General features: G+C 62.9%; 51 protein-coding genes, 1 tRNA gene and 1 pseudogene (2 of these 53 only partly in view). 28 read left to right on the top strand and 25 right to left on the bottom strand.

What is annotated here, in order from left to right:
* The 9 genes from ccmI to FJ949_RS07585 form a co-directional block, all read left to right on the top strand.
* Window positions 1-1,033, top strand: partial view of a c-type cytochrome biogenesis protein CcmI gene (gene ccmI / locus FJ949_RS07625; RefSeq protein ID WP_140494694.1) — the 3' portion only. 122 nt of this gene lie to the left of the window's left edge; 1,033 of the gene's 1,155 nt are visible here — the last part of the coding sequence; its start codon lies beyond the left edge, outside the window; its stop codon occupies window positions 1,031-1,033.
* A 14-nt stretch (window positions 1,034-1,047) separates the two neighbouring features.
* Window positions 1,048-1,491: a cytochrome c maturation protein CcmE gene (ccmE, locus tag FJ949_RS07620; RefSeq protein WP_140494692.1), complete on the top strand. Its 444-nt coding sequence runs from the start codon at window positions 1,048-1,050 to the stop codon at window positions 1,489-1,491.
* 29 nt (window positions 1,492-1,520) lie between these two features.
* A complete protein-coding gene (locus tag FJ949_RS07615; protein WP_140494690.1) occupies window positions 1,521-3,512 on the top strand; it encodes a heme lyase CcmF/NrfE family subunit in 1,992 nt (663 codons plus the stop codon).
* Entirely contained in the window at window positions 3,509-3,976 is a 468-nt protein-coding gene (locus tag FJ949_RS07610) for a cytochrome c-type biogenesis protein (protein WP_140494688.1), read from the top strand. The genes FJ949_RS07615 and FJ949_RS07610 overlap by 4 nt, the downstream gene beginning before the upstream one ends.
* A 135-nt stretch (window positions 3,977-4,111) precedes the next feature.
* Window positions 4,112-5,656 carry a Do family serine endopeptidase gene (locus FJ949_RS07605; protein ID WP_140494686.1) on the top strand — a complete coding sequence of 515 codons (1,545 nt, stop codon included), beginning with the start codon at window positions 4,112-4,114 and terminating at the stop codon, window positions 5,654-5,656.
* Window positions 5,657-5,998: 342 nt separating this feature from the next.
* Window positions 5,999-6,673: a response regulator transcription factor gene (locus FJ949_RS07600; RefSeq protein ID WP_181165141.1), complete on the top strand. Its 675-nt coding sequence runs from the start codon at window positions 5,999-6,001 to the stop codon at window positions 6,671-6,673.
* An 8-nt stretch (window positions 6,674-6,681) separates the two neighbouring features.
* Window positions 6,682-8,157 carry a HAMP domain-containing sensor histidine kinase gene (locus tag FJ949_RS07595; protein WP_140494681.1) on the top strand — a complete coding sequence of 492 codons (1,476 nt, stop codon included), beginning with the start codon at window positions 6,682-6,684 and terminating at the stop codon, window positions 8,155-8,157.
* On the top strand, window positions 8,157-11,117 hold the full coding sequence (locus FJ949_RS07590) for a bifunctional [glutamine synthetase] adenylyltransferase/[glutamine synthetase]-adenylyl-L-tyrosine phosphorylase (RefSeq protein ID WP_140494679.1): 2,961 nt from the start codon (window positions 8,157-8,159) through the stop codon (window positions 11,115-11,117). Before FJ949_RS07595 ends, FJ949_RS07590 begins: the two co-directional genes overlap by 1 nt.
* A 51-nt stretch (window positions 11,118-11,168) precedes the next feature.
* Window positions 11,169-11,648, top strand: a complete 480-nt coding sequence (locus FJ949_RS07585; RefSeq protein WP_140494677.1) for a hypothetical protein — start codon at window positions 11,169-11,171, stop codon at window positions 11,646-11,648.
* Window positions 11,649-11,692: 44 nt separating this feature from the next.
* Here FJ949_RS07585 and FJ949_RS07580 read toward each other — a convergent pair whose 3' ends face one another.
* On the bottom strand, window positions 11,693-14,017 hold the full coding sequence (locus FJ949_RS07580) for a PAS domain-containing sensor histidine kinase (protein ID WP_140494675.1): 2,325 nt from the start codon (window positions 14,015-14,017) through the stop codon (window positions 11,693-11,695).
* A gap of 243 nt (window positions 14,018-14,260) precedes the next feature.
* On the opposite strand from FJ949_RS07580, the gene FJ949_RS07575 reads away from it, so the two are divergent.
* Window positions 14,261-14,674: a hypothetical protein gene (locus tag FJ949_RS07575; RefSeq protein WP_140494673.1), complete on the top strand. Its 414-nt coding sequence runs from the start codon at window positions 14,261-14,263 to the stop codon at window positions 14,672-14,674.
* Window positions 14,675-14,775: 101 nt separating this feature from the next.
* Here FJ949_RS07575 and pepN read toward each other — a convergent pair whose 3' ends face one another.
* The gene (pepN, locus tag FJ949_RS07570) at window positions 14,776-17,421 is read right to left on the bottom strand and encodes an aminopeptidase N (protein WP_140494671.1); all 2,646 of its coding nucleotides are present in this window, start codon (window positions 17,419-17,421) and stop codon (window positions 14,776-14,778) included.
* A gap of 222 nt (window positions 17,422-17,643) precedes the next feature.
* Between pepN and FJ949_RS07565 the strand changes: the two genes are divergently transcribed.
* Complete coding sequence (locus FJ949_RS07565) at window positions 17,644-18,606, top strand: DMT family transporter (RefSeq protein ID WP_140494669.1); 963 nt, start codon at window positions 17,644-17,646, stop codon at window positions 18,604-18,606.
* A gap of 9 nt (window positions 18,607-18,615) precedes the next feature.
* On the opposite strand, the gene FJ949_RS07560 is transcribed toward FJ949_RS07565, so the two are convergent.
* From FJ949_RS07560 to FJ949_RS07550, 3 genes are all read right to left on the bottom strand, one after another.
* The gene (locus FJ949_RS07560; RefSeq protein WP_140494665.1) at window positions 18,616-19,419 is read right to left on the bottom strand and encodes a helix-turn-helix transcriptional regulator; all 804 of its coding nucleotides are present in this window, start codon (window positions 19,417-19,419) and stop codon (window positions 18,616-18,618) included.
* Window positions 19,420-19,467: 48 nt separating this feature from the next.
* Window positions 19,468-20,340, bottom strand: coding sequence for a uracil-DNA glycosylase (locus FJ949_RS07555; protein WP_140494662.1), 873 nt, complete (start codon window positions 20,338-20,340; stop codon window positions 19,468-19,470).
* A gap of 109 nt (window positions 20,341-20,449) precedes the next feature.
* The gene (locus tag FJ949_RS07550; protein WP_140494659.1) at window positions 20,450-21,094 is read right to left on the bottom strand and encodes a hypothetical protein; all 645 of its coding nucleotides are present in this window, start codon (window positions 21,092-21,094) and stop codon (window positions 20,450-20,452) included.
* A 198-nt stretch (window positions 21,095-21,292) separates the two neighbouring features.
* On the opposite strand from FJ949_RS07550, the gene FJ949_RS07545 reads away from it, so the two are divergent.
* Together FJ949_RS07545 and FJ949_RS07540 are read left to right on the top strand one after the other, a co-directional pair.
* Complete coding sequence (locus tag FJ949_RS07545) at window positions 21,293-22,972, top strand: electron transfer flavoprotein-ubiquinone oxidoreductase (protein ID WP_140494657.1); 1,680 nt, start codon at window positions 21,293-21,295, stop codon at window positions 22,970-22,972.
* A gap of 137 nt (window positions 22,973-23,109) precedes the next feature.
* Window positions 23,110-23,703, top strand: coding sequence for a DUF922 domain-containing protein (locus tag FJ949_RS07540; protein WP_140494655.1), 594 nt, complete (start codon window positions 23,110-23,112; stop codon window positions 23,701-23,703).
* A 13-nt stretch (window positions 23,704-23,716) separates the two neighbouring features.
* Here FJ949_RS07540 and FJ949_RS07535 read toward each other — a convergent pair whose 3' ends face one another.
* The 5 genes from FJ949_RS07535 to FJ949_RS07520 all read right to left on the bottom strand — a co-directional run bounded on the left by FJ949_RS07535 (window position 23,717) and on the right by FJ949_RS07520 (window position 27,404).
* Window positions 23,717-24,745 carry an endonuclease/exonuclease/phosphatase family protein gene (locus FJ949_RS07535; protein ID WP_140494653.1) on the bottom strand — a complete coding sequence of 343 codons (1,029 nt, stop codon included), beginning with the start codon at window positions 24,743-24,745 and terminating at the stop codon, window positions 23,717-23,719.
* A gap of 141 nt (window positions 24,746-24,886) precedes the next feature.
* Window positions 24,887-26,347, bottom strand: a complete 1,461-nt coding sequence (locus tag FJ949_RS07530) for an AMP nucleosidase (RefSeq protein WP_224519193.1) — start codon at window positions 26,345-26,347, stop codon at window positions 24,887-24,889.
* A 101-nt stretch (window positions 26,348-26,448) separates the two neighbouring features.
* A complete protein-coding gene (locus FJ949_RS07525) occupies window positions 26,449-26,643 on the bottom strand; it encodes a hypothetical protein (RefSeq protein ID WP_140494649.1) in 195 nt (64 codons plus the stop codon).
* A gap of 53 nt (window positions 26,644-26,696) precedes the next feature.
* On the bottom strand, window positions 26,697-26,855 hold the full coding sequence (locus FJ949_RS30260) for a hypothetical protein (protein WP_181169517.1): 159 nt from the start codon (window positions 26,853-26,855) through the stop codon (window positions 26,697-26,699).
* Between the two features lie 207 nt (window positions 26,856-27,062).
* A complete protein-coding gene (locus FJ949_RS07520) occupies window positions 27,063-27,404 on the bottom strand; it encodes a DUF2147 domain-containing protein (protein ID WP_140494647.1) in 342 nt (113 codons plus the stop codon).
* A 445-nt stretch (window positions 27,405-27,849) separates the two neighbouring features.
* Between FJ949_RS07520 and FJ949_RS07515 the strand changes: the two genes are divergently transcribed.
* Window positions 27,850-28,116, top strand: a complete 267-nt coding sequence (locus FJ949_RS07515; protein ID WP_010915070.1) for a sel1 repeat family protein — start codon at window positions 27,850-27,852, stop codon at window positions 28,114-28,116.
* Between the two features lie 398 nt (window positions 28,117-28,514).
* On the top strand, window positions 28,515-29,636 hold the full coding sequence (locus FJ949_RS07510; RefSeq protein WP_140494645.1) for a branched-chain amino acid ABC transporter substrate-binding protein: 1,122 nt from the start codon (window positions 28,515-28,517) through the stop codon (window positions 29,634-29,636).
* 153 nt (window positions 29,637-29,789) lie between these two features.
* On the opposite strand, the gene FJ949_RS07505 is transcribed toward FJ949_RS07510, so the two are convergent.
* From FJ949_RS07505 to FJ949_RS07480, 6 genes are all read right to left on the bottom strand, one after another.
* On the bottom strand, window positions 29,790-31,751 hold the full coding sequence (locus FJ949_RS07505; RefSeq protein ID WP_140494642.1) for an acetyl/propionyl/methylcrotonyl-CoA carboxylase subunit alpha: 1,962 nt from the start codon (window positions 31,749-31,751) through the stop codon (window positions 29,790-29,792).
* Window positions 31,733-32,296: an O-acetyl-ADP-ribose deacetylase gene (locus FJ949_RS07500; protein ID WP_140494640.1), complete on the bottom strand. Its 564-nt coding sequence runs from the start codon at window positions 32,294-32,296 to the stop codon at window positions 31,733-31,735. Before FJ949_RS07500 ends, FJ949_RS07505 begins: the two co-directional genes overlap by 19 nt.
* 1 nt (window position 32,297) lies before the next feature.
* Window positions 32,298-33,905: a carboxyl transferase domain-containing protein gene (locus tag FJ949_RS07495; RefSeq protein ID WP_140494638.1), complete on the bottom strand. Its 1,608-nt coding sequence runs from the start codon at window positions 33,903-33,905 to the stop codon at window positions 32,298-32,300.
* Between the two features lies 1 nt (window position 33,906).
* On the bottom strand, window positions 33,907-35,070 hold the full coding sequence (locus tag FJ949_RS07490; protein ID WP_140494636.1) for an isovaleryl-CoA dehydrogenase: 1,164 nt from the start codon (window positions 35,068-35,070) through the stop codon (window positions 33,907-33,909).
* Between the two features lie 66 nt (window positions 35,071-35,136).
* Window positions 35,137-35,787 (bottom strand): TetR/AcrR family transcriptional regulator, encoded by a 651-nt coding sequence (locus FJ949_RS07485; RefSeq protein ID WP_140494634.1) that lies wholly within the window; start codon window positions 35,785-35,787, stop codon window positions 35,137-35,139.
* Between the two features lie 69 nt (window positions 35,788-35,856).
* A complete protein-coding gene (locus FJ949_RS07480) occupies window positions 35,857-36,141 on the bottom strand; it encodes an acylphosphatase (RefSeq protein ID WP_140494632.1) in 285 nt (94 codons plus the stop codon).
* 166 nt (window positions 36,142-36,307) lie between these two features.
* On the opposite strand from FJ949_RS07480, the gene FJ949_RS07475 reads away from it, so the two are divergent.
* Window positions 36,308-37,312 carry a bifunctional helix-turn-helix transcriptional regulator/GNAT family N-acetyltransferase gene (locus FJ949_RS07475; protein WP_140494629.1) on the top strand — a complete coding sequence of 335 codons (1,005 nt, stop codon included), beginning with the start codon at window positions 36,308-36,310 and terminating at the stop codon, window positions 37,310-37,312.
* Window positions 37,313-37,348: 36 nt separating this feature from the next.
* Here FJ949_RS07475 and FJ949_RS07470 read toward each other — a convergent pair whose 3' ends face one another.
* The 4 genes and pseudogenes from FJ949_RS07470 to FJ949_RS07455 all read right to left on the bottom strand — a co-directional run bounded on the left by FJ949_RS07470 (window position 37,349) and on the right by FJ949_RS07455 (window position 40,453).
* Window positions 37,349-38,461 (bottom strand): pyridoxal phosphate-dependent aminotransferase, encoded by a 1,113-nt coding sequence (locus tag FJ949_RS07470; RefSeq protein ID WP_140494627.1) that lies wholly within the window; start codon window positions 38,459-38,461, stop codon window positions 37,349-37,351.
* A gap of 213 nt (window positions 38,462-38,674) precedes the next feature.
* Window positions 38,675-39,823: a porin gene (locus FJ949_RS07465; RefSeq protein WP_140494626.1), complete on the bottom strand. Its 1,149-nt coding sequence runs from the start codon at window positions 39,821-39,823 to the stop codon at window positions 38,675-38,677.
* Window positions 39,824-39,946: 123 nt separating this feature from the next.
* A pseudogene (locus FJ949_RS07460) lies at window positions 39,947-40,188 on the bottom strand (GIY-YIG nuclease family protein).
* Window positions 40,189-40,362: 174 nt separating this feature from the next.
* Window positions 40,363-40,453 (bottom strand) — tRNA-Ser (locus tag FJ949_RS07455).
* A 470-nt stretch (window positions 40,454-40,923) separates the two neighbouring features.
* Between FJ949_RS07455 and FJ949_RS07450 the strand changes: the two genes are divergently transcribed.
* Entirely contained in the window at window positions 40,924-42,066 is a 1,143-nt protein-coding gene (locus FJ949_RS07450; RefSeq protein WP_140494624.1) for a porin, read from the top strand.
* Between the two features lie 241 nt (window positions 42,067-42,307).
* A complete protein-coding gene (locus FJ949_RS07445) occupies window positions 42,308-43,375 on the top strand; it encodes a site-specific integrase (RefSeq protein WP_140494623.1) in 1,068 nt (355 codons plus the stop codon).
* A 134-nt stretch (window positions 43,376-43,509) separates the two neighbouring features.
* Here the strand turns inward: FJ949_RS07445 and FJ949_RS07440 are convergent, their stop codons facing one another.
* Complete coding sequence (locus tag FJ949_RS07440; RefSeq protein ID WP_140494621.1) at window positions 43,510-44,406, bottom strand: alpha/beta hydrolase; 897 nt, start codon at window positions 44,404-44,406, stop codon at window positions 43,510-43,512.
* Window positions 44,407-44,581: 175 nt separating this feature from the next.
* Window positions 44,582-46,627, bottom strand: a complete 2,046-nt coding sequence (locus FJ949_RS07435; RefSeq protein ID WP_140494619.1) for a lytic transglycosylase domain-containing protein — start codon at window positions 46,625-46,627, stop codon at window positions 44,582-44,584.
* A gap of 301 nt (window positions 46,628-46,928) precedes the next feature.
* Between FJ949_RS07435 and dapA the strand changes: the two genes are divergently transcribed.
* From dapA to FJ949_RS07420, 3 genes are all read left to right on the top strand, one after another.
* On the top strand, window positions 46,929-47,810 hold the full coding sequence (gene dapA / locus FJ949_RS07430) for a 4-hydroxy-tetrahydrodipicolinate synthase (RefSeq protein ID WP_140494617.1): 882 nt from the start codon (window positions 46,929-46,931) through the stop codon (window positions 47,808-47,810).
* A 25-nt stretch (window positions 47,811-47,835) separates the two neighbouring features.
* The gene (smpB, locus tag FJ949_RS07425) at window positions 47,836-48,315 is read left to right on the top strand and encodes an SsrA-binding protein SmpB (RefSeq protein ID WP_140494616.1); all 480 of its coding nucleotides are present in this window, start codon (window positions 47,836-47,838) and stop codon (window positions 48,313-48,315) included.
* Between the two features lie 83 nt (window positions 48,316-48,398).
* Window positions 48,399-49,109, top strand: coding sequence for a GH25 family lysozyme (locus FJ949_RS07420; RefSeq protein WP_140494614.1), 711 nt, complete (start codon window positions 48,399-48,401; stop codon window positions 49,107-49,109).
* Between the two features lie 14 nt (window positions 49,110-49,123).
* Here the strand turns inward: FJ949_RS07420 and FJ949_RS07415 are convergent, their stop codons facing one another.
* Together FJ949_RS07415 and FJ949_RS07410 are read right to left on the bottom strand one after the other, a co-directional pair.
* Window positions 49,124-49,786, bottom strand: a complete 663-nt coding sequence (locus FJ949_RS07415) for a uracil-DNA glycosylase (protein WP_224646739.1) — start codon at window positions 49,784-49,786, stop codon at window positions 49,124-49,126.
* Between the two features lie 11 nt (window positions 49,787-49,797).
* Window positions 49,798-50,379, bottom strand: a complete 582-nt coding sequence (locus FJ949_RS07410; RefSeq protein WP_140494612.1) for an NYN domain-containing protein — start codon at window positions 50,377-50,379, stop codon at window positions 49,798-49,800.
* Between the two features lie 331 nt (window positions 50,380-50,710).
* Here FJ949_RS07410 and rpoZ point away from each other — a divergent pair, with 331 nt between their 5' ends.
* The 4 genes from rpoZ to FJ949_RS07390 all read left to right on the top strand — a co-directional run bounded on the left by rpoZ (window position 50,711) and on the right by FJ949_RS07390 (window position 54,467).
* Window positions 50,711-51,112 (top strand): DNA-directed RNA polymerase subunit omega, encoded by a 402-nt coding sequence (gene rpoZ, locus FJ949_RS07405; RefSeq protein WP_140494610.1) that lies wholly within the window; start codon window positions 50,711-50,713, stop codon window positions 51,110-51,112.
* 128 nt (window positions 51,113-51,240) lie between these two features.
* Window positions 51,241-53,469 (top strand): bifunctional (p)ppGpp synthetase/guanosine-3',5'-bis(diphosphate) 3'-pyrophosphohydrolase, encoded by a 2,229-nt coding sequence (locus FJ949_RS07400; RefSeq protein ID WP_140494607.1) that lies wholly within the window; start codon window positions 51,241-51,243, stop codon window positions 53,467-53,469.
* A 28-nt stretch (window positions 53,470-53,497) separates the two neighbouring features.
* Window positions 53,498-54,076, top strand: a complete 579-nt coding sequence (gene pyrE, locus FJ949_RS07395; RefSeq protein WP_140494605.1) for an orotate phosphoribosyltransferase — start codon at window positions 53,498-53,500, stop codon at window positions 54,074-54,076.
* A gap of 10 nt (window positions 54,077-54,086) precedes the next feature.
* Window positions 54,087-54,467: a VOC family protein gene (locus FJ949_RS07390; RefSeq protein WP_140494603.1), complete on the top strand. Its 381-nt coding sequence runs from the start codon at window positions 54,087-54,089 to the stop codon at window positions 54,465-54,467.
* A 6-nt stretch (window positions 54,468-54,473) separates the two neighbouring features.
* Here the strand turns inward: FJ949_RS07390 and FJ949_RS07385 are convergent, their stop codons facing one another.
* The gene (locus FJ949_RS07385; RefSeq protein WP_140494601.1) at window positions 54,474-54,995 is read right to left on the bottom strand and encodes a GNAT family N-acetyltransferase; all 522 of its coding nucleotides are present in this window, start codon (window positions 54,993-54,995) and stop codon (window positions 54,474-54,476) included.
* 218 nt (window positions 54,996-55,213) lie between these two features.
* Between FJ949_RS07385 and FJ949_RS07380 the strand changes: the two genes are divergently transcribed.
* The 3 genes from FJ949_RS07380 to lepB all read left to right on the top strand — a co-directional run.
* Window positions 55,214-55,813, top strand: a complete 600-nt coding sequence (locus FJ949_RS07380; protein WP_140494599.1) for a DUF2062 domain-containing protein — start codon at window positions 55,214-55,216, stop codon at window positions 55,811-55,813.
* Window positions 55,810-56,223: a holo-ACP synthase gene (gene acpS / locus FJ949_RS07375; RefSeq protein WP_140494597.1), complete on the top strand. Its 414-nt coding sequence runs from the start codon at window positions 55,810-55,812 to the stop codon at window positions 56,221-56,223. Before FJ949_RS07380 ends, acpS begins: the two co-directional genes overlap by 4 nt.
* Before the next feature lie 77 nt (window positions 56,224-56,300).
* Window positions 56,301-56,893, top strand: partial view of a signal peptidase I gene (gene lepB / locus FJ949_RS07370; RefSeq protein ID WP_140494595.1) — the 5' portion only. Its footprint extends 157 nt past the window's final position; only the first 593 of its 750 coding nucleotides appear in the window; it begins with the start codon at window positions 56,301-56,303; its stop codon lies off the right edge, out of view.

The following is a 56,893-nucleotide window of genomic DNA, read 5'->3' as shown; positions in this document are numbered from 1 at the left end:
CGACCAACTGTCCGAACTCGACCGCGATGCCGCCCGTGGCCTGATCAAGCCTGCCGAAGCCGATGAGGCGCGCGCCGAGATCGCCCGGCGCATCCTTCGCCTCGACAATGCGGACCAGGCCGGCAGCGCATCCGTCGGACGTACATCCGTCGCGACGCGGCTTGTCGCCACCGCGGCCGTGCTGGCGGTGCCGCTGGTCAGTTGGGGCCTCTACATCAACATAGGCTCGCCCGATCTGCCCTCGCAGCCGCTCAGCGAGCGCCTGGCCAAGAATCCGGCCGACAGCTCGGTCGACGAACTTGTGGCTCGCGCCGAAGCCCATCTTGCCGCCAATCCGTCCGACGGCAGGGGATGGGACGTGCTGGCGCCGGTCTATCTGCGCATGCAGCGCTTTTCCGACGCGGTCGCCGCCTATCGCAACGCCATTCGCCTCGACGGCGACAGCGCCGTTCGCCGGGCCGGTCTCGGCGAGGCGATTGCCAGCGCCGCCGGCGGCATCGTTTCGGCGGATGCCCAGGAGGCTTTCGAAGCGGCCCTGAAGCTTGACCCGGCCAATGCCAAGGCCAGCTTCTACCTTGCCATGGCCTTGGCCCAGGAGGGTCGCAGCAAGGAGGCGGCCGCGGCCTGGCAGGCGATGCTGGGCACACTGCCGAAGGATTCGCCATGGCGCGGCGCGATCGAGCAGGCGCTGGCCAAGTCCGGTAGTTCCGGCGCCGACAATGCAGGCGTCGCTTCGAGCGAGCCGGCAAACGGACCGACCGCGGGCGATATCGATGCCGCTTCATCGATGTCGCCGCAGGACAGGGAAGCCATGATCAACACCATGGTCGCCGGGCTCGACGAGAAGCTGCGGCAGAATCCGCGCGACCCGGAAGGATGGATGCGGCTCGTTCGTTCATACATCGTGCTGGGCAAGGCCGACCAGGCGCGCGAGGCGTTGAGCCGAGCTATTGCCGTCTTTGGAGCCGACAGTGACGAAGCCAGGAAATTCACCGCTTTTGCCGCTTCGCTCGGCCTGACGGCGACGCAATAGGGCTGGACCGGACAATGACGCGCAAACAGAAACGATTGTCGGTGATCGCGGGCGGCCTGGCCTTCCTCGGCGCCGCCACCGGCCTGACATTCTATGCGCTCGGCCAGAAGGCGTCCTATTTCTACATGCCCGCCGATCTGGCCACGGCGACGGTGCAGCCGGGCCAGCGCATCAGGCTGGGCGGCCTGGTGGAAAAAGGCACGATCCAGCGCGGGCAGGGGGCGACAGTGGCGTTTTCTGTGACCGACACCCATAAATCGGTCAAGGTCACCTATACAGGCATCCTGCCTGACCTATTTCGCGAGGAGCAGGGGGTCATCACCGAAGGCACGTTCGGCCCGGATGGCGTCTTTGTGGCCGACAGCGTTCTGGCCAAGCACGACGAGCGCTACATGCCCAAGGAAGTGGCCGATGGGCTGAAGGCCAAGGGCGTTTGGCAGGAGAGCAAGAGTGAATAGGCAGGCTCGATATAGCCGGGTTGGCGATCATGGTTGAGACCGGACATTTCGCGCTGGTCCTGGCCTTCGCGCTGGCGCTGGTGCAGACGGTGGTGCCGCTGTTTGGCGCCCGCACCAACAATCAGCGCCTGATGGCGGTCGGCGCTCCCGTCGCGATCACCGGCTTTGCCCTGACGGCGCTGTCCTTCGCCGCACTGGTCAGCGCCTATGCGAGCTCCGATTTCTCGGTCGCCAGCGTCTGGGAAAATTCCCATTCGCTGCAGCCGATGATCTATAAGATCACTGGAACCTGGGGCAATCACGAAGGCTCGATGCTGCTCTGGGTGTTGATCCTGACCTTCTTCGGTGCGCTGGTCGCCGCCTTCGGCTCCAACCTGCCGGCGACGCTACGCGCCAACGTGCTTGCCGTGCAGGGTGCGATCGGCGCGACATTCTTCCTGTTTATCCTGGCAACGTCCAATCCCTTCGCCAGGCTTTCGCCGGCGCCCATCGAAGGGCGCGATCTCAATCCCATTTTGCAGGATCTCGGCCTCGCAGTGCACCCGCCACTGCTCTATCTCGGCTATGTCGGCTTTTCGATCTGTTTCTCGTTCTCGGTAGCCGCGCTCATCGACGGACGCATCGATGCGTCCTGGGCGCGATGGGTACGGCCGTGGACCCTGGTGGCCTGGATGTTCCTGACCGGCGGCATCGCCATGGGCTCGTACTGGGCTTATTACGAGCTCGGCTGGGGCGGCTTCTGGTTCTGGGATCCGGTCGAGAACGCCTCCTTCATGCCGTGGCTGGCGGGCACCGCGCTGCTCCATTCGGCCATCGTCATGGAAAAGCGTTCGGCACTGAAGATCTGGACGCTGCTGCTCGCCATCCTGACCTTTTCACTGTCGTTGCTCGGCACCTTCCTGGTGCGTTCGGGCGTCCTGACCTCGGTGCATGCCTTCGCCACCGATCCGACGCGCGGCATCTTCATCCTGTGCATACTGACGTTGTTCATCGGTGGATCATTGACGCTGTTTGCACTGCGTGCCTCGAGGCTGACGGCCGGCGGCCTCTTTCATCCGGTTTCGCGCGAAGGCGCGCTGGTGCTGAATAATTTGTTCCTGACCACGGCCACCGCCACCGTACTCGTCGGTACGCTCTATCCGTTGGCCGTCGAGGCCCTTTCGGCCGACAAGATTTCGGTCGGCGCGCCGTTCTTCGACCTCACCTTCGGACCGCTCATGGTGCCGTTGCTGGCCATGGTTCCGTTCGGGCCGCTGCTGGCCTGGAAGCGCGGCGACGTCTTCGCCGTCGCGCAGCGCCTGATGGCAGCTTTCGCGGCGGCGCTTCTGGCAACGCTGGTCACCGCCCTGTTCATCAACGGCGCTTCGGTATTCGCAGCCCTTGGCGTGGGTCTTGCCGTCTGGCTGATCCTCGGCGCTCTCACCGACCTCGCTGTCAAGGCGGGGTTCGGCAATGTGGCTGCGAGGGTCATGGTCAGGCGCCTGCTCGGCCTGCCGCGCTCGGTCTTCGGCACAGCGCTTGCCCACCTCGGTCTTGGCCTGACCACGCTTGGCATCGTCGGCACGCTTTGCTTCGGCACCGAGAAGATCCTGTCGATGCATGCCGGGCAAACCGTCGAATTGTCCGGCCACACTCTGCGTTTCGTCGGGCTCCATCCGGCGCAGGGACCGAATTACAGCGAGGATCGCGGTCGCTTCCAACTGATCGGCGTCGGCGGCAGTCCGGTTGGCGAAATCAGCTCGGCCAAGCGCTTCTATCCGGTACGCCAGACGACGACGACGGAATCAGGCATCAGGACGATGGGCCTTTCGCAGCTTTACATTTCGCTCGGCGACGAGGGCAATGACGGATCGGTCGTGGTGCGCCTGTGGTGGAAACCGCTGGTGACGCTGATCTGGGGCGGCGGCCTGGTCATGATGGTTGGTGCGGCCATGTCGCTGATGGACAGGCGCCTGCGCGTCGGCGCACCCTCGCGCCGCCGCAAGCAGGCCGGCGCCATGAGCCCCGCGGGCCTGCCATGAAGGCGAAGTTGTCCATCGCGTCGCTCGTGATGGTGCTGGCGCTGTCCTTTGCCGGCACGGCGCTGGCGGTGAAGCCCGACGAGATGCTTGCCGATCCGACGCTGGAAGCGAGGGCGCGAGCGCTGTCGGAAGGGCTGCGCTGCATGGTCTGCCAGAACCAGTCGATCGACGAATCCGATGCCGACCTTGCCCGTGACCTGCGCGTTCTGGTGCGCCAGCGCCTGGTCGCTGGCGATACCGACAAGCAGGTGATGGACTATGTGGTTTCGCGCTACGGCGAGTTCGTGCTGCTGAAGCCGCGCTTCGACCTGCGCAACGCTCTGCTTTGGGGCACGCCGGTGATCCTGCTTTTGGCCGGTGGCCTGTTCGTCGTGCTCAGCGCGAGATCGCGCCGGACACTGGCGACAAAATCCCTCTCCGCCGATGAGCGGGCGGCACTGGAGGCGATCCTGCGCCGCGATTGAGTGCAGGCGGCGATCGTTCGCCAACATTACCAAAGTTTCATGCGTCGGAAATGGCGTCGTAATGTACGCCGCTCTAATTCTCTTCCTCAGGATGCCGACAAGGCGCGTCCCTTCGAAAAGAGGATACGAGACCCCATGAATATTGCTCCCAATTCATATTCCCGCACCCGCAAGCGTCTCCTGGCTGCCGTCGCTTCCGTCGCCGTTGCCGGCGCGATCGGCGTTGGTGCATTGACCAGCGGAACCAGCCCCGTTCTGGCCGATGCCGTGCGCGTCGAGGCGCCGCAGGTCCCCAGCTTCGCCGATGTCGTCGAGCGCGTTTCGCCCGCCGTGGTCAGCGTCAAGGTCAAGGCCAAGGTCCAGCCCACCGCCGATGACGGCTCCGACGACCAGGACGGTTTCGACAATTTGCCCAACAATCCGCAGCTGCGCCGCTTCTTCAAGGAATTCCGCGGCTTTGGCGATCAGGGCGGCCAGAACGACGATGGCCACCGCCGGTTCGGGCATCGTGACCGCGGCAATGGCGAGCCGCGCCCGGTGGCTCAAGGGTCGGGCTTCTTCATTTCCGAGGATGGCTATCTCGTCACCAACAACCATGTCGTCGAAGAGGGCACCGCTTTCACCGTGGTGACCAATGACGGCAAGGAACTCGACGCCAAGCTGGTCGGTACCGACCCGCGCACCGACCTCGCGGTGCTCAAGGTCGAGGGTGGCGGCAAATTTACCTATGTCGACTTCGCCGATGACTCCAAGGTTCGGGTCGGCGATTGGGTCGTGGCCGTCGGTAACCCGTTCGGTCTCGGCGGCACCGTCACCGCCGGCATCGTCTCGGCGCGCGGCCGTGACATCGGCGCCGGTCCCTATGACGATTTCATCCAGATCGACGCGTCCGTCAACCGCGGCAATTCTGGCGGCCCGACCTTCAACCTCAGCGGTCAGGTGGTCGGCATCAACACCGCTATCTTCTCGCCTTCCGGCGGCAGCGTCGGCATCGCCTTCGACATTCCTGCCTCGACCGCCAAGCAGGTCGTCGAGGATCTGATGAAGAGCGGTGCCGTGCAGCGCGGCTGGCTCGGCGTCGAGATCCAGCCGGTCACATCAGACATCGCCGAATCGCTCGGCCTGAAGTCCAACAACGGCGCACTGGTATCCAGCGCACAGGACGACGGCCCCGGCAAGAAGAGCGGCATCACCGCCGGTGACGTGATCACCCAGGTCGACGGCAAGGATGTTGCTTCGCCGAAGGAGCTCGCCCGCCTGATTGGCGCCTATTCGCCGGGCAAGTCGGTTGACGTCACGGTCTGGCGCGACGGCAAGAGCCAGAGCGTCAAGGTGGAACTCGGCAAGCTGCCTTCAAGCGACAAGCAGGCCTCGGCCGACGACAAGCCTGCGGCTCCGGCTAAGGCCGATACGCTCGCCGATCTCGGTCTGACCGTCACCAAATCCGAGAACGGCAAGGGTTTGGTGGTGACCGATGTCGATCCCGACAGCGATGCCGCCGACCGTGGCATCCAGCCGGGCGACATCATCACCGCGGTCAATTCGATGGAAGTCAACGGCACCGACGACGTCACCAAGGCCATGGACGAAGCGGTGAAATCCGGGCGCAAGGCCGTCCTGATGCAGATTACCCGCGACGACAACAACCGCTTCGTGGCGCTGCCCGTCGCCAAGGGCTGACAACGACTTTTCCAGTGCGGCGGTTTCAAACACCCCCGAGCCGCCGCACGGGAAGTATGGAGCCGAGCACGTTAGTCAGTCATCGTGCTCCCCTCCGGCGGCAGCGGGCTTCCCATCGCCCGCTGCCGCACTCACCCCGCGGGCCATGCGCTCAGGCTGAGCGAACAAGCGGAGCGCTTTGGTGGCAACGGCATGCCGGCAGCATGCTGGGACAGTAACACCAGAGAACCAAGACTTTATCGCGCGCGGCCTGGATCATCTTGATCGCGATGCGCTTTGGCGAAGGCTAAAATGCAGATGCCGGCTACTCAATCTTCCAGCGAAATCGCGTATAACGGTCCTATGAAGATTCTCGTCATAGAAGACGATCGCGAGGCTGCGGATTATCTGCAGAAAGCCTTTACCGAGGCCGGGCACACCGCGCATGTCGCGGGTGACGGCGAGACCGGCTTCGCGCTCGCCGATGCCGGCGACTACGACGTGATGGTCATCGACCGGATGATGCCGCGCCGCGACGGCCTTTCGGTCATCGCCGGCCTGCGCTCCAGGGGGAACGCCACGCCGGTACTGATCCTGTCGGCGCTGGGCGAGGTCGACGATCGGGTCACCGGCCTACGCGCCGGCGGCGACGATTATCTGACCAAGCCCTATGCCTTTTCCGAGCTGCTCGCCCGCGTCGAGGTGCTGAACCGCCGGGCCAGCGCCAAGGAAGCCGAAACCGTCTACCGCGTCGGCGATCTCGAACTTGACCGGCTTTCGCATTCGGTCAGGCGCGCCGGACGCGAGATCACGCTGCAGCCACGCGAGTTCCGCCTGCTTGAATATCTGATGCGCCATGCCGGTCAGGTGGTGACGCGCACCATGCTGCTCGAAAATGTCTGGGATTATCATTTCGATCCGCAGACCAACGTCATCGACGTCCATGTCTCGCGACTGCGCGGCAAGATCGAAAAAGGCTTCGACAAGCCCATCCTGCATACGATTCGCGGCGCCGGTTACATGCTTAGGGCCGGTTAGGCGGCGGCATGGCCCTTTCCGTGCCTGCCATCATGAAGACGACGGCTGCGCGGCTCTCGGCGCTCTATCTCTTGCTCTTCGCGCTCTGCGCCGTACTGCTTGTCCTCTACATGACCTCGCTTTCGGCGCGCATGCTGACCGCGCAGACGCAGGAGACCATCAACGACGAAGTGCTCGGCCTTGCCCGCGCCTACCAGCGCGGCGGCCTGCCTGTCCTGGTGCGCGTGGTGGAGCAGCGCTCGCGCCAGCCCGGCGCCAATCTCTATTTGATCGCCGACGCCAACGGCCAGATCCTGACCGGCAATGTCCAGAGCCTGGAGCCGGGGGTCATCGAAACCGAAGGCTGGACGACCGAGCCGTTCTCCTACCGTCGTTTCGGCGAAGGCGAACTCGACCGGCAGCGCAGCACACCTTCCGATCAGGCCACGCCCCAGGCCGGCGATACGGCGGTCCGATCCGAAGGCGAGAAGGGCCACAATGCGATCGCGCTGGTACTGCGCCTGCCGAACCAGATGATCATGCTGGTCGGCCGCGATCTCGGCGAACCTGAGCGGTTCCGCGCCGTCATCCGCCGCTCCCTGATGCTGGCGCTCGGCATGATGGGGCTGGGCGGGCTGTTGATCTGGTTCTTCGTCGGCCGCGCCGCGCTGAAGCGCATCGATGGCGTTTCGGAAGCCAGCCGCCGCATCATGGGCGGCGATCTTTCGGGCCGGCTGCCGGTGACCGGCGCCGGTGACGAATTCGACCGGCTTTCCGAGAACCTCAACGCCATGCTGGCCAGGATCGCCATGCTCAACGAGGGGCTGAAGCAGGTTTCCGACAACATCGCGCATGATCTGAAGACGCCGCTGACCCGGCTGCGCAACCGCGCCGAGGCGACGCTTTCGGGCAAGCACAAGACATCGGACTACCGCCAGGCGCTGGAAGGCACCATCGCCGAGTCCGACCAGCTCATAAAGACCTTCAACGCCATCCTGATGATCTCCCGGCTGGAGGCGGGTTATTCCTCCGAAAGCACCAGTCGCGTCGATCTGGCCGCAGCCGTGCGCGATGTGGTCGAACTCTACGAGCCGGTGGCGGAAGAGGCTGGCGTTTCGCTCGAAGCCGCGGTCGATGGCGCATTCCTTGTCGACGGCAACCGCGAGCTGATCGGCCAGGCGCTGTCCAACATCGTCGACAATGCGATCAAGTACTCGACCGATTCCACCTCCAAGCCGACTGTCCGCGTGACGCTCGAACGCACGCATGGCGAAATCAGGCTTCTCGTCGCCGACAACGGCCAGGGCATTCCGGACGATGCCGATCGCGCCCGGGCGACGGAACGGTTCGTGCGGCTCGAGAAGAGCCGTTCCCAGCCAGGTTCCGGGCTTGGCCTCAGCCTCGCAAAGGCGGTCATGACATTCCACTATGGCCGGCTTGATCTGTTGCCTGGTAATCCCGGATTATCCGTGGTCATGAGTTTTCCCGCGCGGGAGGATCATTGATGGCGGCGGCTGCAAAGCGGACGGCGAAGGACTGGCTGTTGAAGCCCGCGGCAAGGCTTGCTCCTCTGGACGACAGCCGGGCCCGGCAGGAGCTGGCCGAGATCGCCACCTTGGCACGCGAAGAAGGATTGACACGGCTGGCGAAATTCCTGGCTGGAACGGGTGAGGCGCAGGACTTCCTGGCCGCTGTCTTCGACCTGTCGCCGTTCCTGCGTGACATGGCGCGTCGCCGGCCGCAGATATTGGATGGGCTTTTCGACCAGCCGGTCGAGGCCCGGCTGAAGGCGATCATCGTGGCGATCGACCGGGCATCGTTCTCCGAGACGATCTCCGAATCCAGATTGATGATGGAACTGCGGCAATGGAAGGCCGATGCGCATTTCCTGATCGCGCTGGCCGATCTGGCCGCCGAGGCCGAGACCTCGCTTACGGTGCGGCGGTTGAGCGACCTTGCCGATGCGTGCACGCGCGCCGCCGTCGATTTCCTGCTGCGCGACGCGCATGGCCAGGGCAAGCTGAAGTTGCCGGATCCCGCCAATCCCTCGAACCGGTCGGGCTGGATCCTGCTCGGCATGGGCAAGCTTGGCGCGCATGAGCTCAATTTTTCCTCCGATATCGACCTCGTGGTCTTCTTCGACCCGGAAGCGTCGGCCGTCGTCGATCCGCTCGATGCGACGGAGCTGTTTTCGCGGCTGACGCGCCGTCTGGTGCGCATCCTGCAGGACCGCACCGAACATGGTTATGTCTTCCGCACCGACCTCAGGCTGCGTCCCGATCCCGGTTCGACCCCTCTGGCGATCCCGGTCGAGGCGGCGCTGCGCTACTACGAGGCGCGCGGCCAGAATTGGGAGCGCGCTGCCATGATCAAGGCGCGTCCTGTGGCCGGCGATCTGGACGCCGGCACCGCTTTCCTCAAGGAGCTCCAACCTTACATCTGGCGCAAATACATGGACTATGCCGCGATCGCCGACGTCCACTCGATCAAACGCCAGATCCACGCCCACAAGGGGCATGGCGAAATCGCGGTCAAGGGCCACAACGTCAAGCTCGGGCGCGGCGGCATCCGCGAGATCGAGTTCTTCGTCCAGACGCAGCAGCTCATCGCCGGCGGCCGCTTCCCGGAACTGCGAGGCCGCGAGACCGTGCCGATGCTCGGCCAACTGGCCGCGCGCGGCTGGATCACCGCCGAGGCACGCGACGCACTGGCCCGGCAATATTGGTTCCTGCGCCGGGTCGAGCATGCCATCCAGATGGTGGCCGACGAGCAGACGCACACCCTGCCGGAGGATGATGAAGGGCTGGAGCGAATCGCGCGCATGCTGGGCTTTGCCGATGCGGCTGCTTTTTCCCTGGGCTTCCGCGCCTCGCTGCAGCAGGTCGAACGTCACTACGCGGCGCTGTTCGAAACCGCGCCGGAGCTTTCGGCAGGCATCGGCAATCTGGTCTTCACCGGCGACGTCGACGACCCCGATACGCTGCAGACGTTGCACGGTCTCGGCTTCCAGCGAACGAGCGACATCTGCCGCGTGATCCGTGGCTGGCATTTCGGTCGCTACCGCGTCACCCAGTCGGCTGAGGCGCGCGAGCGACTGACGGAACTGACGCCGGCGCTGCTCAAGGCTTTCGGCCAGACGCGTCGGGCCGATGAGGCGTTGATCCGTTTCGACGAGTTCCTCGCCGGCCTGCCTGCAGGCATCCAGCTCTTCTCGCTGCTCCAGTCCAATCCGGCGTTGCTGAAGCTTATGGCGACGATCATGGGCGCCGCGCCACGACTGGCCGCGATCATCACGCGCCGGCCACATGTGTTCGATGGCCTGCTCGATCCCGCTCTTCTCACCGAATTGCCGGATCGTGGCTATCTATCGGCACGGCTTACCGCTTTCCTCGAAGGCGACCGCGCCTATGAGGACGTTCTCGATCGTTTGCGCATCTTTGCCTCCGAGCAGAAATTCCTGATCGGCGTGCGGCTGCTCGCCGGCTCGATCGATCCGGCCCGCGCAGGCCGCGCCTTTTCTGACCTGGCCGACCTCACCATCGAGGCCGCGTTGCGCGCTGTTATGGCCGAATTCGAGGCGCGCCATGGCACAATCGCCGGTGGCGTGGTTTCGCTGCTCGGCATGGGCAAGCTCGGCAGCCGTGAATTGACGGCGGGGTCGGATGTCGACCTCATCCTGCTCTACGATCACGATGCGGACGCCGAGGAATCCGACGGTGAAAAACCGCTGGCGCCCTCGCATTACTACACCAGGATGACGCAGCGCCTCATCTCGGCCGTTTCCGCGCCGACCGCGGAAGGCGTGCTCTATGAACTCGACCTGCGGCTGCGGCCGTCCGGCAACAAGGGGCCAGTGGCCACCCACGTCGACGCCTTCAAGAAATACCAGCGCCAGGAGGCCTGGACCTGGGAGCACATGGCGCTGTCGCGGGCGCGCGCCATTGCCGGAGATGCCAGGCTCTGTGCCGAGGTCGAAGCCGACGTTGCGGCGGTGCTCGGGCAATTGCGCGACGCAGCAAAGGTGAAAGCGGAAGCGTCCGACATGCGCGCCATGATCGAAAAGGAAAAGCCGCCGCGCGACCTCTGGGACATCAAACTCATTGCCGGCGGCCTGATCGATCTCGAATTCATCGCCCAGGTGGCCGTCGTCACGGGCAATGTCGAGTCCGGCCGCAGGGTCACGGCAACCGCGGAGGTATTGTCGCGCCTTGCGCCACAATTCGCAGCCGCCGATGTCAGGGAGGAGCTTAGCGAGGCCTACCGCCTCTATCTGGCGCTGACCCAGATGATCAGGCTTTGCCTCACCGGCCAGTTCGAGCGGGACGATGTGCCGCCGGGGCTTTCGGATCTGCTTCTGGCGGTCACCGACTTGCCGGATTTCGGTGTGCTGGAAGCACATCTCAAGGAGACGTCGCGGAAGGTCAGGAAGGATTTCAACCTTCTGCTTCGTGCCGGGCGGCCGTGATCAACGGCCGTGCGGATCGCATCGGGGGTGACGATGCAACAGGAGAAGACCATGAGAAAGACAACCAAGCTCGCGTTCGCCTTCATCGCGTTGGCAGGAGCCGTCGGCACTGCGGCCTATGCCGAGAACATCGACAGCGCAAACATGCGTGAGCGCACGATGATGCGCCTCAACAAGGCGATGAAGGACAATAACGGCACCATCAGCTTCGACCAGTTCTCAAGCGTCATGGATTCGCGGTTGAAGAAGCTGGTCGCCGACAATGGTGGCAAGCTCACGGTGGAGCAGCTCACCGCAGCGCTGGAAAAGGCCCGCTTCGAGCACATGGCCAGGCGCATCATCGCGCGTTACGACAACAAGGGCGACGGTACGCTGACGACGGACGACATCGCCAGTCGCGACAAGAAGCTCTTTGCCCTGCTCGACAAGAACAACGACGGAAAGATCAAGAAGGGCGAACTGCCAAAGGGCGGCCGCTTTGGCTTACACCGTCAGTGGGATGACGAAGGCGACGACGGCAGCATGCAATAACGCCTTCCGGCACGGGCTTCGGCGACATCGCCGGAGCCCGTTGCTTAAGCCGCGACCTTGACCACGGGCGTCGCCTTCTTCACCGGAATGCGCACCGACACGATCGTGCCGACACCTTCGGTTGAGCGGATTTTCAGGGCACCGCCTTGCAGTTCGGCCAGAGAGCGCGAGATGGCGAGGCCGAGGCCGGACCCGGCATGGCTCTTGGAGAACTGGTTCTGCACCTGTTCGAAGGGCCGTCCGAGCTTGCCGAGCGCCTCCTTCGGGATGCCGCAGCCATTATCCTCGATCGTCAGCACCAGCGCCCCTGAGGTATTGCGGGCCCTGACCGATATGTGGCCGCCCTGGCCGGTGAATTTCACTGCGTTGGACAAAAGGTTGATGACGATCTGCTTGATCGCTCGGCGGTCGGCAAACAGCGTCAGCGCGTCGGCGATGCGGGTCTCCACGGTGATCGCCTTCTGTGCGGCCTGCAGCGAGACGACCCTGACCGTCTCGCTGATCAGCGGGCCGAGATCGATCTCTTCGCGGTCGAGCGAGAATTGGCCGGCCTCGATTTTCGACATGTCGAGAATGTCGTTGATGACGCCCAGGAGATATTTGCCACTGCTGTTGATGTCGGTGGCGTATTCCTCGTAGCGCTCCGATCCCAGCGGGCCGAACAGCCCCTGTTCCATCAGCTCGGAGAAGCCGATGATGGCGTTCAAGGGCGTGCGCAGTTCATGCGACATGTTGGCCAGGAATTCGGACTTGGCCCGGTTCGCCGCTTCGGCGCGCTCGGTTTCCTTCATGTATTTGCGGTTGAGCTCGACCAGTTCGCGCGCGCGCTCCTCTTCGGCCCGGCGGGCGAGGCTGAGATCGTGTATGGTCGCCATCAGCCGGCGCTCGCTGTCGACCAGCTTTTCTTGATGCAGCTTGATCTGGGTGATGTCGGATCCGACCGAGACAATGCCGCCGTCGCGGGTTCTGAGTTCGTTGACCTGCAACCAGCGGCCGTCGGCCAGCTGCCGTTCGAACGTCGCGCCGCCCTGCGGTCCATTGCTGTTGGCAAGCCGCCGATCGGAAGCGAAAGCGAGCATGCGCTCTTCCAGCGTGGCGCGCACGGCGCCTGGCATCACGTCACGGTCCGAAAGGCCATTGTCCTTCTGGTATTTGGAATTGCACATGATCAGCCGCTCGGCGGCATCCCACAGCACGAAGGACTCGTTGATGTTCTCGATCGCCGTCCTCAGGCGCAAATCGGCTGCCTCGGAACGAAGCGCCAGGTGACGCTGCTCGGTGACGTCGACGGCGATGCCGATCAACTGGATTTCGGGTGCTTCCGGATCCATGACCTGCGCCCTTGCGCGCATCCATACCCACTGCCCGTCGGCATGCCGCATCCGGAACACCTGATCGATATGATCGATCTCGCGCGCGACGATCTTGTTGGCGAGCTGGAACAAGTCGCCATCATCGGGATGGATGATCTCGTCGACCTCGCCGAAGGACAGCATCGTGTCGCATGGCTCGTAGCCCAGCATGTCGTACATCGAGCGCGACCAATACATCTTGCCGCGCACCATGTCCCAGTCCCACAAGCCGCAGCGGCCGCGTACCAGCGCCATGTCGATGCGTTGATGCGCTTCGAGATAGATGCGGTCGGCCGCCTGCGCGCGCGCCGCCTGGCCGAAATAGGCATAGAGGATGATGATCAGCACGCCGGCCGTCAGTACGAACAGCGTCACATTCAGCGAGACTGTCTTGCGCCAGGCGTCGAAAACCGCGTCCTGCGGCACCAGCGCCGCTGCCGCGCCTTTGCGACCGTTCGTCAGGCTGACCGCTGCATACCAGTCCTGCCCGCCAATATCGACCTCCATCACTCCGGCGCGGTCGCCGAACATGAACAGAGGCTGGCCGCCCTGGGCGAGGCTATCCAGCGAACGGCCTTGCCAGGACATCGAGCGCGGCGTCACCGCGGTGATCTTGAAGGCGCTGTCGGTGATGACAAGAACGTGGCCGCGGCTCATCGCGCCCTGGCGGCTGGTCGTTTCCAACAGGTCCTGGATGGCGCCCGGCGCGGTGTCGGACGTGGTGGCCAGCGAACTCGCCAGTTGACCGGACGCCAGCATCAGGATCGCCTTGGCGTTGCGCTCGATATCGTCGCGTTCGTTCATCAGCGACAGGACGCGCAGCGCCGCGATCGCGATCAGGAAGATGACGATGAGAGCCGGTATCGATCGGCGCAGCAATGGCTCCGCCGCCAGAAGCCGCTTGTAGGCCGGTTCGGCGATGAGCCGCGTATTCCCGGCAAGGCCGTCGCCTCGCGGCGTCTCGCGACGCGCAAAAGCTATCCCTCCGGGCGCGCCCCACGCGTCCGCCTTCGCCATAAATGGCACTCCCCGATTTGCCTATGCTTGATGATCCGGCAAACGCCGCACTTCCGAATCGTCATTAAAGAATCAAAGGTGATTCGCCTTGTCCAGTGGTCCGGCGAAAAAAGATTAAAAATCGACTAAAATAGCGGCTTTTCCGCCAACCGAGCAGAGGCATGCGATGGCGATTACCGTGGAAAGGGAATAATATTAGAAATCACGCATATTCCGTGCGGGATTGCACATTGGGAGGAAAGCATGAATCGCAGATCTGCAATTGCTCTCGGCGTGTCAGCGGCAGCGGTAACGCCTTTGTTCGCCCTGGCGGCGTCGGCAAAAACGAGGACATACGGCCCGAAGGAGGGCAAGGAGATTGCGCCCGGCATCAGAGTGGTGGAGGTAGGCACGGGAAACTCAGACATTCCTGCCTACAAAAGCATCTCAATCGTCGATGTCGTGTTTCAGCCCGGCACACATGCGCCTGCGATGGTGATGGACAACGACATGGTATGCACCATCACTGCGGGCGAATTCACGATCAAGAAGGCCGACAAGGAGTTCAAGCTCAAGGAAGGCGACATATACACTTGCGCCAAGGGCAAGACCGACGAGGCGACGAATACGAGCGCCGAGGTCGGCATACATCGCATCGCCATGTTGATACCCGCGTAGGGAGGCGGGAATCCGTTCGAGCAGCAGAAGCACAGCCTGACGGGCCGGTGGCGTTGCCTTGGCATTGCCGCCGACCACCATGGTGGCCGCTTGGGTCTGGCTCACGCCAGCGTACGCTCGACGATATCGCTTAAATCCGCCGACAGGTTTTCGGCATTGGCAATCGAAAGCAGCGCTTCCCTGGCCTTGGCCTGCCGGCCAGGTTCGAGCGAACGCCACGACCGGAGCGCCGTTGCCAACCTTGCCGCCACCTGCGGATTGCGTTTTTCGACCTCGAGCACGGTCTGCGTGAAGAATCGGTAGCCTTCGCCGTCGGCGCGGTGGAATCCGGTCTGGTTGGCACTGGAGAATGTGCCGATCAACGAGCGCACCCGGTTCGGATTGGCCATCGAGAAGGCCGGATGCGTGGTCAGGGCGCGAACCGTCTCCACCGCCTGCGGACCGGGTACGCTGGCCTGAATCTGGAACCATTTGTCCATCACAAGCGGGTCGGACGCATATGTCGCTTCGAAAGCCGCCAGTGCCTTGTTTGCCTCCGGCGAACCATGGTGGCGGTGCGCCAGCACGGTCAGTGCCGCCGCGCGGTCAGTCATATTGGTGGCCGACCGGAAGTGCTCCGCCGCAAGCCCGGCGCCATCTGACAGCAGCGAGAGATAATCGAGCATGACGTTGCGCAGCGCCCGCCGTCCGGCGGAAGCTGCGTCCGGGCTGAACGGGCCGGCGTCGGCAAGCCGCTCGTAGAGGCCGGCGAACGCGTCGCGGTTAGCCCTGGCGATTGCCAGCGCCAGCGCCTCGCGCGCAGCGAAGATGGCGTTGGGTTCGATGTTTTTGCCGATGTCGCGCGCTATGTCGGTCTCGCCCGGAAGCGAAAGCGCCAGCGCCCGGTAGGCCGGCTCCAGCGTCTCGTCGCTCGCGATCCTGCCGGCAAGCTCGGTCAGCCGCGCGGTGAAGCCAGGCTCGGCGCCGTCGAGAATCTGGCGGAAGGCCAAGATCAATGCATCCGTAAGCAGCGTGTTGAAGGTCTGCCAGCGCGAGAAGCTGTCGCTGTCGTGGCCGGCAAGGAAGAATTGGTCATCGGTCTTCTGCTCGACGGCAAGCGTTATCGGCGCCGAGAAGCCGCGGTTCAGCGAAACCGCCGGACGCTCGGCGACGCCTGAGAAGCGCACCACATGCCGGCGCTTGCGGATGTGGATGATGCCGTCCTCGACGCTGGCGCCGTCGACCGCGTCATAGGCGACCGGCTCGCCGCCGGCGCCAATCAGACCGAAGGCGAGCGGTATGTGCATCAGTCGTTTGCGGCTTTCCGACGGGGTTGGCGGCACCGATTGCTCGATTTCCAGCGTGAATTCCCGCTCCGCCCGGTTATAGGTCGAGCTCACCGCCAGGTTAGGGGTGCCGGCCTGATGGTACCAGAGCGCGAATTGCGACAAGTCGCGGCCGGACACCTCCTCGAACACTGTCAGGAAATCCTCGATCGTCGCCGCCGTGCCGTCGTGCCGCTCGAAATAGAGGTCCATGCCGGCGCGAAAGCTATCAGGCCCGAGGATGGTACGGATCATGCGCACCACCTCCGAGCCTTTTTCGTAGACGGTCGCCGTGTAGAAATTATTGATCTCGCGATAGCGGCGCGGCCTGACCGGATGCGCCAGCGGCCCCTGGTCCTCGGGGAATTGATGCGCGCGCAGCGTGCGCACCTCGGCGATGCGCTTGACCGCACGCGAACGTTGGTCGGCGGAGAATTCGTGGTCGCGATAAACGGTCAGCCCTTCCTTCAGGCAAAGCTGGAACCAGTCGCGGCAAGTGATTCTATTGCCTGTCCAATTGTGGAAATACTCATGCGCGATGATCGCCTCGATATTGGCGAAATCGGCGTCCGTCGCGGTCTCCCGGTCGGCCAGCACATATTTGTCGTTGAAGACGTTGAGGCCCTTGTTCTCCATCGCCCCCATGTTGAAGTCGGACACGGCGACGATGTTGAAGACATCGAGGTCGTATTCGCGGCCGAATGCCTCCTCGTCCCATTGCATCGATCGCTTCAAGGCATCCATGGCGTAGCCGGCGAGCTTCTCCTTGCCGGGCTCGACATAGATGCCGAGCTCGACCGTGCGGCCGGACATGGTGACGAAACTGTCGGCGACCCGGCCGAGATTGCCGGCGACCAGCGCGAACAGATACGATGGCTTGGGGAAGGGATCGTGCCAAATGGCATAGTGCCAGCCATCGCCGAGATCGCCCTTGTCGACCCGGTTTCCGTTGGACAGAAGCAGCGGCGCCTCGTCGCGGCGGGCTTCGATCCGCACGGTGTAGACGGAAAGGATGTCGGGGCGGTCGAGGAAATAGGTGATGCGGCGGAAGCCCTCTGCTTCGCATTGCGTGCAATAGACGTTGCTTGAGCGGTAGAGGCCCATCAGCGCATCATTGCCCGACGGCGCCAGCTCGGTCTCGATCGACAGCCGAAAGCGACGCGCCGCCGGGGGCCTGAGGATGGTCAGTCGGTCGGGCGTCACGGCAAAATCCGTCGGCTTGGCTTTCCTGCCGTCGATCTCGACGCGCCTGAGCGTCAGCCCGTCGCCATCCAGCACAAGCGGCGTAGAGGCCGCGACGCCATCCCGGCGCTCGACGGTCAAAATTGCCGTGACGATCGTCGCCCCTGGCGAAAGACGGAATTCAAGGCTCGTTTCCGGAATGAGATAGTCGCTGGGGCGATAGTCTTCGAGTTTGAAGACCTGGCCAGTGTCGGTGCGCATTCCGTGGTTCCTGTCTTTCCGGGCCTGTCCTGCCCGTCCAAAAATTTGAAGTCCGCGCTCTTTACACGAACCGGCGCCTCGACAAAACTGCGACAAGGTCTATTCAGACCCTCCTTTCCAGCATCGCGAGGCAGTCATGGCCGCCGTCTACGACGTCAGGCATATCGAGAAACCGGCAACGCCGGCGCGTACCTGGGCAACCATGCGGGAAGCGGCGGGAGCGTGACAGCAGGCCCCGGCAACAGTGACAATACCGTAGGGCACAACACGCTCACTGGCATTATGCTGAAGATCGTCTCGGTGGCGGTCTTCGTCGGCATGTCGACCTGCATCAAGGCGGCGGGCACTGTGCCGGCGGGACAGATCGTCTTCTTCCGCTCCTTCTTCGCTATCTTTCCGATCATTGCCTTTCTGGCTTTCAAGGGAAATCTCGGCACGGCTTTCAGTACAAGCCGTCCGTTCAACCACATCGCGCGCGGCGTCGTCGGCGTCTGCGCCATGGGGCTCGGCTTCTTCGCGCTGACGCGGTTGCCGCTGCCAGAAGCAATCACGCTGAATTACGCCCAGCCACTGTTGGTGGTGGTGTTCAGCTCGATTTTCCTCGGCGAAGCCATTCGTGTCTATCGCTGGAGCGCGGTCGCCGTCGGCCTCGTCGGTGTGCTGATCATCTCCTGGCCGGAGCTGACGCTCCTGAGTTCCGGCGAGGCGCTCGATGACCAGGAGGTGCTCGGCGTCATCGCCGCATTGATAGCGGCGGCGATTTCGGCCGTCGCCATGCTGCTCGTGCGCAATCTCGTGCAAAGCGAGCGCACCGCCACGATTGTGCTTTGGTTTTCGGTCACCGCGAGCGTCATGGCGCTGCTGTCGCTGCCGTTTGGGTGGCAGGCGCTGACGCCGGGGCAGGCGGTCCTTCTTGTCGCCGCCGGCTTCTGCGGCGGCCTTGGCCAGATCCTGATGACCTCGGCTTACCGCCATGCCGAGGCATCGGTGGTGGCGCCGTTCGAATACACCTCGATGATCCTCGGCGTCTTGGTCGGCTATCTCGTCTTCGGCGATGTCGCCACGCTGAACACGCTGACCGGCGGTCTGATCGTCGTTGCCGCCGGCATCTTCATCATCTGGCGCGAACGTCAACTCGGCCTGGAACGCACCCGCACGCGCAAGGCCGCCCCGCCGCAGGGGTGATCAGCACCGTTAGGCCCGCTCTTTCGCCAATCTTACCAGCGCCGTCCGCGTCTGCTCGTCGGCCGGAAAGAAGGACTCGATCGCCAGCTCCGACAGCGTCACGTCCAGCGGCGTGCCGAACACGGTGATGGTGCTGATGAACGACAGCACCTGATCCCCATGGGCAAGCCGCAGCGGATGCACGATGCCGCTCGGCTCGACCCGCGCCGGCCGCCCACTCTTCAGGCCGGAGGGATAACCGCGCAACTCACGCTCCAGTTCGATCAGCACCGGATCGCCTGACGCGTCGTTCTGGTGCTTCAGGCGTTCCAGCAGGTGCGCCCGCCACTCCGCGAGATTGACGATGCGCGGCGCGACACCTCCAGGGTGCAGGCTGAGCCGCAGCACGTTGACTGGCGGCTTGAGCAGCGAGGGCTCGGAAACGTCGGCCAGGAACGGCCCAATGGCAGTGTTTGCCGAAACGAGGTTCCAGTGCCGGTCCACCGCGAGCGCCGGGAACGGCTCGTGCCCTCGAAGCACCGTCTCGACCGCCGCCATGGCCGGTGCCAGCGAAATGTCGGTCAGCGGCCTTTCGCTGAAGCTCGGCGCAAAGCCCGCCGCCAGCAAGAGCTGGTTGCGCTGGCGAAGCGGGATCGAAAGCTGCTCGGCCAGGTGTAGCACCATGTCGCGCGACGGCGCGGCCCGCCCGCTCTCGACGAAGCTCAGATGCCGCTGCGAGATATCGGCTTCCGTGGCGAGGTCGAGCTGGCTCATCCGGCGTCGGGTGCGCCATTCACGGATGAGGCTGCCGGCGGAGGTTTGAGGAGATGTCATGAGGGCATGGTTAGGGCGACGGCAGGCGCATTTCAATTACCCGGGAGGTCATGGCGCGGTGAGCGCGCTTAGCTTCGCCTTCACCTCGAGAAAATCCCGCCAGGCCAGCTTCTTGTGCGCCGGCGTCCTCAATAGATAGGCCGGGTGCAGCGTCGGCATCGCCGGAATAACGACGCCGGACGCTGTCGTGTGGGCGCGCCAGTTGCCGCGCAGCCGCAAGATGCCTTCGCTCGTATTCAGAAGGGTTTTGGCCGAGGGCCCGCCGAGATTGACCAGCACCTTCGGCTTGACCAGTTCGATCTGCCTTTCGATGAACGGCCGGCAGATCTCGGTTTCGTGCGGCGTCGGCGTGCGGTTTCCCGGCGGCCGCCAGGGGATGACATTGGCGATGTAGACGGATGTCCGGTCTAGCCCGATCGCGGCCAACATGCGGTCGAGCAGCCGGCCGGAGCGGCCGACGAAGGGCAGGCCTTCTATATCCTCGTCACGGCCGGGCGCCTCGCCGACCAGCATCACCGATGCATCCGGGTTGCCGTCGGCAAAGACCAGGTTCTTGGCGGTGAACTTCAGGTTGCAGCCGTCAAAAGTCGACATGTGCTGGCGAAGCTCGTCCAGCGTCGAGGCAGCCGAGGCCAATTCACGCGCCAGCGCCGCCTGCGCCTCGTCGGGTACCGCCGAAATGGGCGGGCGCGCCGGCGGAGCGTTAGGCACGGCGCTCGCATCGAGACGCGGTTGGGCGGGCCGCTCCGGTGCTCTGCTATCGCTCGGCGCGACAGCCGGCATCCGCTCCGCCGGCTTGGGCGCGGCTTCCGCGAAGCGGTTCACCGGCGCGTCCTCCAACGCCTCGTCGACGCCCGCGCTGGCATAGAAGGCGAGCAGCTCGGCGATATCAGGTCGGCTGTTTGGGGAAGCGGCAGTCATGGCGCCACCATCGTTCGACTGGTCGCATATTGCAAGTTGGTGATTGGGGACATTGGCACAACCGGGCAGTGACGGCCTGTCTGTGGCAGCGTCATACGCTCACCGCAACCTAACCCGTCGGTATGCGCGGGTCCTGCACCAGATAAAAGGTCCAGCGCGGCGTATAGTCGGTGATCAGGAATTCGAACCTGGCGGTCTTTAGCGGGTCGACCTTGCCGTTCTTGAACAGCAGACGGTCATACGGTTCAAAATCGCGGTCGAAATCGGCAAAATTGCTCGACCAGATATTGTCAGGCGTCTTGTTGCGCTGGTCGAACGAAAGTCCGTCGCCGAAGACGCTCGGCTGATTCAGGACCTCCTGAAGCTCGAACTGGAATTCGATCCAGGCCTGGCCGCTGTTGTTGAGCACGTCCAAGCGCAAATACATGATGCCGTTGGCGAACTCGCCCGCCTTGCCGAACGCCTGGATCGGCTTGGTTGCACGGATGGTCAACGTCACCGGCGTCGCCGAATTCAGCTCTTCGGTGATGACGAGCGGATCGTCCTTGGTGCCGGTGCCAGAAGCGCCGGTGATTTCGAACCCGCCAAGCTCGTCGGAGAAGGAATAGGCACCGGTGGCCCAGACCTTCACCTCGTCGGCAAGGGCATGGACCGGCGCCAGCAGGGGGAGGGCCGAAAGGAACGCCCGGCAGGCCCTGCCGGGCGTCGAAGGGAAGCGCGTTGATGAGAAGCCGGCTGGCCCAGGAATGCGCATGGTGCGAAGTATGGCCGATAAGCAAGCCGTCGAACAATTAAAAACGTACGCGTCGCGGGCAGGCCGGCGCATGCGCGACTTTTTGGCCAAATCCGCGTTGTCACAGACGCGCCGGTTTCCTGTCGCGACTTGATGCGCTATGCAGCGCAGGAGCCAGCAAGATACGCGCAATAGCGACAAGCCAGTGCGGAGGGGTTGATGAGCGATATCGAACGCGAAAGCATGGAATTCGACGTGGTGATCGTCGGTGCGGGCCCGGCCGGCCTCGCCGCCGCCATCCGCCTGAAGCAAGTCAATCCCGAGCTTTCCGTGGTCGTGCTGGAAAAGGGCGGTGAGGTTGGTGCCCACATCTTGTCAGGCGCCGTCGTCGATCCGATCGGCATCGACCGGTTGCTGCCGGGCTGGCGCGACGAACAAGACCATCCATTCAAAACGCCGGTCACGGCGGACCATTTCCTGGTGCTTGGCCCCGCCGGCTCTTTCCGCCTGCCCAACATGATGATGCCGCCTCTGATGAACAATCACGGCAACTACATCGTCTCGCTTGGCAATGTCTGCCGCTGGCTGGCGGCCAAGGCCGAGGCGCTCGGCGTGGAAATCTATCCGGGGTTCGCCGCGGCCGGCCTGCTCTATAACGAGGAAGGCGCCGTCACCGGGGTTGTCACCGGCGACATGGGCGTCGAAAAGGATGGCACACACGGCCCGGGTTTCGCGCCGGGCATGGCGCTGATGGGCAAATATGTGCTGATCGGAGAGGGCGCGCGCGGCTCGCTCGCCAAGCAGTTGATCGCCAGGTTCAGGCTTTCCGAGGGCCGCGAGCCGGGCAAATACGGCATCGGCCTCAAGGAACTGTGGCAGGTCAAGCCGGAGAAGCACAGGCCGGGTCTCGTCCAGCACTCCTTCGGCTGGCCGCTCGATCTCAAGACCGGCGGCGGCTCTTTCCTCTATCATCTGGACGACAATCAGGTGGCGGTGGGCTTCGTCGTCCACCTCAATTACAAGAACCCCTGGCTGTCGCCGTTCGAGGAGTTCCAGCGCTTCAAGACCCACCCGGCGATCAGCGGTACTTTCGAGGGCGCCAGGCGGTTGGGCTATGGCGCGCGCGCGATTACCGAAGGCGGCTGGCAGTCGGTACCGAAACTGTGCTTCCCGGGTGGCGCGTTGATGGGCTGCGCCGCCGGCCTCGTAAACGTCCCGCGCATCAAGGGCTCGCACAATGCCGTGTTGTCGGGAATGCTGGCGGCCGAGCATGTCGCCGAGGCAATCGCCGCCGGCCGCGCCAATGACGAGCTCTCCGCTTACGAAGCCGCGTGGCGGGCGACAGACATCGGCAAGGATCTGAAGAAGGTGCGCAACGTCAAGCCGCTGTGGTCGCGCTTCGGCACCATCGCCGGCGTCGCCATTGGCGGGCTGGACATGTGGCTGAACACTTTGTTCGGCTTCTCGCCCTTCGGCACGCTGAAGCATGGCAAGGCCGACTATGCCACGCTAGAGCCTGCCGCGAAGCACAAGAAAATAGACTATCCCAAGGCCGATGGCGTGCTGACCTTTGACCGCTTGTCCTCGGTGTTCCTGTCCAACACCAACCACGAGGAAAACGAGCCGGTGCATCTGCTGGTCGCGGACATGGAGCTGCAGAAGCGTTCCGAGCATGACGTCTTTGCCGGACCTTCGACGCGCTACTGCCCGGCAGGCGTCTACGAATGGGTCGACAAGGACGGCAATGCCGCTGCCGATCCGGCGGCCAAGGACGTGCGCTTTATCATCAACGCGCAGAACTGCGTCCACTGCAAGACCTGCGACATCAAGGATCCGAACCAGAATATCGACTGGGTGCCGCCGCAAGGTGGCGAAGGCCCGGTCTATCAGAACATGTGAGCGTGCCCGGCTAAGCCGTCACGAAAACATGCGAGCGGCGGCGGACTTGTCTGTCGCCGTCGACCGCCTGCCTCGATCAAGCCCGTTGAAGCCTTCCGCCGAGTGTGGTCTGCTCGGCTCCGACAAAGGAGGCGGACATGCGCCTGACCAGCCCGACGATGCTCGCCATGGCCTTCATGCTGCTTTGCGCATCAGCCGCGTCGGCGGGCACAAAGCTCACCGTTCACATCCGCACCTATGATGTCGCTGGAAATACCGGAGCCGCCCTTGTCGAGGCAATGGACCGGCTGGGACCCAAGCACGGCTATATGGCGCGTGCCATCGCCGAAACCGGTTACGCCGTGCATTGGGATCTCAATATCGTCCGGAAGGATGGTGCCTGCCATCTGCGGCAGGCCAACGGGACGCTCAACCTGACCTACACTTTCCCGCGGCTCTCGTCGGCAAGCCCTGTCCTGCGCAAGCGTTGGGACCTTTTCATGATCGGCGTTCGCAAGCACGAGCAGACGCATGGCGGTATCGCGAGGCGGATGATGCGGGCCACCGAGACCGCGCTTGCCGGCCTGCGGCGCCCGGACAACTGGTTCTGCACCGGCACGCATCTCGAGGCGCGGCGCCGGATCAAGGCCATCTATGTCGAATACGAAGCCAAGCAGAACGCTTTCGATGCGCGCGAGCATCGCGGCGGCGGGCCTGTCGAGCACCTTGTCGAAGCGTTGACCAAACCCTGAGAATGCCGAAGCATCAACCGCGCGGATTGTTTTCAAGGTCGCTCGCCGCGAGCGCGCTCTCATGCTCGTCATGGGGCAGCCTGTCGTCGGGGCGAAGCGAGAACTCCACGAGTACGGGAAGATGGTCGGAGCCGGTATCTTCCAGTCGCGTTGACGACAGAATGGTCACGCCGCCCTTGCTGAACGCCTGGTCGATCGGGAGGCCTGCATAGCGGCGCAGGAAGTCGGGCAGCTTCCGGTGAATCCAGGTCGACCCGGCCGACGGCATGACCGTCAGTCCGCCGAGAGCGGCGACGCGCCGCACCGCGGCGCTCCATGGCACCGCGTTGCAATCGCCGGCCATGATGGCGGTTTGGCCGAGCGATGAAAGCTGCTCCGAGAGTTCGCCGATCTGCCAATACTGTTCCCGCGGCCACGGCCAGCTGAGATGGATGGCGGCGACGTCGGCGCTCCTGCCGCCGAAATCGATGGTCGCAACGGCCATTGCGCCCCGGCGCTCGCAATGTGGCGCGGTGCCGGCGAGAAAGGGCCGCCGCGAGAGCAGCGCGACGCCGAATACGCCGTTGGGATAGGGACAGAGGATCCGGTATGGATAGGCGCTGGCGATGTAGCCAAGCTCCGTCGCCCACATCGCCGACACCTCGTCCAGGGTGATGACGTCGGGATTGGTCCGGCCGATCAGTGACAGCACTTTTTTCGGCGTCGGGTTGTCGTAGCGCAGATTCATCTGCAGCAGGCTGTAGACTACCTGGTCGGTGGGTTTGGCGACCGCCTGAACCGGCCACGGCCGGGGCAAGGCGGTCGAAGCGGTGGCAAGAGCGGCCACGGCAAAAACCAGGGCCGCGGCCGCTTGCACGCGAAACGATGTCGCCAGCAGCGGCAGCGCGCAAAGCGCCATCAGCACGGCGAGGTGAATGCGGAAATGCGAAAAGGAATCGAGCGCCGGGTGCAACGCGCCTAAGAAGCCGGCCACCAGCGCGACCGAGAGCGTCATCATCACGATGAATACCAGTGAAGCCGCCATGTCTTGACTGCGTTTCATCGGATCAGATCTGCATGAGTTGCCTGCGATGGTCCCCGCCCGGTTATCGGCAAAAATGCGGCTCAATCAAGATAGCGAATTGCCGGCAAGATGGCGAATCGCCGGCAAGACGGCGAATGGCTCTGGCGGCGCGCAGATCGGCTACTGGAAGGCCGTTTCCGAAAAACTTCTGAGCTTGCGCGAATGCAGCCGCTCCATCGGCATTTCCGAAAGCTTTTCCATCGCCCTGATGCCGATGGTGAGGTGCTGCGCCACCTGCCGCTTGTAGAATTCGGTCGCCATACCGGGCAGCTTCAGTTCGCCATGCAGCGGCTTGTCGGAGACACACAAGAGCGTGCCGTAAGGCACGCGGAAGCGGAAGCCATTGGCCGCGATCGTTGCCGATTCCATGTCAAGTGCGATCGCCCTCGACTGCGAAAGCCGCTGCACCGGTCCGCGCTGGTCGCGCAGTTCCCAGTTGCGGTTGTCAATGGTGGCTACAGTGCCGGTGCGCATGATGCGCTTGAGATCGTACCCGGACAGGCCGGTGACTTCGGCCACCGCTTCCTGCAATGCCACCTGGATTTCGGCCAGCGGCGGGATCGGCACCCAGACCGGCAGGTCGTCGTCCAGCACGTGATCCTCGCGCACATAGGCATGCGCCAGCACATAATCGCCCAGCGCCTGCGTATTGCGCAGGCCCGCGCAATGGCCGAGCATCACCCAGGCATGCGGCCTCAGCACAGCGATATGATCGGTGATCGTCTTGGCGTTGGAGGGTCCGACACCGATATTGACCATGGTGATCCCGCCATGGTTCGGCTTCTTCAAGTGGTAGGCCGGCATCTGCGGCAGGCGCTGCGGCGCCACCCCTTCGCTCGGGGCGCTCTGCCCGGCTTTGGTGACCACGTTGCCCGGTTCGATGAATTCGGCATATCCGCCGCCGCCATCCTCCATCAGGTCACGGGCGCGCGCCACGAACTCGTCGATATAGAACTGATAGTTGGTGAACAGCACGAAATTCTGGAAATGCTGCGGCGTGGTCGCGGTATAGTGCGACAGGCGGTGGAGCGAATAGTCGATCCGCTGCGCGGTGAAGGGCGCCAGCGGCCTTGGTTCTCCGAACGCCACTTCGAACGTGCCGTTGGCGATCTGGTCGTCTGTACCGTCGAGATCTGGCACGTCGAACAGGTCTCGGATAGGCCGCTGGATACGCTCGGCCGCGGTTCCGTCGACATGGGTGCCTTCGAGAAAGGCGAAATGCAGCGGGATCGGCGTTGTCGATTCCGAGACCGTGACCGCGACCCCGTGGTTGCGCATGATCAGACGCAATTGCTCGACCAGATAGCTTTCGAACAGGCTCGGCTGGGTGATGGTGGTGGAAAAATGCCCCGGCGTCGGCATGTGGCCATAGGCTTGGCGCGAATCGATCTGGGTGAACGAGTTGGTCGTGACGCCGATCTCCGGGTAGAAGGCGCGGTAGCGCTTGCTGCTGTCGCCGCCGGCGGCAAGCGCCGCGAAGGAGTCGCGCAGGAACTTGGTGTTGCGGTCATAAAGGGCTTGCAACGCCGCGACGGCCTTTTCTGCGGTGTCGAAGCTTTGCCGGCCAAAAGGCTCGGGCATGACGACAGATTCGATGGCTTGGGGATAGATTCGCTTTTCCATGGCTCAATATAGAGATTTGGAAAGGCGGTTGGGAGGGGTGTCCCGATCGAAGGCGCAATTTATCCGCGCTGCAGGCTGACCAGCAGCACGAAACCGACGCCCGACTTCTTCAGTGCTGGCGCGTCGATCGTGGAACCGGCATCGGCACGCATCATCGGTACGGCCAGGACCGGCGCGGCAAGAAACGCCAGGATGAGCGCCGCCCGCGGCAGAAGCCGAACGGTTTTGAAGAGGTTGGCGGCGATGCGGTTCATGGTCTTTGCTTTTCTTTCGAGGTCTTGGTTTGGTCAGGTCTTTGGTTTCTGTCTCAGGGGCGAAGGGTGGTCGGGCAGGCGAGGCGGCAGGTTCTGGAACTGGCCTCGTCCCAGGAACGGGCCGGACGGCCCGCTTCGGCGACGAGGATGGCGAAGAACATTCCAAACAGGCTCACCAGCAGGCAGACGATGGTGAAGCGGCGGGCGAGCATTGGTCGTGTCTCCTTCAATACGCAGGAGAATGCCCGGGCACGACTGAACCGGCTCTGATGCCGACGTTCATCTGCCGTTCAAATCGGTTGATGGATTTTGAGGCGGCGCTGGCCATAAGGAGCATGGCTGCCGGCACAGCATGCCAGGATCATGAAACGAAAACGGGGCCTGCCGGCCCCGTTTTCATGTCGCAAGGATGGGGTCGATCAGAGCTTGTGCCAGGTCTGGCTCTTGCAGATCAGCCCGCCGAGCACGCAACCGCTCATTTTCAGCGAGGTGCCCGATAGTGTCGCCTTGCCGGAGTAGGTCTTGTCGTTTGCCGGGTCGGTTATGTTGCCGGTGTATTTGTTGTCGCCGGACGCCTTGAGCGAACCGATGGTCTTGCCGGCATATTTGCCAGACTTCAGCGTGATGGAAAATGAACCCGAGCCCCCGATGGCCGCGGTATCGCCGGCCTGCGTCTTCCAGTTTCCCTCGATCGGATCGGCCCAGGCCAGACCGGTCAGGATCAAAGTGGCCGCCAGGGCCAGGCTTGCTTTTCGAAACATCTTTCCTCCCTTGGATACCGGCAGGAGGCTACGCCTCGCCGGTCTGCCGCTTACGCAAACGTAAGCTAATCCAGCTCCCTGCAAAACAAAAGCGGTGCCGCAGCGGAAGCTTTGGCAATTCAGATGCGCCGACGGAAGCAATGTCGGCAGGGAAATGAATGCATGCATGCGCGGCGTTTGTTTCGCGTGGTTAGCAGAGTGTTGATTCCGCCCGCGAAAATTGTCGTCAAATTTGGCGCTATCCGGCTGAATCGCTGGCTTTGTATCCTTAACGAATTTCCACGTTTACCTATTGTTTTAGCTTTGTTTTCCTCAAATTAAGCACGCCATTTAACGACGGATTCAAGCCTGAGCGGCATTCTCGAAAGCATCGAAAGAGCAGCCCGGGCAGACAAACGGAGGCAGCTCTCGGGAGCCAGACAGGGCCGGAAGAGAGGATTGAAAAATGGCACGTTTTGAAATGCTTGAAGCAGGCTTCGGCGCCATGGGGGCAACTGCCCAGGCCGACATTCTTTTCGAACTGGGGATGATGTATGCGACGGGCCGCGATTGCGAGACCGATGTCGTCGCCGCCCACAAATGGTTCAACATCGCCGCGATCAAGGGTTCGGCCCGCGCTGCGGAATTGCGTTCGGAACTGTCGGCTGCGATGTCGAAGGTCGAGATCGCCAAGGCGCTGCGCGAAGCCCGCGAATGGATGACGATGCACTGAATTTAGAGATAAGGCAGGGCGGCCTTCTGGTCCGCCAGGCAAGGACAAGGCCGCGGTAAGACGGCCACGTGACAAAACCAAGAACGCGGCACGCCCGACAGGGCCAGCGGCGCGGCGGCCATGATCCGGTTTCGGAAAGATCAGGGCCAGCAGGAAGACAGGGAAGGCGAGTTGGGTTCGAGTGCGGGGGCGCTTGAGAAACAGCTCGACAGGCAAAGCCGCGACCGGCCGGAACAAGGCCGGCGCGGCTTTTGCCTTTTTGCTCCAGAGATGCTCCGCAGGCCTAATCGAGCGCCGCCAATGCGCCTAGACAGGCCACACGAAGGATGAAATTGTCCGGCCTCTCTGGAAGAAGCGTGGCCGGGGCGGCCGCGCGTGAGTGGAGGAGTCATACCGCAATGAAAAAATTAAGTATTTTGAACGCGGCCATTTTCGGCCTGATGATGAGCGCGCCGGTCGCCTATGCCGACGACATCACCTTTTCGGTGGTCGGTCCGATGACCGGACAGCTCGCCACCATTGGCGATCAGTTCAAGCAGGGCGCGCAGGCTGCCGCCGACGCGATCAATGCTGCCGGCGGTGTCGACGGTCGCCAGATCAAGCTCGATATCGAGGATGACCAGTGCGACCCGAAGCAGGCGGTTTCGGTCGCCAACCGTATCGTCGCCAATGGCGTCAAGTTCATCGACGGCCACGCTTGCTCGGGTTCGAGCATTCCGGCTTCCGCCGTCTATGCCGAAGCCGGTGCCCTGATGATGAGCCCGGCCTCCTCGAACCCGGTGCTGACCGACGCCGCAGCGAAGGCCGGCTGGCCGACGATCATGCGCCTCTATACGCGTGACGATGCGCAGGGTGCCTTCATCGGCCCCTGGATCGCGAAGAAGTATGCCGGCAAGAACGTCGTCATCCTGCATGACAAGAGTGCCTACGGTCAGGGCGTTGCCGATGCGGTCAAGGCCACGATGAATGCCGGCGGCCTGAAGGAAGTGGACTATGAAGGCATCAATGCCGGCGAAAAGGACTATTCGGCGCTCGTCACCAAGCTCAAGGACCTCAAGGCCGACGTTGTCTATTTCGGCGGTTACCACCCGGAGGCTGGCCTGATCCTGCGCCAGTCGGCGGAACAGGGCATCAAGTTCCAGCTGATCATGCCGGATTCGATAGCCTCGCCGGAATTCTGGCAGGTTGCCGGCCCGGCCGGCGAAGGGACCATGTTCGTCTTCCCGTCGGATCCTCAGGCAAAGCCGGAAGCCAAGGCAGCCGTCGAGAAGATCAAAGCCGGCGGTTTCGTGCCGGAAGGCTTCACGCTATTCTCCTACGCCACGATCCAGGCCTTTGCGGAAGGCATCAAGCGTGCCGGCAGCGATGATCCGGCCAAGGTCGCCGAGGCGCTGAAGAACGGGCAGCCAATCAGCACGGTTGTCGGCAATGTCACCTTCGACGAGAAGGGCGACCTCAAGAACGCCAGCTACGACATCAACCAGTGGCACGACGGCAAGTATGCGCCGATCCAGCCGTAATCGCTGCCTATATCGATGAAATGGCCGGGCTCGTCCCGGCCATTTCATTTCTGCCTGTGTGTCTTGCCATGGACATATAACGGCGGTCGACATTCTACGGCGCCTCTCTCTGTCCGGCAGGACAGGGACGCTTGGCGTCCGGCAGCGAGGCTGTCAGCCTTGCATATCCTCGAACCGCACCAGCACAGTGCCGTCGGTAACCTGCGCGCCCTCGGTGGCGATCTCGGCGATCACGCCATCATGGGGCGCGGCGATGGTGTGCTCCATCTTCATCGCCTCGAGAATAAGCAGCGGTTGCCCCTTCATCACCGTATCGCCCTTTGTCGCCCGCACAAGCTTGACCAGTCCCGGCATCGGCGCGCGCAAACTGCCTGACGCCGCCGCCGCATCATCGCCTCTGGCCAACGGGTCCGGCACCGCGAACGTATAGCCGGCCGCGCCTTCGAATATCGTGATGTGGCCTGGCCAGCGGGCGAGGCGAGGAACGGCGCGAAGGTCATGCGAATTGGCGCTGTCATAGGGTGCATGGAGCGTCACCTGGGAACGCCGGTCTGGTCGTACCGAAACCCTTGCCAGAATATCGTCCTCGCCAAACTTCAGCCGGATCTGTCGTGCCATGCCATGGAAATGCGTGTAGCCGGCAAGTGACGACCATGGATCATCCGATGCCGGCAGCGCGCCCGCCCCGGAGGCCGCTATGGCCGCGGCCGCGACCGTTTCGCCGCTCGGCGGCGCAATCTCGGTCAGCGCCTGCTGGTGGCGGCCTATCAGGCCGGTATCGACGTCGCCCGCCGAAAAGTCCGGATCGGTCACCAGCGCGGCGAGGAAGGCGGTATTGACGATCGAACCGGCGACTTCGGTTCGCGCAAGCGCCGCGCCGAGTGCCTCCAGCGCAGCCGGCCTGTCCCCGCCATGCACCACCAGCTTGGCGATCATCGGATCATAATAGGGAGAAATGGCGTCGCCGGCCCGCACCCCGGTTTCGACACGCATGGCGGCCCCTTGGGGAACCATGTCGGGAAATTTCAGATGATGCAGCGTGCCGGTCGCAGGCAGAAACTCCCTTGCGGCATCCTCGGCATAGAGGCGCGCCTCGAAGGCGTGGCCGGCTAGCTTTATCTCGCCTTGCGTTTTCGGCAGCTTCTCGCCGGATGCGACCCGCAACTGCCATTCTACCAGATCAGTGCCGGTGACCATCTCGGTGACCGGGTGCTCGACCTGCAACCTCGTGTTCATCTCCATGAACCAGAAGCGGTCAGGCGTCAGGCCTTGCGAGGCATCGACGATGAATTCGATGGTGCCGGCACCGCAGTAGCTGATCGCCTTGGCGGCCTTCACCGCCGCCTCGGTCATCGCCTTGCGTAACGCCTCCGTCATGCCGGGGGCGGGGGCTTCCTCGATAACCTTCTGATGGCGTCGCTGCACCGAGCAGTCGCGTTCGAACAGATGGACGGCATTGCCGAAATTGTCGCCGAAAACCTGCACCTCGATGTGGCGCGGTTTGTCGATATATTTTTCCACCAGTACACGGTCGTCGCCAAAAGCGGATTTCGCCTCGCGTCGTGCGCTCGACAGCGCTTCGGAAAACTCGTCGGGGTGCTCGACCCGGCGCATGCCCTTGCCACCGCCGCCGGCCCGCGCCTTGATCAGCACGGGGTAGCCGATTTCGCGTGCCTTAGAGGCCAGGACCACGATCTCCTGTGCCTCGCCATGGTAGCCCGGCACGACGGGCACGCCGGCCTTTTCCATCAGCCGTTTGGCGGCATCCTTCAGCCCCATGGCGCGGATAGAGGCCGCCGACGGGCCGATGAAGGTGAGCCCCGCGGCCGCCACCTGGTCGACGAAATCAGGATTTTCCGACAGGAAGCCATAGCCGGGATGAACGGCTTGCGAGCCTGTCGCCAAGGCGGCCGCGACGATCTTGTCGCCGCGCAGATAGCTGTCGCTGACAGGCGAGGCACCGATATGTACCGCCTCGTCGGCCATCTCGACATGCAGGGATTTCGCATCGGCATCGGAATAGACGGCAACCGTGCGCACCCCCATCCTGCGCGCCGTGCGGATCACCCGGCATGCGATCTCGCCTCGGTTGGCGATCAGGATCTTTGTGAACATGAAACCTCCGTAGACTGCGTTCGCCTCGAGGAAGCAACGGCCTCACGGTATAGTTCGGCCATTTGTTCGTCGAAGCAGCAGAAGATGACGGTCTGCGGCGTCGTATTTCCGCTCAAGAAGCTATTTACAGCGCCGACTGCAATTGCTGCCGCCTCATCCCTCGGATAGCGGTAGATGCCCGTCGAGATCGCCGGAAAGGCGACCGAGCGGCATTCCTTATCGGCGGCGATTTCGAGCGAACGCCGATAGCAGGAGGCGAGCAACTCCGCCTCGCCCTTGCCGCCGCCCTGCCAGACTGGACCGACCGTATGGATGACGTAGCGGGCCGGCAGCCGATAGCCCTTGGTCAACTTTGCATCGCCGGTCTTGCAGCCGTTGAGCGTGCGGCATTCGGCGAGGAGTTCCGGCCCCGCCGCCCGGTGAATGGCGCCGTCGACCCCGCCGCCGCCGAGCAGCGAGGAATTGGCCGCGTTGACAATGGCGTCGACATCCAACTTGGTGATGTCGCCGACGTTAATGCGGATCCTGTCCTGCACCTCGCCCATTTCACATCCTGAACACGCCGAAGCGCGTTTCCTCGATCTCCGCGTTGAGCGCGGCCGAGAGGCTGAGCGCCAGCACCTCGCGCGTCTTGGCCGGATCGATGATGCCGTCGTCCCATAGCCTTGCGGAGGAATAGAGCGGGTGGCCTTCATGCTCGTATTTCATCAGGATCGGCTTCCTGAACTTCGCTTCTTCGTCAGCGCTCCATTCGCCGCCCTTGCGCTCGATACCCTCGCGCTTGACCATGGCCAGCACCGTCGCCGCCTGCTCGCCGCCCATCACCGAAATGCGGGCGTTCGGCCACATCCACAGGAAGCGGGGCGAGTAGGCGCGCCCGCACATGCCGTAGTTGCCGGCGCCGAACGAGCCGCCGATGATCACGGTGACCTTGGGCACGCGGGCGGTGGCGACTGCCATCACCAGCTTGGCGCCGTCCTTGGCGATGCCGCCTGCCTCATATTTGCGCCCCACCATGAAGCCGGTGATGTTCTGCAGGAACACCAGTGGAATCTTGCGTTGGCAGCACAGTTCGATGAAATGCGCGCCCTTCAGCGCGCTTTCGGAAAACAGCACGCCATTGTTGGCGATGATGCCGACCGGCATGCCGTGGAGATGGGCAAAGCCGGTGACGAGCGTGGTGCCGTAATTCTGCTTGAACTCATCGAACTCCGAACCGTCGACGAGGCGCGCGATCACCTCGCGCACGTCATAGGGCTGGCGCAGATCCGTCGGCACGATGCCGTAGATCTCATCTGCCGGATGAAGCGGCGGAATCGGTTTCTGGACGGCAAGGCTTACGGTCTTGTTCCGATTGAGGTTCTTGATGATGCGCCGGCAGATGGCCAGCGCATGCTCGTCGTCGAGCGCGTAGTGGTCGGCGACGCCGGAGAGCCGTGTATGGACGTCGGCGCCGCCGAGATCCTCGGCGCTGACGTCCTCGCCGGTGGCGGCCTTCACCAGCGGGGGACCGCCGAGGAAGATGGTCGCCTGGTTGCGCACCATGATCGTCTCGTCCGACATTGCCGGCACATAGGCGCCGCCCGCCGTGCACGAACCCATGACGCAGGCGATCTGCGGGATGCCTGAGGCGGACATGTTGGCCTGGTTGTAGAATATGCGCCCGAAATGCTCGCGGTCGGGAAACACCTCGTCCTGGTTGGGCAGGTTGGCGCCGCCGCTGTCGACCAGGTAGACGCAAGGCAGATTGTTCTGCAGCGCGATCTCCTGCGCGCGCAGATGCTTCTTCACCGTCAGCGGGTAATAGGTGCCGCCCTTCACCGTGGCGTCATTGACGACGACCATCACTTCCGTGCCTTCGACGCGCCCGATACCGGCGATGATGCCGGCGGAGGGAATGTCCTCGCCATACATCGACCATGCGGCGAACTGGCCGATCTCGAGAAAGGGCGACCCGGTGTCGAGCAATTGCGCCAGCCGCTCGCGCGGCAGCAGCTTGCCGCGCGCGACGTGTCGCTCGCGCGCCTCTTCCGAGCCACCGCGCTCGACGCTCGCGGCCTTTTCGGCGATATCGCCGACCAGCGCCCGCATGCGTTCGGCATTGGTGTGGAAGGTATCGGAGGAAGGGGAGATCTGGGTCCGGAGGACGGCCATGCTATACCCCCTCCGCCATGATCTCGCGGCCGATCAGCCATCGCCGGATTTCGCTGGTGCCGGCACCGATTTCGTAGAGCTTGGCGTCGCGCAGCAGCCGGCCGGTCGGATAATCGTTGATGTAGCCGTTGCCGCCCAGAAGCTGGAGCGCGTCAAGCGTCATCTGCGTTGCTTTTTCGGCGGCAAACAGAATGCAGCCTGCGGCGTCCTTGCGGGTGGTCTGGCCGCGGTCGCAGGCGGCGGCGACCGCGTAGACATAGGCGCGCGCGGCGTTCATCGTCGTGTACATGTCGGCGAGCTTGCCTTGCACCAGCTGGAATTCCCCGATCGCCTGGCCGAACTGCTTGCGCTCATGCACATAGGGGACCGCGACGTCGAGGCAGGCGGCCATCAGGCCGATCGGGCCACCGGCCAACACCGTGCGCTCGTAGTCGAGACCGGACATCAGCACCTCGACGCCACGCCCTTCCTCGTGCAGCACGTTGTCGAACGGCACCTCCACATTATCGAAAACCAGTTCGCCGGTGTTGGAGCCGCGCATGCCGAGCTTGTCGAGCTTTTGCGCGACCGAAAATCCGGCAAAGGCCTTTTCGACGATGAAGGCGGTGATACCACGCGCATGGCGCTCCGGATCGGTCTTGGCATAGACCACCAGCGTCTCGGCGTCCGGGCCGTTGGTGATCCACATCTTGGTGCCGTTGAGCACGTACCGGTCGTTGCGCTTTTCGGCGCGCAGCTTGAGCGAGACGACGTCGGAGCCGGCGCCGGGCTCCGACATGGCTAGCGCGCCGACGCGCTCGCCCGAGCAAAGCGGCGGCAGGAATTTCTCCTTCTGCGCGGGCGTTGCCCAGCGGTTGATCTGGTTGACGCAGAGATTGGAGTGGGCGCCGTAGGACAGGCCGACCGAAGCCGAGGCCCTTGATATCTCCTCGACCGCGATCACATGGGCGAGGTAACCCATGCCGCTGCCGCCGAACTCCGGATCGGCGGTGATGCCGAGGAGGCCGAGATTGCCGAGTTCCGTCCACAGATGCGCCGGGAATTCGTTCGAGCGGTCGATTTCCGCCGCGATCGGCGCGATCCTGTCCTGGGCGAAGCGCCGCACCAGCTCGCGCAATGCCTCGACATCCTCGTCATGCCCGAAGCTGAGCGTGTTCGTGTACATCCGGTTCCTCCTGCCGCATGACCCCCGAAAATCGACTTGGATTTTCGGAAAAGATCATGCGCGAAACTAAAATCCCACGGCGTCGTTTGCGCGTCCAAACGGACGTGCGGCGCTGTACGTGTCGATCCTCGCGCCGACGAGCCGCATCGTCATCGAAAGATATGTCGCCGTGACTTCTGCGATCGACAGCCGCTCGCCCGGCCGGAACCAGACGATGACGCCGGTCATCATCTGGATCATCGCCATGGCGGTGAGGCGGGTGTCTTCGATGCTGAAGACGCCTGTCTCGGCGCCGTCACGCAGAATGGCGCGGAGTTCCTTCTCGTAGGCCGTGCGCATCCGCAGTATCTGCGTCAGCCTTTCGGGCGACAGGCTGCGCAGCTCCATGTTCGAAACATGCGTCGCATGGCGGCGGGCGATGTGGAAGGCGATGTGGTTCTCGACATAGGCCGAAAGCCGGCTTGCCGGATCGGCATCGGCGGGCCGTGCGGCGTTCCAGGCTGCGATCAGCTCCTCCATATGCTCGCGCATCAGCGTGAACAGCAAATCCTCCTTGGTCGGGAAATAGCGATAAAGCGCAGCTGCCTGCACGCCTACTTCGGATGCCAGTTGGCGCATCGACATCGCCTCATAGCCGAGCCGCGCGATCAGGTTGACTGCCGCCTCGCGGGCTGCCGCCTCGGTCTTCCCGCCATCGGATCCGGTCGTGCGCGCCAAATGAGCCTCCCTTGTTGCGAATTAATAAAACGAACGTTCAATTAATTCAAGAGGTATGCCGAAGCCGCATCAGGCATCGATCCGGAAGCCGGTAACAGGATTGCTGGATACCGCATCCTCGACGTCAACCCCGGAAACGGACGCTCCCGGCGGTCCTTTCCAAAGCCGGCCGATCATGGTCGAGACGGCTTCGCCTGTGCCGGCAATCTCAGCGGTCACCGAGCCATCCGCTTCATTGCGCACCCAGCCCGCAAGCCCAAGGCTGGCGGCCTGGCTTCGGACCCAGATCCTGTAGCCGACGCCTTGCACCTTGCCGTGGGCCCGCACACGCACTGCCTTGCGATCGTCAGCCATTGCGTCTCTCCCGAGGCTCGTCTGCTGGAATCTGGCGCAGGCGACGGGGAATGCAACAGGCCGGTCGAACGAGGATGGAGGGGGCCCGAGTCGAACTCGAATTTAATTGACTCAGTCCACTAAATTTCTAACACTGTGGCTATCATCACCCAAGGGCTGAACGCAGATGCTGGACCAACGCAGTGCTTTGGTGGCCGATATCAGGCACTTCAACCGTTTCTACACCCGCACTGTCGGCCTTCTCGACGAGACCTTGACGCAGAGCCCGTTCACGCTCACCGAGGCGCGCGTCCTGTTCGAGCTTGGTCATCGGGATCGCCCGGCGGCGGCGGAAATCGCCGGCGAGCGAGGCTTCCTTTCGGAGACATTCGACATCGATGTCGGCCCGGCCGCCTCCGACATCGCCAGGCAACTGCGTCTCGACGCGGCCTATCTGACGCGGATCCTGCGAAAATTCGCCGGCGAAGGCCTGACCGAGACCCGGACCGATCCGGTCGACCGGCGAAGGCGTATCCTGTCGCTGACGGCAAGGGGGCGGGCCGCCCTTGCCGGTCTGCAGGCCGCGGCGGACCGCGACACTTCCCGGCTTATCGAGAACCTGCCCGACCACCGCTTGGCCGAACTCGGCGACGCCTTGCGCAAGGCAGCGGAGCTGCTGGGCGATCCGGCGGCTGAAGGCCAGACGGCGCCCCCCGTCGTGACGTTGCGTCCGCATCGCGTCGGCGACATTGGCTGGGTGGTGCAGCGTCAGGCCCAGCTCTACGCCGAGGAATATGGCTGGAGCATCGAGTTCGAAGCCTTGGTTGCCGAAATCGGAGCCGACTTCATCCGCAATTTCAAGCCAGGGCGCGATTTCTGCTGGATCGCCGAACGCGCCGGCCTCCCGCTTGGCGCGGTGTTTCTGGTTCACCAGGACGACGAGGTCGCGAAACTGCGGCTGCTGCATGTCGAGGCTGCGGCGCGCGGGTTGGGCATCGGCAAGCGCCTGGTTGCGGAATGCGTGAACCAGGCGCGCGCCTGCGGCTACATCAAGCTCGTTCTGTGGACGAATGACATTCTGGTCGCCGCCCGCGCGATTTATGAGCGCGCCGGGTTCAGACTGGTTTCACAGGAGCGCCATCACAGTTTCGGCAAGGAACTCACCGGCCAGAACTGGGAACTCGATCTCTAACGGGCCGGCAAGTGTCGCCGCTATGGCAACGCTCGTTTAGTTTCCACGGGCGGCGGCCAGTGCGCCGGGCAGTTCCTCGGCAAAAATGTCAAGCTCGTGGTCCAGTCCGACGCTGACGCGGATGCAACGATCGAGCCCCGGCGCCATCGGCTTGCGGATGAAGACGTCGCGCGACAACAGGCCTTGCAGGATCTTCAGCGCGAAAGCGCCGTCGCGGCAGCAATCGATGGTGACGAAATTGGTCGCCGACGGCAGCGGCGTCAGCCCGTTCTGTTCGGCTATCTGCGCGATGCGCCGGCGCCCTGCCGCCACCCGCGCCACCACTGAATCCAGATAATCCTGGTCGGCGAGCGCCTCGACGCCCGCCACCTGCGCCATGCGGCTGACGCCGTAGTGGTTGCGGATCTTCTCGAAATCGCTGATCACCTGGGCCTCGGCGACCGCATAGCCGCAGCGTATGCCGGCAAGCCCGTAAGCTTTCGAAAAGGTGCGCATGCGGATGACGTTTGGCCGCGAGACGTCGATGGGCGGCAGTGCGGAGGCCGGCCCCAATTCTCCATAGGCTTCATCGAGCACGAGCATGGTGGTTTCCGGCAGCGCTTCGATGAAGCGCGTCAGCTCGGCCGCTTCCCACCAGCTCCCCATGGGGTTGTCCGGATTGGACAGATAGACCAGCGGCGCTTTCTCTCTGGCGGCCGCAGCCAGCAGCCCTTCCAAATCCTCGTGGTCGTTCGCATAGGGCACGGTGACAAGCCGTCCGCCGACACCGGCAATGTGGAAGTTGAAGGTGGGATAGGCGCCGAGCGAGGTGACCACCGCATCGCCAGGCGCCACATACATGCGCGCCACCAGGCCAAGCAGGCCATCGATGCCTTCGCCGACCACGACGTTCTCGACCTTCAGATTATGATGCGCTGCCGCGGCCACTTTCAGGTCGTGATTGTCGGGATCGCAATACATCCACATGTCGCGCGCGATCTCGGCCATCCGGGCGATGACGCGCGGCGACGGCCCGAAGCTGCTCTCATTGGCGCCGATGCGGGCGCGGAATGCACGCCCGCGGTCGCGCTCCTGCGCTTCGGGGCCGACAAACGGCACGGTCGACGGAAGCGCTGCAACGAGCGGCATAAGGTGAGGGCGCAGACGCATGGCAAAAGCTCGCGTGAGGGAAGGGGCTTCTTGCTAGCGCGGTCAGTAGGCGGGTGCAAGTTGCGCGCGATGAGCAATCGTTGCCGCCCGCCTGATCCAAACACCTGATGCATCCCAGAGCAATCATCGTCCGCTGCGGAATCGCGCAGTCGAAACCCCCAATGAAAAACCCGGCGGTTGCCCGCCGGGTTTCGATATTCGAAGCGATAGCTGTTAGAACGAGCGCTGGAAGCGGAGCATACCGCCGACGCTGTTCTTCTTATCGGCAGGCGTAAACGATGGGTTGATGAAGCCAGCATCGTCAAACCGGCCGGCATGGAGGTAGTCGACTTCGGCCGTGACGGTGAAGCCGGGAACGACGTCATAAGCAACGTTCGCCGCAACGCCGACGTTCTTCCAGTCGTCAGCAGACACCTGAAGGTTGAACGAGGTCTTCTCGTTGAACTTGTAGGTGCCGCCGCCCCAGACTGCCCAGTTGCCGCCCCACGCCTTGTAGAAGCCGCGACCATGGGCTTCGACAAAATTGCCGGCATCGTCGTTGAGGTTGTCATCGGTGCCGTAGCCGCCCATGATGAACAGCGACAGTGCGTCGCTGACATTGACGTCCAGGCGAACCTTGCCGGCAACTTCCTCGTAATTGCTGTCATAAGCGACGACGCCGGTGATGGCGCCCCAGCCCTGCGTATACTTCACGCCGCCGACGACATGCGGAACATAGCTGTCGATCGTGTCGGTACCGGTGCCTTCTTCGAGCGAAACCACGGCCGAGAAGCCGTTGCCGGCATCGAAGTAGTACTGGACGACGTTGGTGTCGAAATCGCCGTAAGGAACCAGCGTATCCTGGATGACGTTGCCGGCGTAGCCGACGAACGTATCGAAGGCCGATTCGTCCTTACCAACCCGGAGACCACCGAGCTGGATCCAGGCGAAGTTCAGCGAGACGTCCCGGTTGTGGGCGGCGTTGATCGGCTCGTCGAAGGCATTGTCGTCGCCGAAGTTGAAGCGGGTCTCGGTGTAGGTCTTCAACGTGCCGAGTTCGGTTTCCTGGCCGGTCCAGGTCTTCAGCGTGAAGCGCGTGTTCTTGTAGTAGGTGTTGTGGTCGTCGCCATCCTGGTGATCGGCAGCCTTCGCACCGTCGAACGAGCCGGTGTCGCCCACGCCGATGTCGTAACGGACATAGCCGCCGACGCGCAGGCAGGTCTCGGTGCCGGGGATGTAGAAGTAGCCAGCGCCGTAGACGTCGCAAATCTTGACGTATTCAGCGGGCTCCGGCTCGGCGACGACGACGGCGTCGGCGGCGCGCGCACCGGAAACTGCGATCAGGGCCGCAGCGGAGCCGAGAAGAAGGCTCTTGATGTTCATTTTCTGACCTCCAGTCAGAATCGAACGAAACAACCGTTTTGGTGGTGCGTGTTTTTGCAGCAAACGATTGGTATTGCTGCGTTTTCCCGGGAATCCCTGGATTTTTCACAAAGGAAGGGGCATTCACCACAGACGTTTGCTGGCGAAGGCGTGCCCGGAACCGGATTTGAGATAACGCTCAAATGAAGTCGCCTTGGCTTGATTCGAGAACGCCACATAGGTGACGATCTGCCATGGCAGGAACTTGGATGTATGACTGGATTTTCCGTCATTGTGCTCGGCAAGCCGTCGCTTCAGGTCGGACGTAATGCGGACATAAGCTCACCGTCGGCAGTCTTACTTTCCAGCAGGTATACATACCACACGACCGGCCCTCCTTCGCCGAGGCTTCGGAGGGCATCCTGCTTCGCGCTGAGGGTATTGCCAATCCTGCTTTTGCAAGCTTGCGGCCCTCCTTCGCCGAGGCTTCGGAGGGCATCCTGCTTCGCGCTGAGGTCTGGTCTGGGCTTGTCCTGCGAAGCTCGAAGAGCGAAGCAGGATGGCGGAGAGGATGGGATTCGAACCCACGAGAAGCTTTTGACCTCTACTCCCTTAGCAGGGGAGCGCCTTCGACCACTCGGCCACCTCTCCGTTGCGCCGCTGGATAAAGAAAAGCGCCGGCACAATCAACAAGCCCCAGCCAATATCTCGGAAAAAGAAGCCATTATACGGAAAAATAAGAACGCACCGGCCTGCGGCCTTCCGCGATGCGGCGGTTCTGCGGCGATTCCCTGGCTGGTGGCTCAAGGCCTCGCCATGATTCCGTCAGCCGATCGCCGGATTCGCCCGTAAACAAGGGGCTGGGGCGGGCCGAAGGTTAATGAGAGCTTTCTGAGTGAGGCCAAATCGTGTCATTTGTGCAACAACGATGGGGGATAGCAGCCGCACAGCCCTTTCGCCGGTACGATCGTGGTTGAACCCCGTCTGCTCATGGGTAATGTCGATTTCGAAGGAGCGGCGCGGTGCGCATCTTTTTCGGTAGTGGGGATGGGGCAGGGAACGCTGTCCTTCAGCAAAGAATACCCAGACCCGTTTTTTAACTTTTGACTGGAGGTCAGAAAATGAACATCAAGAGCCTTCTTCTCGGCTCCGCTGCGGCCCTGATCGCAGTTTCCGGTGCGCGCGCCGCCGACGCCGTCGTCGTCGCCGAGCCGGAGCCCGCTGAATACGTCAAGATTTGCGACGTCTACGGCGCTGGCTACTTCTACATCCCCGGCACCGAGACCTGCCTGCGCATCGGCGGCTACATCCGTTATGACATCGGCGGCGGCGACGTCGGCACGTTCAACGGTTCGAAGACTGCGGACCACCAGGACGGCTCGGTAAATGATGCCTGGCACAAAAATGCCCGCTTCACGCTGAAGACCTGGACCGGCCAGGAAACCGAACTCGGCACGTTGAAGACCTACACCGAGACCCGCTTCAACTTCGGCAACGACAACGCAATCGAGCCGTTCAACACCGCCCATAACAAGGACGTCTCGCTGAACTTCGCCTGGATCCAGCTCGGTGGTCTCCGGGTTGGTAAGGACGAATCGGCCTTCGATACGTTCGTCGGCTACGCCGGCAACGTGATCCAGGATACGCTGGTTCCTTACGGCGATTTCGACACCAACGTCGTCCAGTACTACTTCGACGCGGGCAATGGCTTCTCGGCCGTGGTCTCGCTCGAAGAAGGCGCGGGCGTTGTCGGCACGATCGACAGCTACGTTCCGCATGTCGTCGGCGGTCTGAAGTGGACGCAGGGCTGGGGCGCCATCAGCGGTGTCGTCGCTTATGACAGCAACTACGAAGAAGTTGCCGGCAAGGTTCGCTTGGACGTCAACGTCAACGACGCACTGTCGCTGTGGGTCATGGGCGGTTACGGCACCGATGACAACCTCAACGACGACGCCGGCAATTTTGTCGACGCCCATGGTCGCGGTTTCTACAAGCAGTGGGGCGGCAACTGGGCTGTCTGGGGCGGCGGTACCTACAAGTTCAACGAGAAGACCTCGTTCAACGCGCAGGTGTCGTATGACGATTGGAAGAACCTGGGCATCGCGGCGAACATCGCCTACGACGTCGTCCCGGGCTTCACGGTCACGGCCGAAGTCGACTACCTCAATGCAGGCAGGTTCGACGACGCCGACTTCTCCAACTGGACCGGCGCCGACAAGAAGAGCAGCATCGGCGGTATCCTCCGCTTCCAGCGCTCGTTCTAAGGGCTGGTTCCATACAGGTGAAATCCAGCCCGGGCGCATCAACGCCCGGGCTGTTTTTGTTTCGTGACTGGATCAAGGCAAACAGAAGGAACAGGGGGTAACGGTAGCTGAATAGAGTCCGTGGGATGGTTTCGTGGGATCCGCTGATGGCGGATGAAATCACAACTGCGTGATTCAAATCTCTTGAAAGGACGCTCCCAAGCGGATAGGGCTGAATCTATCCCACTCGGGGGTGTGGCAAATGATGACGACCGAAGCGATTCAAGAGGGCGAGCCCTCCGATCATTTTTCGATGTTTTCTTCTCAGAACTCAAAGTTTAACTACACCTACAATAGGATACGAGAAGTAAAATCGCATAGGGTTGGAGATCTTTTTTCAGCATATCGAGATATATTGTGGGATGATGGGCGACATAAATACAATGTCAGCTCGTTCATCGGCGAGATAGACGAGATTCTGCTCGGGGAGCGTTTCAGCGCCTTTGACCAGAGTACCCTGGACAACCTTATCGGCACCTTGCGCCAGCGCGGCAACAGCAACGCAACCATCAATCGGAAGATGGCTGCCCTCAGCAAACTGCTGCGCAAGGCCTACAAGATGGGAGATATCCACAGCCTGCCCGAGTTCCGCCGCCAGAAGGAGCGGTCGGGACGGATTCGTTTCCTTGAAAGGGACGAGGAGGCCAGGCTGTTTGCTGCCATCAGGAGCCGCAGCGAGGATGCCTACCGGCTTTCCGTCTTCCTGGTCGACACTGGCTGCCGCCTTGGCGAGGCGCTCGGGCTGATCTGGAACGACATCCAGGAGCATCGCGTCTCCTTCTGGATCACCAAGTCCGGCCGCAGCCGCACCATTCCGATGACCGAGCGTGTCAAGGAAGTGATCAAGCTGCCTCCCGGCGAAGGCCGTCGGCCGAAAGGCCCGTTCACCACATTCAGCCAGGCTCAATACCGCGCCATCTGGAACGATGCGAAGGCCGAAGTCGGTCTGGCCGCCGACGACCAGGTGGTGCCGCACATTCTGCGCCATACCTGCGCCTCGCGTCTTGTCCAGGGTGGCATCGACATCAGGCGCGTGCAGATGTGGCTCGGCCATCAGACCCTGTCGATGACGATGCGCTATGCGCATCTGGCCACCAATGACCTCGACGGCTGCGTTACCGTGCTGGAAGTACCCCGGTCTGGCGGCGCCGACAGCATGAAGGCAGCGCCCGAACCGTCCCCGCGCGCCGCAGCGCACGGTGCAGCAGACGAGCCAGCAGCCGTGAAGACCACGGCTAAGGCAATGAAGAAGGCCTCAAAGTCCCGATAAGTTCACGCTTTGAAGACGCTGTGGACAACCAATTCCGTGGATCTCCCGATCTGCGGGTTATTCGAGGCATGCTATTCCGGCTTCGGAACCTACCTTGGTCGCCCTGCTGTCGTTTGCCTCGCCGGCAACGGTTTTTAAAGGCGAGTCGGCAGCCGCTCGGCTCTGTCGAGGAAAGCGGCGATGTCGCCCGGCAAGGTTCCGGTTTCGAGAAAAGGGGCGTGACCCTGGCCTTCGACGGTGATCGTCTGCATTGCCGGATGGCGCTCCCGCATCTGCCGCTGTGTGCCCACCGACAGCAAACTCGAATTGGCGCCGCGTATGGCGAGCATGGGAAGGGCCGACAGGGCGTCGAATTGCGGCCACAGCGCCGGCAGCGGCTGCGTCAGGTCGAGATTTGCAACCGTGTCGACCAGCTTCGGGTCGAAATCCGGCAGCAGGCCCTGATCCGTTTCGCGGTAGAGCGCCAGCACCATGCGCTCCCAGTCCGCATCGGCGAGCGCTGAAAAATCCCGGCCGTGAACGCGGCGCTGGGCTGCCACTGCTTCGGCGAAGGTCTTCGGCTTCGGTTTGCGTTCGAGATACGACTGGATATGGGCAAGGCCGGCCGGCTCGATCACCGGTCCGATATCGTTCAGCACGATCGCTTTCAATATGGCCGGCCGCAGCGCACCCAGGACGTGAATGATCAGGCCGCCGCGCGAGGTGCCGACGAAGGCGGCTTCCTCGATTCCCAATGCCGCCAGTCCGGCAAGAATGTCGCCGGCTTCGACGCCGACATTGTAGCGGCTGACATCGGGATCATAATCGGACTGCCCGCGGCCGCGATAGTCAAAGGCGACGACCTTGCGTGGGCTTCCCGCTTTGCCGGCCAAATAGAGCGCGAGTTCGTGGAAGTCGCGTGCATTGCGGGTGAGCCCGGGCAGACAGACGACTGGCCAATGTCGCGAATTTGCGTCGCCATAGATCCGGGCATGGAGCTTCAGCCCATTGGGTCCCGCGTAGAAGAAATCGGAGAAACCTTCGCTCGCCATTGGAATGCTGCCCCTTGCTCTCGCCGGATGGTCCGTCTGCTACAGGCGAGGGAAGGGATGGTCAAATGGAGCAGTTACTTCTCCTCTTGCGGGCCGAAGGTGGCGAGGCCCTTCACTCAGCCAAGGCGAGTAGATCCGCGCGAGGCCAACTCCTCTCGCAAGGAAACGAAAGCCGTCAACTTCGCCCGTTCACAAGATCTCCCACAATGTCATACTTGCCGGAAATGCGCATTTTGTAGACCTCGTAGTTCTCCATCACGCGCTGTACGTAACTTCTTGTTTCCGTGTAAGGAATCCGTTCGATCCAGTCGACGACAGCGTCGATGTCCTTGCCGCGCGGATCGCCGTATTTCGCCACCCATTGGGCAGCGCGGCTGGGGCCGGCATTGTAGCCGGCGAAGGTCAGCACATAGGAGCCGTTGAAGCGGTCGAGCTGCTGGCCGAGGAAGGCTGAGCCCAGCGTCGCATTGTAGCCGGCATCGGTGGTCAGGCGTGCCTGAGAGAATTGCAGCCCGGCCTTCTTCGCCAGTTGCTTGGCGGTTGCCGGCATCAGCTGCAGCAGCCCGCGCGCGCCGGCGCTGGATATGGCGGCGATGTTGAATTCGCTTTCCTGGCGGGCGATGGCATAGGCCAGCGCCTTGCCCGAACCGGAAATATCGGCGCTATCGGGGATGACCCCCAAAGGATGCGACAGCGCGCCGACATCGATGCCACGCGCGCCGGCGATCTTGCCGATCTTGAGCGACATGAAGTGGTTGCCCTGCTTTTCCGCCAGCACGGCCAGGAGCGCCAGTTCGCCCGGGCTGGTCAACTGTCCTGCAAGGTCACGATAGAGCGTTTCGGCATAACGGTCGTAGCCCGCCTCCTGCAGCCGCTTGATGGCGGCGACGGCTTCGCGACCGGCAAAACTCTGGCGGTCGGCGGCACTCGGTGTGGGATAGACGATGTTCAGCGCCGGGCGACCAATGCGCTCGGCGGCGAGCTGGCCGTAGAATGTCGTGCCGTAGGCCGCCGCGCGCGCAAAATAATCCTTTGCGTTACCCGGGCCACCAACTTCGGCGGCGCGGCCGAGCCAGTAATAGGCGCGCGACAATGTCATCGGTCCCTGGGCAAGGTCGGCGATGCGCGCGAAATGGGTTGCCGCAAGCCTGGGATCGTTCAGGCCGCGCAGAGCGTACCAGCCGGCATGGAATTCGGCTTCGGCGGCGTTCGCGGTGCTTTCGGCCGCATGCATGGCGACGATCTTGTAGGCAGCCTTCATGTCACCCTTGTCGACCAGCTCGCGCGACAGTACCCGGCGCTCCACCCACCAGGCATCCGGGTCGACCAGCGCTTCGCGATCCGTCGGCGCCTTCATCACAATGGCGGCGGCGTCGGCAATATTGTCTTGCTTGCGCAGATATTCGGCTTGCGCGAAGAAATAGCCGGCCGAACGCTGTGAAGGCGGTACCGCCTTGAGCAGCTTGGGGGTGTTCTTGTCGCCCTTGTCGGCCGCCGCCCAGGCGGTGGCCAGTTGCTCCGCTTGCGCCGGGCCGGCGACGCGCTGCGCCGCGCCGACCCGGTCGGCGTAGAACATGCGCTCCATGCGGAATCGGTGATCGGCGGCCGGGATCAGCCCGCCGAACTCCTTGATCAGCGCTGTCTCGTCCTTGGCCTCCAGGATCGCGGTGCGCCAGAACGGCACCAGCACCGAACGCGCCGCCTCTGCCTTGCCCAGGGCCACATAGGCGCGGGCAAGAAGCATCACGCCTTCGAATGTCTGCGGCTGGCTGCCGTCGAACGCCTGCACAACGATGTCGGGGGCGGGGTTCTCGCGATAGAGTGCGCGTTCGCTGTTCTTGCGCAGCGCGGTTGTCCCCGGCCAGTTGGGCAACATCTTCGCTGCGGCCGCGATGTCGCCGCTCGGCACCTTGTCGCCACCATAAAGCGCGATTCCCCAGGCAAGGATGTGCTGGTCGAGCGAACGGGCGGGAAGGGCATCGCGTGCGGCGCGGGCACCGGGAATGTCGCCCGCCGCCAGTGCGTCCAGACCGCTCTTCAACTGCACGATGCTGGCAGAGGGGGCCGTATCGCGTGGACCCGCATCTTGCGAGCTTTGCATGCCGGGTATCGGAATGGCCGATGTCAACTGCACGTCGACGCTGCCGCCGATTGCCATCTCCGGCATCAGCGCGACGACCGCGCCCAGGAGCGCGAAAAGATGAGGCCGCCTAGTCGGCATCGTTCAGCCTTTACACATCACCAGCAGGCGCGGAAGCTTCGCGACCCGGACCAGACCGTAAACTTAGGTCATGAAGGGCCAGTTAACAAAAGGTTATCGAGGCCGTTCGCATTGCATTTGCTGGCAGCATGGCAATGCTTGCCGCGCAACCATGTCGAGACTATGGTGCGCCGCCTCGCTTTCGGTTAGAAGGCGCGACATTAAGACCAGAGACGAAAACACCCATGCATATCGCCCAGAAGTGGCTACCGGTTGGGATAACGATATGCGTGAACAAGAAGTCCCAAGGAGTTGGACGAACATGCTGAGAGGCTCGCTGACCGCGCTCGTGACACCGTTCGAAAAGAGCGGGCGTTTCGACGAGAAAGCCTTTCGCGCCTTTGTCGACTGGCAACTTGCGGAGGGCACGACAGGCCTTGTTCCCGTTGGCACCACCGGCGAGTCGCCGACGCTGTCGCATGACGAGCATCGTCAGGTGGTCAAGGTCTGCATCGAGGCGGCCAGGGGCCGCGCTCCGGTCGTCGCCGGCGCTGGCTCCAACAACACCGCGGAAGCGATCGGCCTGGTCCAATATGCCGAACAGGCAGGCGCCGATGCTGCACTTGTCGTCACTCCCTACTACAACAAGCCGACGCAGCGCGGGCTCTATGAACACTTCGCCGCCGTCGCCAGGGCAACCAAGCTGCCGATCATCATCTACAACATCCCGCCGCGGTCGGTCATCGACATGATGCCGGAGACGATGGGCCGGCTGGCGCACGACTTCAAGAATATCGTCGGCGTCAAGGACGCGACCGGCAAGGTCGAACGGGTTTCCGAGCAGCGTATGACCTGCGGCAAGGATTTCATCCAGCTTTCCGGCGAAGATGCATCCGCGCTCGGCTTCAACGCGCATGGCGGTGTCGGCTGTATCTCGGTGACGGCCAACGTCGCGCCGCGGCTTTGTGCCGAATTCCAGGAGGCGACGCTGTCCGGCGACAGCGCCAAGGCGCTGGAATTGCAGGATCGCTTGCTGCCGCTGCACAAGGCGATCTTTATCGAACCCGGCGTGTCCGGCGCCAAATATGCGCTTTCAAAGCTCGGCAAGGTTGAGAACGTGCTGCGTTCGCCGCTGGTCACGGTCGAACAGTCGACGGCCGAAAAGATCGACGCGGCGATGAAGCACGCCGGCTTGATAAATTAGGGATGAGGCGCCACCTCTCCGCATTATGAATCAAGTCAGAAAAGCCGATCCCAACAACAAGACCGTTGCGGAAAACCGCAAGGCGCGGTTTTCCTATGAGGTGCTCGACACGATCGAGGCCGGCCTGGTGCTGACCGGCACCGAGGTCAAGTCGCTGCGCCAGGGCCAGGCCAACATCCAGGACAGCTATGCCTCGGTCGAGGGCGGCGAGATTTGGCTGATCAACTCCTATCTACCGGAATATCTGCAGGCCAACCGCTTCAACCACGAGCCGCGCCGGCGCCGCAAACTGCTGCTCAACAAGCGCGAGATGGCCAGGCTGTCGCAGAGCGTCGACCGCGAAGGCATGACCCTGGTGCCGCTGAAGATCTATTTCAACGACCAGGGCCGGGCCAAGCTGCTGCTCGCCGTAGGTCGCGGCAAGAAGCTGCATGACAAGCGCGAGACGGAAAAGCAGCGCGACTGGTCGCGTGAGAAGGGCAGGCTCTTGAAAGAGCGCGGGTGACCGCCACCAGGCGGTAGCCAAGCGGATAAGTGTTTGGCTTTCAGGGTTCTAGCCAAGGAGCCAGAATACCGGAGGGGACAGTCTTGAAGAACCGGATCATCCTCTGGGGATCGGTCAGCCTGGTTTTTGCAATGCTCATGGTCGCTGGCGGCTTCTTCTATTTCCATGCGTTTTCTCCGGATCGCGGCAAATATCCTGTCAGGGGCATCGACGTTTCGCATCATCAGGGCCGGATCGACTGGCGACGCGTTGCCGCCGCCGATGTCGCCTTTGCGGTCATCAAGGCGACCGAGGGCGGCGATCATGTCGACGATGCCTTTGCCATCAATCTGCGCGAGGCTCGTGCTGCCGGGCTCGCTGTCGGCGCCTATCACTTTTTCACCTTCTGCCGGCCGGGCGCCGACCAGGCGAAGAATTTCATCGCCGTGGTGCCGCACGACCAGCCTTTGCTGCCGCCGGTTGTCGACATCGAGTTCGGCGGCAATTGCCCGCAGCGTCCTTCGCCCGAACAACTCGACACCGAACTCCAGGCCTTCCTCGGTCCCGTTGAAGCCGCCTTTGGCAAGAAAGCCATCATCTATCTGACCGACGATGCAGCAACGGCCTATGCAGGACAGATCGCCGCCCGTCCGCTCTGGCTTCGCTCACTGCTGCTCGAGCCGGGTCGCGACGATTGGGTCTACTGGCAGTACCACAACAGGGGCCGCGTCGAGGGCATCGTCGGTGACGTCGACCTGAACGTCCTGCAAGGCGGTCAGGAGAAACTGTCCGCATTGTTCGCGCCGGCGTTGTAAGCCAATTCCAGACCCTACGAATCCAGGAACGCCGCAATTTCCCTGAAAACGCTGACGAACATCGCTTCGGTCAGCACGCCGGTGTTGGTGTTGTAGCGCGAGCAGTGATAGCTGGAAAACAGCGTGATGCCCCCGGCCTCCTGCCGCCCGCCATGCTTGAAGGGATAGGCGGCGACGCGCTGGCCCAGTGCCCGCACGGTCGACTGGTGCGCGATCGAACCAAGTGTCAGCACGGCCCGCAAATTGGGAAACCGTGTGATCGTCGGCACAAGGAAAGTCCGGCAGGTGGCGATCTCGGCGCCCACAGGCTTGTTCTCGGGAGGCACGCAGCGGACGGCGTTGGTGATTGCCGTTCCAACGAGCTCCAACCCATCGTCAGGCCGCGCCTTGAACTCGCCGCGCGCCAGGCCGTGCGCGATCAACGTGCCGTAGAGCAGGTCGCCGGCATAGTCGCCCGTGAAAGGCCGGCCCGTGCGGTTCGCTCCGCGCAGGCCGGGCGCAAGCCCGACGATCAGCAGCCGGACCGAATCGTCGCCTTCGGGCGGCAGGAAGGTCGGAACCGGCGCGTTGAACCACGATGGCTCGCGTTGCCGCCACTCGGCAATGAAACCATGCAGCCGCGGACAGAGCGGGCAATCGCGATCGGGTTCCGGGGAGGCGGCCAGATGTGCGGCCAACGCAGCCGCCCTCAGTACTCGTCCTCTTCCGTCTCGGCCGGTTCGGGTCGGCGCACCGGCCTTTCGGAGGGATCGCGGCCCACCTCGTTCTTCAGCGTCATCAGGTCGATGAAATGGTCGGCCTGGCGACGCAGATCGTCGGAGATCATCGGCGGCTGCGAGGCCATGGTCGAGACAATCGACACCTTGCGCCCGCGCCGCTGCAGCGCCTCGACCAGCGTGCGGAAATCGCCGTCCCCGGAGAAGATGACATAGTGGTCGACGACATCGGCCAGTTCCAGCGCATCGACGGTCAATTCGATGTCCATGTTGCCCTTGATCTTGCGGCGGCCGGTCGAATCGGTGAATTCCTTGGCCGGCTTGGTGACGACCTTGAAGCCGTTATAGTCGAGCCAGTCGATCAGCGGCCGGATCGAGGAATATTCCTGATCCTCGACCAGGGCGGTGTAATAGTAGGCGCGCAGCAGGTAACCGCGTTTCTGGAAGCTCGACAGGAGCTTGCGATAATCGATGTCGAAACCGAGCGCGCGCGACGTGGCGTAGAGATTGGCGCCGTCGATGAACAGGGCGATCTTTTCACGGGGGTCGAACATGGAAAAATTCCTTTTCGAAATAAGCGGCCGTCAAAACGAAATGCGACTATCAGTAGGGTTCGCAATAAACCGGCTGACCTTACGCTTTTCGAAATAACGCCAGTTTTGTGGCAATCCAAGGGTTCGTTGCCGCACTGCAAGCAATTGTGATCGCCGGCTTGGTACCGGGCGCACCGGAGCTCGACCGAAACGGTTTCGAAGGAATCCGACGAAGCAATGACAGATCGTGCGTTCTCCGGCCCCGGCATTCCATAATGCTTGTATTTTGGCGGCGTTCGGGTTATTGACCGCGCCTGTTTTCCATTAAATCCAGGCATGAAAGGGGCAATCCATGGCCCGCGTAACCGTTGAAGATTGCATCGACAAGGTCGACAACCGCTTCGAGCTGGTGCTTCTGGCCGGCCACCGTGCTCGTCAGATCAGCCAGGGCGCGCAGATCACCGTCCCGCGCGACAATGACAAGAACCCGGTCATCGCACTGCGCGAGATCGCCGACGAGACGTTGTCGCCCGACGACCTCAAGGAAGACCTGATCCATTCGCTGCAGAAGCATGTCGAAGTCGACGAGCCCGAAGCCGATGGCGAGGCGATCGCCGATCAGACCGGCGCAGCCGTCACGGCCGCCGATACCGATGATGCTGAGGACAACATCGCCTTCGATCGCATGACCGAGGAAGACCTGCTGGCCGGCATCGAAGGCCTGGTGCCGCCGGAAAAGAGCGACGACTACTAAGACTGCTTTGCGGAGGCGCCTGGAACAAGCTTCCGGCACTTCCGTCCCGGCAGTTTCGTGGCTATCTATGACATGCGCCGTGCAGCAGTGCGGCGCATGATTCATTTCATCGCCGAGAGATTCCGCCCATGATGCGTCAGTATGAGCTTGTCGAGCGCGTCCAGCGCTACAAGCCTGACGTCAACGAGGCGTTGCTCAACAAGGCCTATGTCTATGCCATGCAGAAGCATGGCCACCAGAAGCGCGCTTCCGGCGACCCCTATTTCTCGCATCCGCTCGAAGTCGCCGCCATCCTCACCGAAATGCACATGGACGAGGCGACGATCGCCGTCGCCCTGCTGCATGACACGATCGAGGACACCACGGCGACGAGGGCCGAGATCGACGAACTGTTCGGGCCCGAGATGGGCAAGCTGGTCGAGGGTCTGACCAAGCTCAAGAAACTCGACCTCGTCTCCAAGAAGGCCGAGCAGGCCGAGAATTTGCGCAAGCTTCTGCTGGCAATCTCGGAAGATGTGCGCGTGCTTCTGGTCAAGCTCGCCGACCGCTTGCACAATATGCGCACCCTCGACCATGTGCCGGAAGCCAAGCGCCTGCGCATCGCCGAGGAGACGATGGATATCTATGCGCCGCTGGCCGGGCGCATGGGCATGCAGGGCATGCGCGAGGAGCTGGAGGAGATCGCCTTCCGCTACATCAATCCGGAAGCCTATCGCGCCGTCACCGCCAGGCTCGCCGAGATTTTCGAGCGCAACAAGGGCGTGCTGTCCGAGATCGAGAAAGCGCTGTCGGCTCTGTTCGAGAAGCATGCGATCAATGCAGGCGTCAAAAGCCGGCAGAAGAAGCCGTGGTCGGTGTTCCGCAAGATGGAGGCCAAGGCGCTCTCCTTCGAGCAATTGTCCGACATTTTCGGCTTTCGCGTCGTCGTCGACAATGTCGAGGACTGCTATCGCGCGCTTGGCGCCATCCACACCGCCTGGTCGATGGTGCCCGGCCGTTTCAAGGACTACATCTCAACACCGAAGCAGAACGATTACCGCTCGATCCACACCACCATCGTCGGGCCGTCGCGCCAGCGCGTCGAGCTTCAGATCCGCACCCGCGAGATGAACAAGATCGCCGAATATGGCGTCGCCGCCCATTCGATCTACAAGGATACCGGCGGCAAGGCGAACGGCACGGCCCATTCGATCTCGAAGGAAACCAATGCCTATGCCTGGCTGAGGCGCACGATCGAACAACTCGCCGAGGGCGACAATCCCGAGGATTTTCTCGAGAACACCAAGCTGGAACTGTTCCAGGATCAGGTGTTCTGCTTCACCCCCAAGGGCATGCTGATCGCGCTGCCGAAAGGTGCCACGCCGATCGACTTCGCCTATGCGGTTCACACCGATGTCGGCGACACCTGCGTCGGCGCCAAGGTCAACGGCCGCATCATGCCGCTGATGACGGAGCTGAAGAATGGCGACGAGGTGGAGATCATCCGCTCCAAGGCGCAGGTGCCGCCGGCCGCGTGGGAATCCGTCGTCATCACTGGCAAGGCGCGCGCCGCCATTCGCCGCGCCACCAAGAACGCCATCCGCAAGCAGTATTCGGGTCTCGGCGCGCGCATTCTCGAACGGGCTTTCGAGCGGGCCGGCAAGAATTTCACCAAGGAAAACCTGAAGCCCGTCCTGCACCGGCTGGCGCGCAAGGACATCGAGGACGTGCTGGCGTCCGTCGGCCGCGGCGAATTGGCGTCCACCGACGTCATGAAAGCCGTCTTCCCAGATTACAAGGACGAGCGCGTCACGCCGGCGGCGCCCAAGCAGCGCGAGGAAGGCTGGTCGAAGATCCGCAACGCCGCCGGCATGCTGTTCCAGATCCCGGGCCGTGCCGCGCGCAAGGACAAGGACCAGCCGCGCGACGGCGCGGTGCCGATCCGTGGCGTGCGCGGTGACCTGCCGGTGCGTTTCGCGCCGGAAGGGGCGGTGCCTGGCGACCGCATCGTCGGCATCGTGCAGCCGGGCACCGGCATTACCATCTATCCGATCCAGTCGCCGGCGCTGCAGGCTTTCGACGACCAGCCCGAGCGCTGGATTGACGTGCGCTGGGACATCGACGAGCGCACCAAGGAACGCTTCCCCGCGCGTGTTTCCGTCACCGCCATCAATGCACCGGGATCGCTCGCCGACATCGCCCAGGTCGTTGCCTCGAACGATGCCAACATCCATACGCTGTCAATGGTGCGCACCGCGCCCGATTTCACCGAAATGCTGATCGATCTCGAAGTCTGGGATCTGAAGCATCTCAACCGGCTGCTGTCGCAGCTCAAGGACAATTCGAGCGTCAGCGATGCACGGCGTGTCAATGGCTAACTCGGCTGATCTACACGGGGATAGACGGATGAATACGGACGAAGTGCTGGATATTTTTCGCCAGGCTGGTGCTGTCCTGGAGGGGCATTTCATCCTGACGTCGGGTCTGCGCAGCCCGGTCTTCCTGCAGAAGGCGCGCGTGTTCATGCATGCCGATAAGACCGAGCGGCTGTGCAAGGCGCTGGCCGAAAAGATCCGCGCCGCCGTGCCGGGTAAAATCGACTATGTCGTCGGCCCGGCCATCGGCGGGCTGATCCCGGCCTACGAGACTTCGCGCCATCTTGGCGTGCCGGCGATCTGGGTCGAGCGGGAAGGGGGCGAGTTCCGGCTGCGCCGCTTCGAGATCGCGCGCGGCGCGCGTGTCGTCATTGTCGAGGACATCGTCACCACTGGATTGTCTATCCGCGAGACCATCGACTGCCTGCGCGAACTTGGCGCCGAGGTCACGGCGGCGGCCTGCATCATCGACCGCGCCGCCGGCAAGACCGATGTCGGCGTGCCGCTGATCGCCCTCGCCGAGTACGAGGTGCCGGCCTATCCGGCCGATCGGCTGCCGCCGGAACTCGCCGCCATACCGGCGATCAAGCCGGGCAGTCGCAATATCTGAGAGGGGCGGGATGATCATCAGTATCGATCATTTCGTGCTGACGGTGGCCTCACTCGAGGCGACCTGCGCCTTTTACCAGCGCGTTCTGGGCTTTAAGCGCATCGATACGCCGGGCCTGCCGACAGCCCTGGCTTTCGGCAACCAAAAGATCAATGTCCACGAGGTCGGCCGCACCTTCGAGCCGAAGGCGAAGTCGCCGACGCCCGGAGCCGGTGATTTCTGCCTGATCACCGATCGGCCGCTCGGCGAACTCCTCGCCAGTCTCGAAGCCGATCGTGTGGCGGTGGAACTTGGACCGGTCGAGCGGGTCGGCGCACGCGGTCGCATGATGTCTGTCTATTTCCGCGATCCCGAGGACAATCTGGTCGAGGTCAGTGAATATCTGGAATAGGCGCCGTTAAATCCGCGCGAGATCGAGCAGCATTGCGCAGCGCCGACTCGTTGGCATGCCGTGCGCGGCTTCCTGTCTCAGCCACCCGGCGAGCCGCGCATCGATCTGCGCATCCTCCAGGACGCGGAATCCGAACTTTCTGTAGAACGGCGCGTTCCAGGCAACATCGCGAAATGTCGTCAGCGTGATCGTCGCAAGGCCGCGGCGCCTGGACTCCTCGATAACGGTCTCCAGCAGGGCTCGGCCGATGCCCGAGCCCTGCCACTCATAACGAACGTCGAATTCCAGGATATGCAATGCATCGTCCTCAACGCTGGCGCTCAAGAAGGCGATGGCGCGGTCGCGCTTGTCCGTGGCGACCCAGCATGTGCCCTCGGCGATCATTGCGAGGTGCCGCTCGACGCTCATATTGCCGTCGTCGGCGATCCAGGCGAGGTCCGGTATGGAACGAAACGCCAGCCCGGCGGATTGCTCGATATCGGGCAACTCTTTCGCGTCGTCCTCTCGCGCTGGTCGAATGGTGGTCATGCCGGCCATCCTTCTCTTCTCCTCAGTTTCGCCTCAATGGCGATCTTGTTACCCCCTGCGGCAGACCATCGCGGCAGCGTTTCGTTGTTCCGAAGCCAGCCTGTCGCTATATCAAAGTCGTTGTTGCCTTTCTGCGCCCCGGAAGCGCAAGATAAGTTGCTGTGACCCGGCTTGGGCTGGCAGACGGCGGGTATTGGTAGATCAGGAATTGGAATAGAGTGCTTTTTCGACGCCGCGAGCCTGATGGCCTCTTGGAGCGGGTGCGTACCTATCTATGGCCGCGCCGGTCGTTTTCGCGCTCGCTGCAGTACTTTTCCAAGCGCATCCTGCGGCTGAAGGCCACGCCGCATGCGGTGGCGGCCGGCGTCGCCGCTGGCGTCTTTGCTTCGTTCTTTCCGGTGGGTTTCCATTTCGCCATTGCCGCGGTGCTGTGCTGGCTCATCGCCGGTAATCTGGTGGCGGCCGCACTTGGCGCAGTATTCTTCGGCAATCCGCTGACGTTCCCGCTGCTGTGGGGCGCCTCCTGGGAGACCGGCAAGCTGATCCTGCACAGCCGCCTGCCAGCGCACGGCCCGCCAGCACATCTGGGCGAGATGCTGCACAACCTTTCCTTCGCGCAATTGTGGGCCCCGGTGCTGAAGCCGATGCTGATCGGTGCGATACCGCTTGGACTGGCCTTTGGGGTTCTGTTCTACGCCATCACGCGCTGGGGCATGAACGCCTTTCGCGAGCAGCGGCGCAAACGGCTGGCAGAGCGCGCGGCCCGCCATGAGCAATCGTCTCACCCAAACGCAAGCATCGGTTCCACCGCGCGATGATCATCGGCATCGGCAGCGATCTGATCGATATCAGACGCATTGAAAAGTCCTTGGAGCGCCATGGCCAGCGCTTTATCCAGAGAATCTACACCGAAGTCGAGCAAGCCCGCTCCGAAAACCGTCGGGCGCGGGCGGCCTCCTACGCCAAGCGCTTCGCAGCCAAGGAGGCCTGCGCCAAGGCACTGGGCACCGGCCTGGCGCAGGGCGTGTTCTGGCGCGACATGGGTGTCGTCAATCTTCCGAGCGGCGCGCCCACCATGGCACTGACCGGTGGCGCCGAGGCGCGGCTGAACGCGATTCTGCCAAAGGGCCATCGGGCGATGATCCATCTCACCATCACGGATGATTTTCCGCTTGCTCAAGCCTTTGTGATCATCGAAGCGTTGCCCGTCGAACAAGCGCCACATTGATTGCATCTGACCACCGGCATGACGTTGCCCAGCGCGCGCCGAGACTCTATACCATCCAACGCACAATCGAGGACGACATGAGCGTGGCTGAAAAACCCCAGAAGAAATCCGGCGGGCTTGGCGAAACCGTCAGCGTCATCGTCCAGGCGCTCTTGCTTGCCTTGGTCATTCGCACGCTCTTGTTCCAACCCTTTTCCATCCCGTCGGGTTCGATGCGGCCGACGCTGCTCGAGGGCGACTATCTCTTCGTCACCAAATGGTCCTACGGCTATTCCCGTTATTCGCTGCCCTTCGGCCCGGACATCTTCTCGGGCCGCATCTGGGGCTCCGAGCCGAAGCGCGGCGATGTGGCTGTGTTCAAGTTCCCGCCGGACCCGTCCGTCGACTATATCAAACGTGTGGTGGGCCTGCCTGGCGACAAGATCCAGGTGAAGGACGGCCAGCTGTTCATCAACGGCGTCGGCGTGCCGCGCGTGAAGACCGGACAGATCGACAATCCCGACATCACCGAAAAGGATTATCCGATCGACGTCTATCGTGAGACGCTGCCCAACGGCGTCAGCTACGATACGCTGGATCTGTCGCCGAACTCGATCGGCGACAACACGCGCGAGTTCGATGTTCCGCCCGGTCACTATTTCATGATGGGCGACAACAGGGACAACTCCGC

This window comes from Mesorhizobium sp. B2-4-1, assembly GCF_006442185.1.
In the GTDB taxonomy this organism is placed as follows: Bacteria; Pseudomonadota; Alphaproteobacteria; order Rhizobiales; family Rhizobiaceae; genus Mesorhizobium.
This window is presented reverse-complemented; position numbering and strand designations above follow the sequence as displayed.

Coding starts and splice junctions, on each gene's coding strand:
- ccmE (WP_140494692.1), top strand. CDS start 1,048: ATGACGCGCAAACAGAAACGATTGTCGGTGATCGCGGGCGGCCTGGCC.
- FJ949_RS07615 (WP_140494690.1), top strand. CDS start 1,521: ATGGTTGAGACCGGACATTTCGCGCTGGTCCTGGCCTTCGCGCTGGCG.
- FJ949_RS07610 (WP_140494688.1), top strand. CDS start 3,509: ATGAAGGCGAAGTTGTCCATCGCGTCGCTCGTGATGGTGCTGGCGCTG.
- FJ949_RS07605 (WP_140494686.1), top strand. CDS start 4,112: ATGAATATTGCTCCCAATTCATATTCCCGCACCCGCAAGCGTCTCCTG.
- FJ949_RS07600 (WP_181165141.1), top strand. CDS start 5,999: ATGAAGATTCTCGTCATAGAAGACGATCGCGAGGCTGCGGATTATCTG.
- FJ949_RS07595 (WP_140494681.1), top strand. CDS start 6,682: ATGGCCCTTTCCGTGCCTGCCATCATGAAGACGACGGCTGCGCGGCTC.
- FJ949_RS07590 (WP_140494679.1), top strand. CDS start 8,157: ATGGCGGCGGCTGCAAAGCGGACGGCGAAGGACTGGCTGTTGAAGCCC.
- FJ949_RS07585 (WP_140494677.1), top strand. CDS start 11,169: ATGAGAAAGACAACCAAGCTCGCGTTCGCCTTCATCGCGTTGGCAGGA.
- FJ949_RS07580 (WP_140494675.1), bottom strand. CDS start 14,017: ATGGCGAAGGCGGACGCGTGGGGCGCGCCCGGAGGGATAGCTTTTGCG.
- FJ949_RS07575 (WP_140494673.1), top strand. CDS start 14,261: ATGAATCGCAGATCTGCAATTGCTCTCGGCGTGTCAGCGGCAGCGGTA.
- pepN (WP_140494671.1), bottom strand. CDS start 17,421: ATGCGCACCGACACTGGCCAGGTCTTCAAACTCGAAGACTATCGCCCC.
- FJ949_RS07560 (WP_140494665.1), bottom strand. CDS start 19,419: ATGACATCTCCTCAAACCTCCGCCGGCAGCCTCATCCGTGAATGGCGC.
- FJ949_RS07555 (WP_140494662.1), bottom strand. CDS start 20,340: ATGACTGCCGCTTCCCCAAACAGCCGACCTGATATCGCCGAGCTGCTC.
- FJ949_RS07550 (WP_140494659.1), bottom strand. CDS start 21,094: ATGCGCATTCCTGGGCCAGCCGGCTTCTCATCAACGCGCTTCCCTTCG.
- FJ949_RS07545 (WP_140494657.1), top strand. CDS start 21,293: ATGAGCGATATCGAACGCGAAAGCATGGAATTCGACGTGGTGATCGTC.
- FJ949_RS07540 (WP_140494655.1), top strand. CDS start 23,110: ATGCGCCTGACCAGCCCGACGATGCTCGCCATGGCCTTCATGCTGCTT.
- FJ949_RS07535 (WP_140494653.1), bottom strand. CDS start 24,745: ATGAAACGCAGTCAAGACATGGCGGCTTCACTGGTATTCATCGTGATG.
- FJ949_RS07530 (WP_224519193.1), bottom strand. CDS start 26,347: ATGCCCGAGCCTTTTGGCCGGCAAAGCTTCGACACCGCAGAAAAGGCC.
- FJ949_RS07525 (WP_140494649.1), bottom strand. CDS start 26,643: ATGAACCGCATCGCCGCCAACCTCTTCAAAACCGTTCGGCTTCTGCCG.
- FJ949_RS30260 (WP_181169517.1), bottom strand. CDS start 26,855: ATGCTCGCCCGCCGCTTCACCATCGTCTGCCTGCTGGTGAGCCTGTTT.
- FJ949_RS07520 (WP_140494647.1), bottom strand. CDS start 27,404: ATGTTTCGAAAAGCAAGCCTGGCCCTGGCGGCCACTTTGATCCTGACC.
- FJ949_RS07515 (WP_010915070.1), top strand. CDS start 27,850: ATGGCACGTTTTGAAATGCTTGAAGCAGGCTTCGGCGCCATGGGGGCA.
- FJ949_RS07510 (WP_140494645.1), top strand. CDS start 28,515: ATGAAAAAATTAAGTATTTTGAACGCGGCCATTTTCGGCCTGATGATG.
- FJ949_RS07505 (WP_140494642.1), bottom strand. CDS start 31,751: ATGTTCACAAAGATCCTGATCGCCAACCGAGGCGAGATCGCATGCCGG.
- FJ949_RS07500 (WP_140494640.1), bottom strand. CDS start 32,296: ATGGGCGAGGTGCAGGACAGGATCCGCATTAACGTCGGCGACATCACC.
- FJ949_RS07495 (WP_140494638.1), bottom strand. CDS start 33,905: ATGGCCGTCCTCCGGACCCAGATCTCCCCTTCCTCCGATACCTTCCAC.
- FJ949_RS07490 (WP_140494636.1), bottom strand. CDS start 35,070: ATGTACACGAACACGCTCAGCTTCGGGCATGACGAGGATGTCGAGGCA.
- FJ949_RS07480 (WP_140494632.1), bottom strand. CDS start 36,141: ATGGCTGACGATCGCAAGGCAGTGCGTGTGCGGGCCCACGGCAAGGTG.
- FJ949_RS07475 (WP_140494629.1), top strand. CDS start 36,308: ATGCTGGACCAACGCAGTGCTTTGGTGGCCGATATCAGGCACTTCAAC.
- FJ949_RS07470 (WP_140494627.1), bottom strand. CDS start 38,461: ATGCGTCTGCGCCCTCACCTTATGCCGCTCGTTGCAGCGCTTCCGTCG.
- FJ949_RS07465 (WP_140494626.1), bottom strand. CDS start 39,823: ATGAACATCAAGAGCCTTCTTCTCGGCTCCGCTGCGGCCCTGATCGCA.
- FJ949_RS07450 (WP_140494624.1), top strand. CDS start 40,924: ATGAACATCAAGAGCCTTCTTCTCGGCTCCGCTGCGGCCCTGATCGCA.
- FJ949_RS07445 (WP_140494623.1), top strand. CDS start 42,308: ATGATGACGACCGAAGCGATTCAAGAGGGCGAGCCCTCCGATCATTTT.
- FJ949_RS07440 (WP_140494621.1), bottom strand. CDS start 44,406: ATGGCGAGCGAAGGTTTCTCCGATTTCTTCTACGCGGGACCCAATGGG.
- FJ949_RS07435 (WP_140494619.1), bottom strand. CDS start 46,627: ATGCCGACTAGGCGGCCTCATCTTTTCGCGCTCCTGGGCGCGGTCGTC.
- dapA (WP_140494617.1), top strand. CDS start 46,929: ATGCTGAGAGGCTCGCTGACCGCGCTCGTGACACCGTTCGAAAAGAGC.
- smpB (WP_140494616.1), top strand. CDS start 47,836: ATGAATCAAGTCAGAAAAGCCGATCCCAACAACAAGACCGTTGCGGAA.
- FJ949_RS07410 (WP_140494612.1), bottom strand. CDS start 50,379: ATGTTCGACCCCCGTGAAAAGATCGCCCTGTTCATCGACGGCGCCAAT.
- rpoZ (WP_140494610.1), top strand. CDS start 50,711: ATGGCCCGCGTAACCGTTGAAGATTGCATCGACAAGGTCGACAACCGC.
- FJ949_RS07400 (WP_140494607.1), top strand. CDS start 51,241: ATGATGCGTCAGTATGAGCTTGTCGAGCGCGTCCAGCGCTACAAGCCT.
- pyrE (WP_140494605.1), top strand. CDS start 53,498: ATGAATACGGACGAAGTGCTGGATATTTTTCGCCAGGCTGGTGCTGTC.
- FJ949_RS07390 (WP_140494603.1), top strand. CDS start 54,087: ATGATCATCAGTATCGATCATTTCGTGCTGACGGTGGCCTCACTCGAG.
- FJ949_RS07385 (WP_140494601.1), bottom strand. CDS start 54,995: ATGACCACCATTCGACCAGCGCGAGAGGACGACGCGAAAGAGTTGCCC.
- acpS (WP_140494597.1), top strand. CDS start 55,810: ATGATCATCGGCATCGGCAGCGATCTGATCGATATCAGACGCATTGAA.